The 41,767-nt window shown below is 63.7% G+C and carries 38 protein-coding genes and 2 pseudogenes (1 of these 40 only partly in view); 24 read left to right on the top strand and 16 right to left on the bottom strand.

Annotated features, from left to right (window positions below; translation table 11 throughout):
• From HDG32_RS24240 to HDG32_RS24250, 3 genes and pseudogenes are all read right to left on the bottom strand, one after another.
• Positions 1–1,168: pseudogene (locus tag HDG32_RS24240) on the bottom strand (acyl-CoA dehydrogenase domain-containing protein) (it extends 625 nt beyond the left edge of the window).
• Positions 1,169–1,370: 202 nt separating this feature from the next.
• Positions 1,371–2,234, bottom strand: coding sequence for a TetR/AcrR family transcriptional regulator (locus HDG32_RS24245; RefSeq protein ID WP_184071277.1), 864 nt, complete (start codon positions 2,232–2,234; stop codon positions 1,371–1,373).
• Between the two features lie 331 nt (positions 2,235–2,565).
• Positions 2,566–3,816: an MFS transporter gene (locus HDG32_RS24250; protein ID WP_184071280.1), complete on the bottom strand. Its 1,251-nt coding sequence runs from the start codon at positions 3,814–3,816 to the stop codon at positions 2,566–2,568.
• Between the two features lie 371 nt (positions 3,817–4,187).
• Here HDG32_RS24250 and HDG32_RS24255 point away from each other — a divergent pair, with 371 nt between their 5' ends.
• Positions 4,188–5,597 (top strand): 3-deoxy-D-arabino-heptulosonate 7-phosphate synthase, encoded by a 1,410-nt coding sequence (locus tag HDG32_RS24255; RefSeq protein ID WP_184071282.1) that lies wholly within the window; start codon positions 4,188–4,190, stop codon positions 5,595–5,597.
• A 127-nt stretch (positions 5,598–5,724) separates the two neighbouring features.
• Positions 5,725–5,970, top strand: a complete 246-nt coding sequence (locus HDG32_RS24260; RefSeq protein WP_090804167.1) for a hypothetical protein — start codon at positions 5,725–5,727, stop codon at positions 5,968–5,970.
• A 212-nt stretch (positions 5,971–6,182) separates the two neighbouring features.
• Here HDG32_RS24260 and HDG32_RS24265 read toward each other — a convergent pair whose 3' ends face one another.
• Positions 6,183–6,584 carry a DUF6566 family protein gene (locus HDG32_RS24265; protein ID WP_184071284.1) on the bottom strand — a complete coding sequence of 134 codons (402 nt, stop codon included), beginning with the start codon at positions 6,582–6,584 and terminating at the stop codon, positions 6,183–6,185.
• Positions 6,585–6,808: 224 nt separating this feature from the next.
• Here HDG32_RS24265 and HDG32_RS24270 point away from each other — a divergent pair, with 224 nt between their 5' ends.
• From HDG32_RS24270 to HDG32_RS24280, 3 genes are all read left to right on the top strand, one after another.
• Positions 6,809–7,183 carry a phage holin family protein gene (locus HDG32_RS24270; protein ID WP_184071286.1) on the top strand — a complete coding sequence of 125 codons (375 nt, stop codon included), beginning with the start codon at positions 6,809–6,811 and terminating at the stop codon, positions 7,181–7,183.
• Positions 7,180–7,482: a hypothetical protein gene (locus tag HDG32_RS24275; RefSeq protein ID WP_260336580.1), complete on the top strand. Its 303-nt coding sequence runs from the start codon at positions 7,180–7,182 to the stop codon at positions 7,480–7,482. The genes HDG32_RS24270 and HDG32_RS24275 overlap by 4 nt, the downstream gene beginning before the upstream one ends.
• A gap of 208 nt (positions 7,483–7,690) precedes the next feature.
• Positions 7,691–7,879: a hypothetical protein gene (locus HDG32_RS24280; RefSeq protein WP_090805701.1), complete on the top strand. Its 189-nt coding sequence runs from the start codon at positions 7,691–7,693 to the stop codon at positions 7,877–7,879.
• A gap of 230 nt (positions 7,880–8,109) precedes the next feature.
• On the opposite strand, the gene HDG32_RS24285 is transcribed toward HDG32_RS24280, so the two are convergent.
• The gene (locus tag HDG32_RS24285) at positions 8,110–8,412 is read right to left on the bottom strand and encodes a DUF4148 domain-containing protein (protein ID WP_090804172.1); all 303 of its coding nucleotides are present in this window, start codon (positions 8,410–8,412) and stop codon (positions 8,110–8,112) included.
• 293 nt (positions 8,413–8,705) lie between these two features.
• A complete protein-coding gene (locus HDG32_RS24290) occupies positions 8,706–9,470 on the bottom strand; it encodes an SDR family oxidoreductase (RefSeq protein ID WP_184029733.1) in 765 nt (254 codons plus the stop codon).
• Positions 9,471–9,608: 138 nt separating this feature from the next.
• Here HDG32_RS24290 and HDG32_RS24295 point away from each other — a divergent pair, with 138 nt between their 5' ends.
• The 7 genes from HDG32_RS24295 to HDG32_RS24325 all read left to right on the top strand — a co-directional run bounded on the left by HDG32_RS24295 (position 9,609) and on the right by HDG32_RS24325 (position 15,349).
• Positions 9,609–10,517 carry a LysR family transcriptional regulator gene (locus HDG32_RS24295; RefSeq protein ID WP_184071288.1) on the top strand — a complete coding sequence of 303 codons (909 nt, stop codon included), beginning with the start codon at positions 9,609–9,611 and terminating at the stop codon, positions 10,515–10,517.
• 272 nt (positions 10,518–10,789) lie between these two features.
• Positions 10,790–11,827 carry a phosphate ABC transporter substrate-binding protein PstS gene (gene pstS, locus HDG32_RS24300; RefSeq protein ID WP_311540339.1) on the top strand — a complete coding sequence of 346 codons (1,038 nt, stop codon included), beginning with the start codon at positions 10,790–10,792 and terminating at the stop codon, positions 11,825–11,827.
• A gap of 190 nt (positions 11,828–12,017) precedes the next feature.
• Positions 12,018–12,446, top strand: a complete 429-nt coding sequence (locus tag HDG32_RS24305; protein WP_184071339.1) for a YciI family protein — start codon at positions 12,018–12,020, stop codon at positions 12,444–12,446.
• Positions 12,447–12,784: 338 nt separating this feature from the next.
• Positions 12,785–13,180, top strand: coding sequence for a tautomerase (locus HDG32_RS24310; RefSeq protein ID WP_184071289.1), 396 nt, complete (start codon positions 12,785–12,787; stop codon positions 13,178–13,180).
• A 129-nt stretch (positions 13,181–13,309) separates the two neighbouring features.
• Positions 13,310–14,242 (top strand): hypothetical protein, encoded by a 933-nt coding sequence (locus HDG32_RS24315; protein WP_184071291.1) that lies wholly within the window; start codon positions 13,310–13,312, stop codon positions 14,240–14,242.
• Between the two features lie 183 nt (positions 14,243–14,425).
• Complete coding sequence (locus tag HDG32_RS24320; protein WP_184071293.1) at positions 14,426–14,854, top strand: nuclear transport factor 2 family protein; 429 nt, start codon at positions 14,426–14,428, stop codon at positions 14,852–14,854.
• 93 nt (positions 14,855–14,947) lie between these two features.
• On the top strand, positions 14,948–15,349 hold the full coding sequence (locus HDG32_RS24325) for a GFA family protein (protein WP_184071295.1): 402 nt from the start codon (positions 14,948–14,950) through the stop codon (positions 15,347–15,349).
• A gap of 9 nt (positions 15,350–15,358) precedes the next feature.
• Here the strand turns inward: HDG32_RS24325 and HDG32_RS24330 are convergent, their stop codons facing one another.
• Positions 15,359–16,336 (bottom strand): dienelactone hydrolase, encoded by a 978-nt coding sequence (locus HDG32_RS24330; protein WP_260336581.1) that lies wholly within the window; start codon positions 16,334–16,336, stop codon positions 15,359–15,361.
• Between HDG32_RS24330 and HDG32_RS24335 the strand changes: the two genes are divergently transcribed.
• The 8 genes from HDG32_RS24335 (at position 16,329) to HDG32_RS24370 (ending at position 25,517) form a co-directional block, all read left to right on the top strand.
• The gene (locus tag HDG32_RS24335; RefSeq protein ID WP_184071345.1) at positions 16,329–16,496 is read left to right on the top strand and encodes a hypothetical protein; all 168 of its coding nucleotides are present in this window, start codon (positions 16,329–16,331) and stop codon (positions 16,494–16,496) included. The genes HDG32_RS24330 and HDG32_RS24335 overlap by 8 nt on opposite strands.
• Before the next feature lie 129 nt (positions 16,497–16,625).
• Entirely contained in the window at positions 16,626–17,747 is a 1,122-nt protein-coding gene (locus HDG32_RS24340; protein ID WP_184071299.1) for an AI-2E family transporter, read from the top strand.
• 29 nt (positions 17,748–17,776) lie between these two features.
• A complete protein-coding gene (locus HDG32_RS24345) occupies positions 17,777–19,318 on the top strand; it encodes a TolC family protein (RefSeq protein WP_184071341.1) in 1,542 nt (513 codons plus the stop codon).
• Positions 19,315–20,451 (top strand): HlyD family secretion protein, encoded by a 1,137-nt coding sequence (locus HDG32_RS24350; RefSeq protein WP_184071301.1) that lies wholly within the window; start codon positions 19,315–19,317, stop codon positions 20,449–20,451. The genes HDG32_RS24345 and HDG32_RS24350 overlap by 4 nt, the downstream gene beginning before the upstream one ends.
• A 7-nt stretch (positions 20,452–20,458) precedes the next feature.
• Complete coding sequence (locus HDG32_RS24355) at positions 20,459–21,472, top strand: DUF2955 domain-containing protein (protein ID WP_184071303.1); 1,014 nt, start codon at positions 20,459–20,461, stop codon at positions 21,470–21,472.
• Positions 21,473–21,524: 52 nt separating this feature from the next.
• A complete protein-coding gene (locus HDG32_RS24360) occupies positions 21,525–21,905 on the top strand; it encodes a potassium channel family protein (protein ID WP_184071305.1) in 381 nt (126 codons plus the stop codon).
• Between the two features lie 357 nt (positions 21,906–22,262).
• Entirely contained in the window at positions 22,263–23,999 is a 1,737-nt protein-coding gene (locus HDG32_RS24365) for a SulP family inorganic anion transporter (protein WP_184071307.1), read from the top strand.
• 63 nt (positions 24,000–24,062) lie between these two features.
• The gene (locus HDG32_RS24370) at positions 24,063–25,517 is read left to right on the top strand and encodes a DUF2252 domain-containing protein (RefSeq protein WP_184071309.1); all 1,455 of its coding nucleotides are present in this window, start codon (positions 24,063–24,065) and stop codon (positions 25,515–25,517) included.
• A 39-nt stretch (positions 25,518–25,556) separates the two neighbouring features.
• On the opposite strand, the gene HDG32_RS24375 is transcribed toward HDG32_RS24370, so the two are convergent.
• The 8 genes from HDG32_RS24375 to imuA form a co-directional block, all read right to left on the bottom strand.
• On the bottom strand, positions 25,557–26,024 hold the full coding sequence (locus HDG32_RS24375; protein ID WP_184071311.1) for a nuclear transport factor 2 family protein: 468 nt from the start codon (positions 26,022–26,024) through the stop codon (positions 25,557–25,559).
• Between the two features lie 115 nt (positions 26,025–26,139).
• Positions 26,140–28,236: a glycogen debranching protein GlgX gene (glgX, locus tag HDG32_RS24380; RefSeq protein WP_221307849.1), complete on the bottom strand. Its 2,097-nt coding sequence runs from the start codon at positions 28,234–28,236 to the stop codon at positions 26,140–26,142.
• The gene (locus HDG32_RS24385; RefSeq protein ID WP_184071313.1) at positions 28,226–30,721 is read right to left on the bottom strand and encodes a glycogen/starch/alpha-glucan phosphorylase; all 2,496 of its coding nucleotides are present in this window, start codon (positions 30,719–30,721) and stop codon (positions 28,226–28,228) included. Before HDG32_RS24385 ends, glgX begins: the two co-directional genes overlap by 11 nt.
• Positions 30,722–30,754: 33 nt before the next feature.
• Positions 30,755–33,151 carry a phosphoketolase gene (locus HDG32_RS24390; protein WP_184071315.1) on the bottom strand — a complete coding sequence of 799 codons (2,397 nt, stop codon included), beginning with the start codon at positions 33,149–33,151 and terminating at the stop codon, positions 30,755–30,757.
• A 232-nt stretch (positions 33,152–33,383) separates the two neighbouring features.
• A complete protein-coding gene (locus HDG32_RS24395; protein ID WP_184071318.1) occupies positions 33,384–34,343 on the bottom strand; it encodes an SOS response-associated peptidase family protein in 960 nt (319 codons plus the stop codon).
• A gap of 47 nt (positions 34,344–34,390) precedes the next feature.
• A complete protein-coding gene (locus HDG32_RS24400; RefSeq protein WP_184071319.1) occupies positions 34,391–37,540 on the bottom strand; it encodes an error-prone DNA polymerase in 3,150 nt (1,049 codons plus the stop codon).
• A gap of 19 nt (positions 37,541–37,559) precedes the next feature.
• Entirely contained in the window at positions 37,560–39,029 is a 1,470-nt protein-coding gene (locus HDG32_RS24405) for a DNA polymerase Y family protein (protein WP_184071321.1), read from the bottom strand.
• Positions 38,959–39,666 carry a translesion DNA synthesis-associated protein ImuA gene (gene imuA / locus HDG32_RS24410; RefSeq protein ID WP_184029676.1) on the bottom strand — a complete coding sequence of 236 codons (708 nt, stop codon included), beginning with the start codon at positions 39,664–39,666 and terminating at the stop codon, positions 38,959–38,961. Before imuA ends, HDG32_RS24405 begins: the two co-directional genes overlap by 71 nt.
• An 82-nt stretch (positions 39,667–39,748) precedes the next feature.
• Between imuA and HDG32_RS24415 the strand changes: the two genes are divergently transcribed.
• The 4 genes from HDG32_RS24415 to HDG32_RS24430 all read left to right on the top strand — a co-directional run bounded on the left by HDG32_RS24415 (position 39,749) and on the right by HDG32_RS24430 (position 41,278).
• Positions 39,749–40,033, top strand: coding sequence for a hypothetical protein (locus tag HDG32_RS24415; protein WP_090804206.1), 285 nt, complete (start codon positions 39,749–39,751; stop codon positions 40,031–40,033).
• A 30-nt stretch (positions 40,034–40,063) separates the two neighbouring features.
• Entirely contained in the window at positions 40,064–40,471 is a 408-nt protein-coding gene (locus HDG32_RS24420) for a GFA family protein (protein ID WP_184071323.1), read from the top strand.
• Positions 40,472–40,715: 244 nt separating this feature from the next.
• Positions 40,716–40,964, top strand: coding sequence for an AbrB/MazE/SpoVT family DNA-binding domain-containing protein (locus tag HDG32_RS24425; protein WP_090804210.1), 249 nt, complete (start codon positions 40,716–40,718; stop codon positions 40,962–40,964).
• Entirely contained in the window at positions 40,958–41,278 is a 321-nt protein-coding gene (locus HDG32_RS24430; protein ID WP_090804212.1) for a type II toxin-antitoxin system PemK/MazF family toxin, read from the top strand. The genes HDG32_RS24425 and HDG32_RS24430 overlap by 7 nt, the downstream gene beginning before the upstream one ends.
• Before the next feature lie 204 nt (positions 41,279–41,482).
• On the opposite strand, the pseudogene HDG32_RS37075 reads toward HDG32_RS24430, so the two are convergent.
• A pseudogene (locus HDG32_RS37075) lies at positions 41,483–41,591 on the bottom strand (dihydrodipicolinate synthase family protein); the annotation flags it as partial.
• Between the last annotated feature and the right edge of the window lie 176 nt (positions 41,592–41,767).

Consider the following 41,767-nt stretch of genomic DNA (forward strand, 5'->3'; position numbering starts at 1 on the left):
GACAGCACGTCCCCGAGGCGTCCCGAGATGCGTTCGCGACGCTTCAGATCGCCGCCGAGCACGAACATCGACACGTCGGCGAGCAACGCAAACACGGCCGACAGACGTGTCGCCGCGCGATAGTACGCATGGAGCGGCGCATACGCGCGGCGCGGCTTCGCGATCAGCGCGCCGCCGCTCAGCCCATACACGGCGCTGCGCACCACGTTCGACACCGTGAAATTCACGTGACCGAAGAACGCCGCGTCGAACTCGCGCAAGGCTTTCGCGCGATCGGGCTCGCGCGTCGCCGTCATTTCCTTCAACACGTACGGATGGCAGCGAATCGCGCCCTGGCCGAAGATGATCAGACAGCGCGTCAGAATGTTCGCGCCTTCGACGGTGATCGAGATCGGCATTTGCTGATACGCGCGCGCCAGAAAGTTCGACGGCCCCATGCAAATACCCTTGCCGGCGACGACGTCCATGCCGTCGTTGATGACCATGCGCGCGCGCTCGGTGATGTGATATTTGGCGATCGCCGACATGACGGACGGCTTTTCGCCGAGGTCGACCGCCTGCGCGCACAGGCGGCGCGCGGCGTCCATCACGTACAGGTTGCCGCCCATGCGGCCGAGCGCTTCCTGCACGCCCTCGAACTTGCCGACTTCGGAATGATCATGCCGAGAAAGCCGTGCTGCTTGATGAACTGCCATGTTGGCGGCGACAGGTCCTGCCAGACCATCGTGGTTTCCCAGTCGTTCGCGAGGTCGCACAGCTGCTCGCATTCGACGTCGAGGAACGTCTGCTCTTCGGCGCTGAGCATGGCCGGGCCATAGCCGAGCAGCGTGTCCCAGTGCGGGCGGCCCGAGAACAGCTCGGCGTCCCACCAGACCGTGCCCGCCTCGATCGCGTCGCGCTCGGTCGGCGACATCTGCGGCAGGATCTTGCGGAACGTGTCGAGCACCGGTTTCGCGAGCCATGCGCGGCGCAGCGGTTTGATCGTCAGCACGAGGGCGGGGAGTACGAACACGATCGCGAGCAGTGTCGTCAGCAGCGGGCCGGCCGCGCCGCTCGCGAGCGCGGCCGCGACCCAGACGATCAGCGCCGCGAGCCACCATGAGGCGCGGGCCTGAACGTAGACGAGAGCGAATGCGGCGATGACGAGCGCCAGGATGAACCACGGCATGACGTTTCCTCCTCTGTGGTGACGCAATCGCCGGGCCAGCTGCGAGTCGCGCTCTTGCGTCGGGCGTTACCGCGTCTTACCGACTCGACTGACGGGCACGGCGCAGCTGCGCAACGTAGAGGTACTGCCCGGGTAAGCGAGCTCGATCGGGTTCCATGTACGACGTGTGGTGGTTACGTCGAGTGATGACGCGATGACGTCGTCAGGCGGTGCCGTGCAACCTATGCTGATAGCTTGCCGGCGCCGCTTCCATAGTGCCGCCGCGGCTGTTGCTGTCGAACGTGTCGCGTGCCACTGCGCACCCGGCCGCCTCGCCGCTGGTATGTTCTTGCGCACTGGCGAACGTGCCGTCCACGCCGCCGTCGGTCGCATCGCCGAGCACGGCGCCGAACGCGGCCAGTTGCGTGCCGTCCGGCAGCGGCGCCTTCAGCGCGGAGACCATCAGCGACGCCAGGCGCGCGATGAGTTGCAGATCGTTCATCGACTTGCCTTGCGAGAACTCGGCAATCAGGCTGTCGGTATCGGTGCCGGCGAGCACCCCCGACAGCGCGCCGATCGCGAAATGCAACCGCCAGCCGAGCTCCTCGCGCGGCAGATGCGGCAGCGCGCGCTGGAACGCGTCGAAGAAGCGCATCGCCACCGCTTCGTAATGCGCGTTCAGAAAGTCGCGGATGAACGACGAGGGATCGGTGTAGGCGCGCCCGAGCAGGCGCAGAAACGCTTTGCCGCCGACACGCGGATCGCGCGACAGACGCAGCGCCGGAATGAACATCGCGCCGAGCACGTGCTCGCAGGTCAGGCGCGCGCCGAGCATGACGTCGAAACGGTCGAGCAGCTTCAGGCGCTCCCGGTTCAGCTGATCGAGCCGGCGTGACAGCATCGAGTGAATCAGCGATTCCTTGCTGCCGAAGTGATAGTTGACCGCCGCGAGATTGACTTCGGCGCGCGAAGTGATCTGGCGCAGCGACATCGCCTCATAGCCGCATTCGATGAACAGCGTCTCCGCGGCGTCGAGAATGCGTGACTTCGTATCGCCGGCAGGCCGGCCGGGTGTGCGAACTGCCATGTTGCCGTCTCCGAGTTGCCGGGGCTGCCGGCTCGCAAACACGCGATTCAAATCGATATTTGAAACGACCGTTTTTTAGGATAAGAAAGGATGGTCGGTGCGATCAAGGGACGGGCTCGACGAACTCCTCTAGAAGACCTGTCGGGGAGCCATGCTGGCGAAGCGCGGCGCGTCATGCCGCGCGGAAAATAAAAAGGCCGTTCCGAACGAATCGGAACGGCCTCGTGTCGTGTTGCGATGTAATCTGGCCTTGCGCTCGACGATCGGGTTGATCCGGCTCCCACGCGTTGACGCGTATTGGCTAGCCGTCTGGTTCGAAAGCCTCGAGCTCTTAAACTTGTCCTCCGACCGCGCCGCCCGTCGATTCCGCGCCGACGACTTCACGCGCGGACTGCGTCATGTCGATGCCGCGGCGCTCGCGGCTGAACGGAATCAGCGCGCAGATCAGGATCGCGACGATGCCGATCACGACCGCCATCACGAGCGCGTAGTTGTTGCCGTGCAGTTCGGCGATTTTCGCTTGCAGCGGCCCGTTGACCGACGCGATCAGATTGCCCAACTGATACACGAGACCGGGGAAGGTCGCGCGGATTTCATCGGGCGAGATTTCGTTCAGGTGCACCGGAATCACGCCCCAGGCGCCTTGCACCGAGATCTGCATCAGGAACGCGCCGAGCGCGAGCAGCATCGGCGTGGTCGAGAAGACCCACAGCGGCAGCACCGGCAGCGCGATCAGCGCGGCGATGAAAATCGCGCGCTTGCGGCCGATCTTCTCCGACGCCCAGCCGAAGAACAGACCCCCGCAGATCGCGCCGATGTTCAGCGTGATCGTGATCCACGACACCGTGTGCGCATCGAACTGGTGCTGTACGCGCAGGAAGGTCGGATACAGATCCTGCGAGCCGTGCGAGAAGAAGTTGAAGGCGGTCATCAGGATGATCGCGTAGATCGACAGACCGACGTTCTGCTTGAGCGTCGCGACGAGGCCAGGACGGACCTTCTTCTCGAGCGTCTTGAACGCGGGCGACTCCGGCACGTGCGCGCGAATGTACAGCACGAGCAGCGCGGGCAGCACGCCGACGAAGAACATGCCGCGCCAGCCGATGTGTTGATAGAACAGGCCGAACACGATCGAGGCGAGCAGGTAGCCGCTCGGATAACCGGCTTGCAGAAGACCCGAGACGATACCGCGCGACTTCGGCGGCACGGTTTCCATGGTCAGCGCGCCGCCGACCCCCCATTCGCCGCCCATCGCGATACCGAACAGCGCGCGCAACACGAGCAGCGTCATCAGGTTGGGCGACAGACCGGACAGCAGTTCGAGCAACGAGAAGCACGCGATGTTGAGCATCAGCGTCGGACGGCGGCCGTATTTGTCGGCGAGCCAGCCGAAAATCAATGCGCCGAGCGGGCGCATCATCAAGGTCAGCATGATCGCGACCGCGACCGACGGAATGTCCGTATTGAATTCCTGCGCGATATCTTTCAATACGAACACCATCAGAAAGAAATCGAATGCGTCGAGCGTCCAGCCTAGATAGGCGGCGATCGTGACGTTTCTCTGTTCCCGAGTCCAGCTCATCGATTGTTCTCCTGAGTCTCCACAAAACCGCGTTTGATCGCGGACGGCACCGTAGCCCTTGCGCCTTATGGCAAGCGCTTCACGGCGAGTGTACGCCGAGCATTAAGCGTCTGCCTGGTTGAAGCCGGTTTTCTCCGTGTTAATCCGGAGAGCAATTTTCGTGCTGAATTCGTCATGCATGTTTAATGTCGGAAAAATGTAATTGCCGGTTCGATTCATGTTTGTATTTTGTAATGTTTATCGGGATTTCCCAGCGCCCATTTTTTATGAAGTTTATGGCAATGGCGTTTTGACGGGGCGGCCCGTGCCGGTCCGCGCGCCGCATCGAACCTTCATGTACAGTTATTTCGCCAACTGATCGACATATCGCTATGTCCTTGACGCCATCGCCTTCGTTGCTCGACGAGATGCTCGACGCTGTCGCGCGTCGCTATCGCCTGCCGGCGCTTGCGGCCGTCTGCGCGCCGACGCAGCAAGCGAGACCCGCCACCGTGCTCGCGCTCGCGATCGAGCAGGCTCGTGAGGCGAGCGCGCGTGGCGAAGCGCCGGATGCGGCGAACCAGCGCTTCTTCGTCGAGGCGCTCGCGCGCATGATTCGGGAGGCGATGCGCGAGGAAGCCGGCGACCCGGTGTTTCAGGCGATGCTGCTACGGCATCGCAGCACGGTGGTGCGCGAGTACGCGTCGCTGGCCGCGCACGCGAGCGTCGATCGCCGGCTGATCTACGCGGCCGTCAATGCGATCGCACATCCGGCCAAACAGCAGCGGCTGCTACCCGGCCTGCAACGCGACGCGCTGGCGCGTCTGCACGCGCTGGCGTTCGCCGAAGCGTGGCCCGAGCTGGCCGAAGCCGTGCAAGCTTGCATCGATACGCCGCAAATCGCGCACGACGCGGCGCTGCAACGCGGCCTCGCGCAATTGCTGGAGAGTGCCGCTTTGCAGCGCTTGCGCCGTCTTTACGCGCTCGCGTCCGACGAGCGCGTGCGTCAGTACCAGACGCTGTGGGATCGCCAGGGGCCGCGCCCGGGAAGCTCGACTGCCGTGGCACGAGGCTTGAGTTCGAAGCAGCGCGGCGCCGCGGTCGAGGCATCGGCCGCCGATGCGCTAGAGGCGCTCGCGCGGCGCCTCAATGATGCGCAGGGTGCGCTCGCCTCGTACCGTGTCGTGAACTCGATGCGCGTGCCGGCCGCGATACCCGCGAGCCACGAGCGCGCGAAAACCGAATGGGACGTGGTGCTGCTGCGCCAGGCACAGCCCCCGGCCGACGCGGCGGCGTGGGACGTATGCCTGCTCGTCGAAGCGAAGGCATCGGTCGATGCGGCCACCTCCGATCTGCCGCGGCTCGTGCGTGGACTGACGCTGCTTGCGCATGCGGACCCGCACACCGTCTACCCGTTTCGGACGCAGCAGGGGACGGTGGGTTTGAGCGGCGCGTCGCTCGCCGCGCTGACGAGCGACGGGGCCGCTCTTCGCAGGACCGTGCTCTATTGCTGCGACGCCCCCGTCGAAGCGGCGCCGCGCGTGCTGGGCCCTGCGAGCCGGATGCAGCTGCTGTCGGCGCACACCAGCCTCGATTTCGCGGCCGCACTGGCGGATGGCCGCGATGCCGATTGCGCGGTGCTGGAACCGGTGTGGCATCAGTTGCTCGAATCGCCGAGATGGCGGACGGCGCTCGACCAGTACGCGACGCTGCGCGAGGTCCGCGAATTGATGGTTCATCCGGACGACTTGCGGGCCGCCGTCGGCATCGCCGACGCAAGACGGTTGAGCGCGGCGCGCTAGGCCTGCCAGGTCTGCCAGGTCTGCCTATGGCCAACGCAAGCGCTGTGCCGCAGTCGCGGCGCGATTGCATTGGAGGTGGCGCGCGCGTTGCTCGTAGCGATAGATCGTCCAGCAAAAAGGAGTGGTGATGGAAACGCCGTCGAAGCGACTGTCGGACACACAGGTGCAGGTTGCCAGCAAGATCTACGGATTTCGTTCGCCACAGGAGGCGGACCGTTTCGTGCAATGTCTGCGCGACGGCGACGCGAGCCGCTGCGTTGCGGACGTTCCGCCCGAGACAGCAACCGATGCCTATCCCCCCGGAACCCGCACAGGGTCGGGCGCGGGCATGACGATCGGGCCGCTGCCGGGCGGGCTCGATAGCGACGAGTAACGCGTTTGCGCCGGGTCGCCGGGGCGGGCACGGTTCTGACGCCTCGGCGATCAGAAAGACAATCTCGACCCGGGCAATCCGTCGAACCTGCAATCACGACATTTGCGACATGCGCGTATTGCGACATGCGCGTATTGCGACATGCGCGTATTGCGACATGCGCGTATTGCGACATGCGCGTATTGCGACATGCGCGTGTTGCGACGCCCGCGTCAGCGCACCGGCCCCAGCGACGCCGACAGAGGTGCGGAGCCGCCGCCCAGCGTCCGGTCGATCAGATAGCGGCCCTGTTCGACGCCGGCGCGCAACGCTTCCGCCTCGGTGAGCCATTCCGGCGTCACGGGCTCCACGTTGGCCAGATTGGCGGGTATCTCCAGCGGCCGGCCCTCGCGGGAAATCGACACGTCGGCGATCCAGGCGCCTCGCGAGTTCCGATGCGCGGTCACCGTGATCAGCGCGCCGCGGTGCGCGTCATACATCGCGTGGTGGGAGCCGGGCTCGGCGCGCGCGGCCGGCATCGCGCGTCCGTCCGCGCTAGCCATATCGGAGCCGGTCTCGCCGATGCTTGCGCCGGCGCTGCGGTCAGTGTGATCGGTTGGGGGGAGCGGGGTCATGCTGTCCTCGGCGAGCGAATGATCTGCCTGATTCGAGCAAGCGCTGTGCCGACACGGCGAACGCGTGCAGGCATCCGGCCAGGAACGGGCACGCGGCGTGCGATCGCTCAGCGCGGGCCCGGCTCTTGCGCTGCGTTCAGCGCTGGCGTCGCTTCGCTCTGTCGGCCGAGAGGCGAAGTCTTTGCTGATTGCGGCCGCCGCAAATGAATCGTAAGGAGGACGGAATGTCGATCCATGCGAAGGTCACGAGGTGGCGCAACGTCGGGCGATTCTGCGTCGAACGTGTAACCGACTATAGCGAACTGTTCGCGCTTGAAGTCGAGGAGACGCGAAAGCGTCTGGTGCGCGAGTTGAGCGCACTCATGGCGTTGGCAGTCGCGGGCCTGTTCACGCTGTCCTTCATTTGTATCGCGATCATCGCCACCGCGTGGCAGACGCCTTACTTCCTTGCGGTGGTCTGGGGCGTGGCCGGCGCGTGGCTGCTCGTGTGCATCGTGTCCTTGCTCTTCCTGCGGGCGCAGAAACCGGCGCAATCGCTTCACGTGCTCAAGGCCGAGATTCATTCCGATCTCGACGCTCTCAGGGAGTCGCTCAAATGAGTCAGCCACATCACGCAAATGAGCTTGCCCGGGTCACCATTCTGGAACGCATGGAGGCATCGCGAGCCGCATTGGTCGCGGCGAACCAGACTGCCGCGTTGCCGGCGGGGCGGGCAGCCTCGCGCTCCTCCGCCGGCAATGTGCTCGCGTCGCTCGCCGAGGCGCCGCATGTTGCGCTGCTTCTCGCGCTGGTGATCGGCGGCATCGTGCTGGGGCCGCGCCGCACGCTGTCGATCGCGGGCCGTTCCGGTCTTGCGGCGTGGATCGCCCGCAATGTGCGGCGGTCGATCGCGCAGTGACGCCCTGAGCGAAAGCAGCGATCGGACCAGGCAAAGCAGAATCGCCTGGTTCTTGAACGCACGACGGTCGCTATCGTCACGTGTTGCCGCGGTGCGCGGCAACGGGACTTTTCCTCGCTTCCTTTTCCAGCCCATCGCCTCAGCGAACCGTGTGCAACCCTACCAGCCTGCTAGACTGGAAGTTCCCCTGCAAGCCATGGAGGGAGATATGACGACCGTCTACGTCGTAAAGACCGGCGAAAAGTTCCTCTGCACCGCAGAGGACGGCGATATCGGCATGGCACCGGAGATCAAGGAAGCCACGTCCTTTCGCTCGTATGAGGAAGCGAATAAAGTCGCGAACGAGCACGCCGACCCCGGATACGAAATCCTGACCATCGACGTTAAGAAACGCTGACGAGGTGTTAGCTGTTCGCGCCCAGGCGCTCAGCGAATGAACGCTGGCAATTCAACACGCGCCATGCAATATGGCGCTCGATCGGGTGCGTCCGAAATCGTCGTCATGACGGCTTCGGGCATTCAGGCGGCGGCCGAAATCACTCTGCAAGCGCGCATAGCACGACACTCCACGCCGTCCCCGGCGGGGAGGGCATGCTCTGCAGCGGCGAACTGGTCAGACGGGCAGGCTTACGATCCGCCAAAGAACACCGGCTTCATCCCACTCGTGCTGGCCGGATGACCCATCTGCTGCGTACCGCTGGTCGCGGGGCCGTAGCCGCTGCTCTGGCCTGCGGCAGTGGCGTTGGTCGTCGGCATGTTGGTAGGAAAGTCGACGGTATTCGCATTGGCCGGATTGAAGCCGGCTTGCTCGAGCTGAGCGATTTCTGCCTGCACTTGCGCGTGCGTCAGCGCCCCGTCCGACTGCGCCAGCGATGCAACTGACACAGCCATGACCGCGACCGCGCAAGCTGTGTGGACTAACGTCTTCATGATGGCCCACCTCCTTGTTGATTACTCCAACTGACTCGCGTTTCGCTTTTCGCGGTTCAGCTGATCAAAGGTTAGGTGAGGAACCGTACAGTGGTCGTTTATTTTTTATGGTAGGGGGTTCGTCCATCAGCCGACGCCGGTCGACGCTCGCGCCCGAACGCTCCGATGTCGGCCGCGCATCCGAGATGCGTACCTCCGGACACGAGCCGACATCATCGAAGCGTGGGTCAAGCAGCCGTTCGCGGGTCGTCGTCGAACATCCGCATTCCCGCGGGCGCCGTCGTCAAGAAAGCTCAGGTGCGCGTAATCGAAGCCCCACCGTCCACCAACGAAGCGGTACCCGTCACGAAGGACGAATCGTCGGAAGCAAGGTAGAGCGCCGAGCGGGCAATCTCTTCCGGCTTTGCGACCCGCTTGAGCGCGTGCAGCCCGGTCACGAACGTCTGCGATTCGGCCGTATCGTTCATACCGCGATACATCTGCGTGTCCACCGCGCCCGGGAGGATCGCGTTGACGCGCACGCCTTGGGGGCCGTATTCAGCCGCGAGCGCTTGCGTCAGTCCGATCAGCCCGGCTTTGCTCGCGGCATAGGCGGCGGTCCCCGGGAAGGCGAACGAGTAGCCGACGAACGTCGACGTGAAGATGATCGACCCACCGCCTTGCTTGATCATTTCAGGAATCTGATGCTTGGCGCCGACAAACGCGCTCGTCAGGTTGGTGGCCAGCGTCGCTGACCAGCCCGCTTCCGATACGCCTGTGGACGGTCCCATTTCACCGAGCGTCCCCGCGTTGTTGTAGGCGATGTCGAGGCGGCCGAAGCGGCTGACGGCGAGTTCGACCAGCGCTTTCGCGAATTCTTCGGATTGCACGTCCCCTGCCAGCGAGACAGCCGTGCCGCCGTCGCGAGCGATCTCGCTCACCAGCGCCTCGAGTTCAGCTTCGCGGCGTGCGGCCACGACAACTTTCGCGCCTTCGGCGGCGAACAGCCTGGCGGCGGCGCGACCAATGCCCGCGCTGGCGCCAGTGACGATAGCGACTTTTCCTGTCAAGCGTTGCATGTTGAATCTCCGGTTTGATCATCGGCCGATGCCCAATGCGTCGGCTCGTTGAGACGTACTATAAGATTCCGTTCTTGAGACAAAAAGACCAAAAATATGGCGATATCATTCAGCTTTTATGAATGACAGGAGTGCCATATGGACCGGCTGCGCGCGTTTGAGATCTTCGTCACCGTAGTCGACCGGGGCAGCTTTGCGCGCGCGGCCGACGCGCTCGAAACCTCGCCCGCGAACGTGACCCGCTACGTGAATGAACTGGAGGCGCATCTCGGTGCGCGGCTTCTGAATCGCACCTCACGCAGATTGTCTCTTACCGAGGCCGGTGAAACGCTTTATTCGCGATGCAAGGCAATCCTCGAAGACGTTGCGGAAACGGAAGGGCTCGTGTCGACAACGTCGATCGAACCGCGTGGACGGCTGCGTATCAATGCACCGGTCAGCTTCGGCATCCTGCATCTCGCACCGCTGTGGCCACGGTTCATGCAGCAATATCCCGACGTCGAACTCGACATCACGCTGATAGATCGCGTCGTCGATATCGTCGAGGAGGGCTTCGATCTCGCCATCCGCATCTCGCGCGCCGGCACGGTCGATCACGCGGCGCGCAAACTGGCGACGTCGACAAACATCCTGTGTGCATCTCCCGACTATCTGAAGCGTTGGGGACATCCTGAAACGCCGACGGACCTGCTCGGACATCGATGTATCGGCTACACGTATGCCGCCACGGCGGACGAGTGGCAACTGATGGACAAAGACGGCAAAACGCATGCTGTCGAGGTCGACTGCCACATGCACACCAATAACGGCGACACCGCGCGCGCGGCGGCGCTCGCGGGGCACGGCGTGATCTGGCAGCCGACGTTTCTGATCGGCGAGGACCTACGCGCAGGCCGGCTCGTCCAGGTATTGCCTGAATACCGTTTGCCGGATATCGATGTGCTCGCGCTGTATCCGAGCCGTCGCCACGTGAGCGCAAAAGTTCGTGCGGCAATCGATTTCCTCGTCAACGCGTTCTCGGGCGTGCCACCGTGGGACGAGACGTGAAGGGGATGTCTGATGTGCGTCGGCTATCCGGAAACCGGATGCCTGCAATTGGGGAAGAGGCCGCCGGGCGCGGCGCGTTCGATAGCACGATTCAACTGGAATTCGGTCTGTCACCGTTCTTTAATGTGTCGTATGGCGCGTCATGCAGGAGACCTGACACACCCGATGAAAACTGCACATTGAATCACCGGCACGGTCGCCCTCCAACGAGTTCACGCAGTGGCAGGTCTGGATCAGCGATGTCCCGGAACAAGAACCGACGGGAGACATTCGTGAGAACATTCGACGCCATCATGGCTGGTCTGATCTGCTGTTCATGCGCAGCCGCGGCCTACGCCGCCGACATCAAGGGAGCCGGCAGCACGTTCGCCGCTCCCCTCTACACCCGATGGGCCGCCGACTACCAGAAGTCGGGTGGCAGCAGGGTGATCTATCAGGGGACGGGTTCGTCCGATGGGCTCAAGCAGGTCATCGCCCGGGAAGTCGACTTTGCGGGCTCGGACGCGCCACTGACCGACGATCAACTGACCCGCAACGGCTTGCGGCAATTTCCAATCGTAATCGGCGGCGTGGTACCCGTCGTGAACCTTCCGGGGCTCAAAGCCGGCGAGGTGATGTTGACGGGGCCGGTCGTCGCCGACATCTTTCTCGGCAAGATTCAGTTCTGGGACGACCCGGCAATCGTGCGGTTGAACCCAAAGATCAAGATGCCTAACTACCCGATTGCCGTGGTGCGTCGCCAGGATGGCTCGGGCACGACGCTGATCTGGACTCACTACCTCGCGCAGGTCAGTCCCGAATGGAAGCGCAGGGTAGGCGAAGGCACTAGCGTGCGATGGCCGCTCGGCATCGGCGGTAAAGGCAACGAGGGAATTGCCACGTACGTCGGTTATCTGCCCGGCGCAATCGGCTATGTCGCATGGGATTTCACGAAACAGAACCGCTTGAAGTACGTTGCCATGACCAATGCGGCGGGTAATGTCGTTCAGCCCAGCGCCGCGACCTTCAGGGCAGCCGCGGCGAGTGCCGACTGGTCGGGTTCTCTCTCGCAAGCGCTGACCAACCAGCCGGGCAAGGATGCCTGGCCGATCATGGGCGCGACTTATGTGTTGCTTCCCGCGACGCCGATCAAGCCGGGCCACGACGAAGCCACCTTGAAGTTTTTCGAATGGGCGTTGAGTCATGGTGGGCCGACGGTCAACGCGCTGGATTACATACCGCTTCCGGACCTGGTCGTGACGAAGATCCGCGCACAATGGCCCGCCGATACAGGCGAAAAGTCGGTGCACAAAGCGGTCGCAGTGCCGTGACCACCTCGTGGCGGATCGGGGAGTTCTGTCAATGCTCACGGCAGCCAGACGCCGTTACGCTCATCGAGAAACGTTCTGAAAAATCGCGCAATCGTGTCTTGCGCGTGTCGATTTCTCCTATGATCATTCGTCGTAGTCACTGGAGGCGCCGTTGCCTCCAGACACTTTCGTCTTCAAAGGGAAAACCCAAATGCGCGTTATGGTCATGATCAAGGCAACCCCCGAATCGGAAGCCGGGCAAATGCCGAGTACGGAACTCCTCACGGCGATGGGGCAGTACAACGAGCAACTGGTCAAGGCCGGCATCATGCAGGGCGGCGACGGGTTGAAGCCGAGTTCGGCCGGCGCTCGCGTGAGGTTCTCAGGGAAGGACCGCACCGTCATTGACGGCCCGTTTGCGGAAACCAAGGAACTGATCGCCGGGTACTGGCTCTGGCAGGTTCAATCGATGGACGAAGCGATCGAATGGGTAAAGCGCTGCCCGAATCCGATGGTCAGTGATTCAGAGATCGAGATTCGCCCGTTCTTTGAGCCTGCGGACTTTGGCGAAGCTTTTACGCCCGAGCTTCAAGACGAGGAAAATCGTCTGCGCAAGCAAATTGACGGGCAGATGCGTTGACGATTTTCACCGCATCGGTCTGCGCGGTATGCGCAGGCAATCCCACTCCGACTGTCTGAGACTTGACGCGGGCTTCCGATGCATTGTCCGGAAGCCCGATGCCACGGGTCGATGATTGCCGTCGTCAGTGGCTGTCGCCCGGCCAGGCGTTCGAAGCCGGTCGGTGCGAAGGTATCTGCTCGATCCTTTCGGCGCTCAGGTCGCTCGGGAAGCAATCGCCCACATCCGGTTCGGCTTGAAGATCCCGCCGTTGGCATTGGGCGGGTTCACGACCGTACGCAACTGCTTTTCGGCATATAGTTGGCGCGTGCGAAACGCTTTCCCCGGAGATCGACGCAATGCCTTATCTACAGCTTGATGTAAACGATCACTACTCTGTCGAGAGTAAAAGACTGCTCGCGGCGAAAATGAGTGAGACCTATGCCCGGATGATGTCGGTGGACGTCAGGCGAATCAGCGTAGCCATACGCGAACTCGGTCCCGGTAGCGTCTGGCGCATTGCGCAGGAGAGCGGAGAACCGGTGCCCGTCGCGTTGATGATGCTCGATATCAGAAGGGGGCGGCCGCCCGAGTCGCGCATGGAGGTGGCCAAAGCGCTTTGCGCGCTGTGCATCGAAATTCTTGGCTTGCGCGAGGACCGACTCAACGTTGAGTTCACTCAGCACTCCGGCGATGAGATGTATCACCCGGCGCTTGGAGGTTACAGCCCGGAATGGGAGCCGGGCGAGCGATGAGGGTCCGGCTTCCGCGGCCTGTATTTGCGCATGGCCGTGTGACGTCGCCGATATGCGGGAACCACGAGGGCGCCAGGATCGGATCCGCCTGCGTTGCGCCACGACCTGAGCCAAAGTAGGAGGAGGGCCATGAGCGGGCTTGCCACATACCTGGCGGGTAATCGGCGGACGCGACCGTGGTGGATTGTCCTGATCACGACGGTGTTCTGTTTCTTATGCCAGAGCGTCGTCGCGCAAGCGGACGACGGCGCGGCTCGCCTGCACGCGAAATATCAAAGTCTGACGCAGCAACTCGCGCACAACCAGTTTCAGCGACCGCTGTACCTCGAATCGCAGGAGTTGCCGTCGGCGCTCAAGGGCGATATTTACGGGCTGCTCAACTATCCTTTCGCGGTGGTCAGCGGCGCGCTCAACGACCCGACTCAGGGCCCGGCCAACTGGTGCGACGTGCTGATCCTGCATCTGAACACCAAATACTGCCACGCGTCGACCAGCGACAGCGGTACGATCCTCACCGTGAACATCGGCAAGAAAACCAGGGAATCGCTTTCGTCGTCGTACCGCGTGCAATTCGACTTTCGTGCGGCAGCGAGCACCCCTGATTATTTTCGCGTCGAGCTCACTGCCGCCAGGGGTCCGCTGAGCACGAAAGATTACCGTATCGTGCTGGAAGCGATACCGGTGGGCGATAACCGCACCTTTATTCACCTGACCTACGCGTACGGATATGGCACGGCGGGACGGATTGCCATGAAAACCTACCTGGCGACGATCGGCAGCGACAAGGTCGGCTTTTCCGCTACGCCCGATTCGTCGACGAGCGAGCCGCAATACATCGGCGGCGTGCGCGGCCTGGTCGAACGCAATACGATGCGCTACTACCTCGCCATCGATGCCTATCTTGGCGCGCTTTCCAGCCCGCCCAACGCCCGCCTCGACAAACGCCTCGCTGACTGGTTCGATGCGACCGAGCAGTATCCGCGGCAATTGCACGAGGTCAGCCGCGCCGACTATATGCAAATGAAGCACGACGAGTATCAACGTCAGCAGATCGCCCAGTGATCCGCGCAGCGGGCGGGGATCTGATCAATGCAACGCAATATCGTGTTGAAGGTTTTTTCGGGGGGATGTCGATCCGATGGTGCGTCGATCGTCGTTACCTGGTAAGACAATTGGTCAGGAACCTTGGATCTGCCGTTTTGCGCCAAGTCTGGCCGCCATCGTCATCCGACCTGGGAGCACACTGTGAACCGACTCGACAATCCGATCCTGCAAGTCCTGGAAGGCTACAAAGCCGCGGTATTGGCAAAAGACGTGGACGCGTTCGTTGCGCTATACGACCGCGATGCGCTGGTCTTCGACATGTGGGGGACATGGTCGTACAACGGCATCGCAGCGTGGCGCGCCATGGTGGAGGGCTGGTTCGGTTCGCTGGGTACGGAACGTGTGATAGTCGATTTCAGCGCGGCGCAAACGATCGTCGCCGCGGACCTCGCCGTCGTTCACGCCTTCGCGACATATAAAGCCGTCGACGCCGACGGATCGGAACTGCGCTCGATGGACAATCGCCTGACCATGACGCTGAGGCAGCAGGCCGACGGATGGAAAATTGTCCACCAGCACACCTCCTCTCCGATCGAGGTCGGCACGGCGCAGGTAATTTTCAGGCGCTAGCGGTCTGGCGGTTCGACATCGCGCGTCGACTCGCGAATAATCACGGCTGCGTGACTTTCCAATTTGCGACCTACCTTCTGTTTAAAAGCAGCCATGAAACCATTGCTTGCCGGCCGATGCCTTTGCGGTGCCGTCCATTACTCGGTGAAGGACGAATTCGCCTATGCGTTGAACTGCCACTGTTCAAGCTGCCGGCGCGCGACCGGCTCGGCGTTCAAACCCTTCGCGGGAATCGAGCGCGACAAGCTGCGCATCACTCGGGGCGAAGACAGCCTGTTGATTTTCGGCGATCAACGAGCGTCGCATGATGTGCGCTGCAAAATATGCGGAAGCCTGATGTTCTCAGTGGTTCGTCAGGGGCAATACGTTCACGTCACGTTGGGAACACTCACGGACTCGCCCGCCATGTCTCCCACTGCCCACATTTTCGTGGGTTCAAAGGCACCGTGGTATTCGATCACTGACCAATTGCCGCAACACGACGAATTCGGGTGAGTCTTTTTCCTATCGCAACATCGACTCGAAAGATCGCACCACAGCGGCGTTGAATCGCTGATGGAGCGCCGCCCGATCGAAGCCCGGCCCGCTGTCGCAGATCTCCGGGCGCAGCCGCGCAAGACGCGCATCGCAAGGTGGCAGAAAGTCGTAATGGCCGGCGTTGGCCACCACGCGATAGTCGGGAGCGCGGGGCAGGTCGTCCCGCACCGGCTCGTCGTACCAGGGATGCGGCTGATGACGATCGTCGGCGGCGCTCCACAGCTGGAGCGGGACGCGCACGCCGCTCAAGCCCGCGCGGCCGAACGCGAAGCCGAACGAAGGCGCCGCGATGACGACGGCCTTGATGCGCGCATCGTGGACCCATACGCCGGTGGGAACATTCGCGCCGAAACGAACGTCGACGCCCGCATGCCGCAACGCTTCGCAGAGGTCATGATCCGGGTGAACTTCGCAAAACGGGGCGATTTTCGAAAGATCCGGGACGCCGCCCGCGGCCACGAGCACGGTGAAGCCACCGTTGGAAAAGCCGAATGCGCCGACGCGGTTCGCGTCGAGCCGCTCGCGCCCACGCCAGTCGTCGAGCATGTAGTCCACCAGCCGATGAAGCTGCGCGGGCCGGCGCCAGAGTTGCAGCACGCGGCTCTGGTCATCGAAAGTGTCGCCGGCGTGGCTGACCGCCGCCGCGACGAAGCCCGCGCGAGCCAGCGCGAGAGCCGTGTCGTAATGGGCGCCGTACCATCCGCCGCCGCCGTGCGACAGCACGATCAGCGGCAGGTGATGGCCTGCGATCGGCGCGTCGGCCGCGACGGTCTGGGTGACGTCGCCCAGGGCGTGCGGCGTGGCCGGCGCATCGGTGGGATACCAGATTCCGGCAGTGAGCGGCGGCTCGGCGCCATTCGGTATGTCGACCTTCTGAAAGCCGACCCCGGCGGCGAGGGCAGGCGCGCCAGGCGTCATGGCCAGAAGAAGGGCGACGATGGCCATCAATCTCACGGTTTTCTCCATGATCGTCGGCGGCGGGCTGAGCTCCGGACGGCTCGAGGTCTATGAGACCAAAGTCCAATTGAATATTTCAGGCGCGGGTTCAATAGTAGTGAAACGCCGCGTTCTGTCGACGACAAAGCCGGCGCGATTCTCTTCTTAAAATGCCGGAATTGCAGGCAGGCCTTGGTATTGGCGTCAAGAACGTTCCAGTGGGTTTGAGTTTTCGCGATTGCAGGCCTATCACGGTGTCGCCGCCGAACCGCGACGCGACCTGGCGGGAGAACAACTTATGCTGCTCACACCGATTCCCCAACGGACTCCGTCCCGAGAGATGCTCGACGTCCTGATCCGCGCCGGACTCGTCGCGGTCCTGGCCGTATTCTGTTTTCGGATCTTCGCGCCGTTTCTTAACCTGATGGCCTGGTCGGTGATTCTTGCGATCACGCTCTATCCGCTGCAGGTCCTGCTTCGCTCGATGCTCGGCGGCAAGGATGGCCTGATCGCCACGCTGATCGTCCTTGTCGCGCTTGTCGTGATTCTGGTGCCAACGTATGCGCTGGGTCTCGCGGTAGCCGATTCGGTCGAGAAATCGATCGCCATTGCCAGGAGCGGTACCTTCCGGATTCCGCCTCCCGCGGAGTCGGTGGCGAGTTGGCCGCTGGTCGGCCAGCGTGTGTACGACTTCTGGCAACAGGCATCGACGGACCTGACCGGTCTTGCGCATAAATTCGCCCCGCAGCTGAAGGAGGCCGGGCTCGCTGTGCTTGCAACGGTGACGGGTCTCGGTGCCGGCCTGGTGATATTTTTCGTCGCGCTGATCGTCGCAGGAATCCTGATGGCCCACGGTGAGAAGGGCTATCACAGCGCGGTGCAGATCGCCTCGCGCATCTCGGGCCCCGAGAACGGCGCTCAGATCGCCGACTTGTGCACGGCGACGATTCGTGCGGTGGCCCAGGGGGTAGTGGGCATCGCGTTTATCCAGATGCTGCTGATCGGCATCGGCTTCGTCGTGAAGGGGATACCCGGCGCGGGGTTGCTCGCGCTGGCCGTGCTGCTGCTCGGCATCATGCAATTGCCGGCCACGCTGATCACCATTCCGGTGATCGCCTTCGTGATCGTCACGGACGGCGTGAACACCGCAAACATCATCTTCTCGGTTTACGTGTTCGTCGCGGGCCTCGCCGACAACGTGCTCAAGCCACTGATGCTGGGCCGTGGCGTCGCGGTGCCGATGCCCGTCGTGCTGATCGGAGCGCTCGGCGGCATGGTGACGGGAGGCGTCATCGGGCTATTCGTTGGGCCCGTGATGCTGGCCGTCGGTTATCAGCTGTTCTGGCGCTGGGTCCGAGACCAGCCTCAACCGAAGCAACCCACGCAACCCACGCAGACCCACGAACAGAAGCAGACCTGAAGCTCGAGGATGGCTCCGTGTCACCGTTGATGCGTCCGTACGGGATCGCAGTGCTTTTCGGGGCGGCGGTTGGCCTGAGCGGATGCATGCGGGTGGGCCCGGACTTCAAGCCGCAGCATGAAGCGTGGAGCGAGCACTGGAGTAGCGAATCGATCACGCGGGTCACGCAACAGGGTGCACAGCCCGATGTGCGCCAGTGGTGGCTGATCTTCGACGATAGGAATCTCGAACGTCTGATCGCCGAAGCCGACGCGCACAACGGCGACCTGAAGATCGCCGGACTACGCGTGCTCGAGGCGCGCGCACAACTCGGCATCGCGCTCGCGGGACGCTATCCGCAGGTGCAGCAGGCGAGTGCCGATGTACTGGCTTCGGCGCGCAAGCGCTCGGATGGTTCCAATCCGCGCTCGGGCGCCTTCGTGCAGTACGGCGCGGGCTTCAGCATCGGCTGGGAACTCGATTTCTGGGGGCGTTTCAGCCGCGCGATCGAATCGGCCGACGCCGGGTTCTTCGCCGCGCAAGCCAACCGCGACGATGCGCTGGTTCTGTTGCACGCGCAGGTCGCGGATACGTATTTCACACTGCGGGTCGCGCAGGCGCGGCTACGTATCGCTCGCGAGAACGCCCAGTTGCAAAAACGCAGCTACGACATCGCTCAAAAGCTCTTCAAGGCTGGCGAATCCGACGAACTCGACTTCCAGCAGGCGAAGACGCAGTACCTTGGGACGCTGAGCAGCATCCCCGATCTCGAAAGCCAGATCGTGCTTGCGCGTCATGCGCTGTCGGTGCTGATCGGGCGAGCGCCGGGTCCGCTGCCGGAACTCGACGTGCAGTCGGGCAAGGAAGGCGTGGTGCCGCTGGTGGATCATGCGGTGCTGCAGGACGTGCCGGCCGATCTGCTGTTGCGCCGCCCTGACGTTCGCGCGGCCGAGTATCAGATGGCTTCGCAGTCGGCGCTCATCGGCGTGGCACAAGCGGATCTGTACCCGTCGGTATCGTTGCTCGGCACGCTGACGTGGACCGCCAGTTCGCTCGCGGGCGCACCGAGCACACTGCTCTTTGCCGCGGGCCCGAGCGTGACGTGGAACGTGTTCGATTACGGCAGGATCACGAACAACGTGCGCGTCCAGGACGCACGGCTGCAAGAGTTGACGGTCGCTTATCAGAACACGGTGCGCGAGGCGGCGCGCGAGGCCGACGATGCCGCGACGGCGCTGCTCGCCGCCTTGCAGCGCGACACCATTCTGAATGACGCGCAGGGCGCGGCGCGGCGCTCGCTGACGCTCGCCAATACGATCTATCGGGAAGGGTATTCGGACTTCCAGCGGGTCCTCGATGCGCAGCGCGCGCTGTTCGCGCAGCAGGACGCGTACGTGGTCAATCGCAGCAATGCGCTCGGCAGTGTGATCGCGCTTTACAAGGCGCTCGGAGGCGGCTGGGAAACCGAACAGCCGCTCGTCGACGCGGCGACGCGCGCGCAGATGCGGCAACGCACCGATTGGGGCGACCTGCTCGACCAAACGGCGCCGTCTTCCGGTACGCCGGGGCAAGCCGAAGGGGCGTCACGATGAGCGATACCCAGGATACCCGCGAGCCTCGAACCGCCGCCCCGCCGAAGTCGTCGACGCCTGCCGCCGACCCTTCGGGCAGGGCGGTCAAATGGGTCGTCTGTCTGATCGTGCTGAGCCTGATCTGGTATCTGCTCGCCGACCGTTTCACGCCGTATACGCAGCAGGCGCGGATTCAGGCCTATGTCGTGCCCGTCGCCGCCGAGGTGTCGGGACGCGTGACGCGGGTGTTCGTCCATAACAACCAGGATGTCAATGCGGGGGACGTGCTGTTCGAAGTCGATAGCGAGCCCTACCGCATTGCCGCTGACCGCGCGCGCGCCGATCTGGAGTCCACGCGCCGGCAGGTCGGTGCCAGCACGGCCGGTATCGAGTCGGCACTCGCGGCGTTGCGGGCCGCCATCGCGAACGAGGTCAAGGCGCGCCAGGACAGCGACCGTCTCGAGCGGCTCTATCGTGAAGACGAGGGCACCGTCTCCCTGCGACGCCTCGAGGTCGCGCGGGCCACGCATCAACAGGCGCTAAGCCAGGTCGACGGGGCCCGTGCCGAAGTCGAGCGGGCGCGGGAGCAGCAGGGCGGAAGCGAGGCGGAGAATGCGCAGTTGCGCAGCGCCGCTGGCGCGCTGGAGAAGGCCGAACTCGATCTCGCCAACACGCGGATCAGAGCCCGCTCGAGCGGCGTCGTGACGGATCTGCGCACGGAAGTCGGTCAGTTCGCCGCGGCGGGCAATCCGGTCATGACGCTGATCGCGATCCGCGACGTGTGGGTCAGCGCCGACATGACGGAGAACAATCTGGGCCATCTCAAACCCGGCACGCGCGTCGAGATCGCATTGGACGTGCTGCCCGGCGAAGTGTTCGGCGGGCGGGTTCGCAGCGTCGGCTATGGCGTGAGCGTGGGGCAGAGCACGCCGGCGGGCAGCCTGCCCACCGTGCAGAATAGCCGCGACTGGCTGCGTCCCGCGCAGCGTTTCCCGGTAATCGTCGAATTCGACGACAGCGAGCGCGCGCGTCTGCGCGATCTGCGGGTGGGCGGGCAGGCCGAAGTGATGGCCTTTCCGACCCAGGGCAATCCGCTCAATCCGCTGGGACACGCGTTCATCCGGCTGATGAGCTGGCTCTCCTACGTCTATTGAGAAGCCCATGCAGCCCGCGACCCAGCGCCTCGGTTATCGCGCGATACGTGTGGCCATCGGAACGGCGATCGCGCTTGCCGTCAGCTTTGGACTCGATTTCCCGATACCCGTCGTCGCGCCGGTATTCACGGTTTTTCTGCTGGCCACGCAGAATCGCCCGCTATCGTTGAAGGCCGGCGTGATTCTTTCGCTGGTCGTGGCGTCGACCACCGGCAGCGGCCTGCTCCTCGTTCCGTTGCTTCGTCACTATGCGTTGGCCGGCATCATGATCGTCGGCCTCATGCTGTTCTTCGCGTTTCGTTACGGGCTGCGTGGCGGCAACAATCTCGTCGCGACTTTTCTGGTCGCGGGACTGACGATGATTTCCGCCGCGGGCACGGCCGACTTCGAACTGGCCCTGACGGTCGTCGGCGCGCTGGCGAAGGGACTTCTGCTTGCCGTGCTGGCGTCGACGCTGGCGCACAGATTGTTTCCTGAAAGCATGGGCGCGCGAGAACAGCCCGCCGCGGCAGCGATGGCGGAAGACGAGGCGGCCTATATCGCGCTGCGTGCCGCGCTCGTCGTCATGCCGGCCTATCTGCTCGCGATGACCGACCCGGCGAACTACATGCCGATCATCATGAAGTCCGTCAGCCTCGGCAGACAAACCTGCACGACCTCGGCCCGCGGCGCCGCACGCGATCTGATCGGCTCGACGCTGCTCGGCGGTCTGCTCGCCATCGCGTTCTGGTTTGCGCTGAGGCTGTTCGTGCATTTGTGGATGTTCTTTCTGTGGATGCTGTTGTTCGGCCTGCTGGTGGGACGCAAGCTGTACGGCCTGCAACCCACGCGTTGTTCGCCGGGCTTCTGGCTGAACAGTCTCGTGACGATGATCATTCTGCTCGGGCAATCGGTGCAGGACAGCGTGGCGGGCAAGGATGTCTACACCGCGTTTGCCGTGCGAATGGGGCTCTTTCTGGCCGTAACGGCCTATGCGTATTTGATGCTTCTGCTTTTCGAGCAGCACCGCCGTGCGGAGTGAGGCGGTGCGGCATGCTGCAAAGCCGACCCGATGATCGCAACAGGAGCGTGCAATGGGAAATGCGACAGGCGATGGCGCGGTCCGTCCTCGGGCCGGCGAGATCCTGAAGGAAATGGCGATAACCCTGTGGTTTCTGAGAGCGATTCTGATCGGCCTGCTTCTACTGTTCGTCCTGCTGACGTTTGGCATGTACTACTGGGGCGCGCCCGTCGAGACAGCGAACCGGACACCGTCGCCGCTGGGTGAAACCGTGTACTTCTGCTCGATCACGGCGCTCACCATCGGGTACGGCGATGTCGTGCCCACTTCGGCGTTCGGCCGGATCGACGCCGCATGCCTCGGGCTGATCGGCGTGGTATTCACCGGCTTGATCGTGGCCGCGGCTGTACGAGGTGTGCAGGAGGCCGCGCATCGGGCGGAAAGGACGGGATAGCAGGATGAAGCCGTCGTGGCCGTCAGCGATGCCGTGCGGCGCGCGCGTGCCGGCTTCAACGGCCTTTTCGATGGGGCTCCCGACTATTGACTACCGGCGCGAAAAGGGGGAGCGTGTCTGTCTGGGTTTGGATTCGCTGTTGTCTCGATCAGTTCGACTATCCGAGGTAACCATGTGGATCTTCCGTTTGGAGGCGCCTCGCCGTGGGGGCGTCCGTATTCGGGAATGGCGCCGCCGCGTGCGCCATACGATCAGGCTTCTCGTCCTGCTGCCGGGCAGCGCCGCCACTGGGCTGGTCATCCTTGGCCGGTCCAATACCTCCATTGGCAAGCTCACGACCCGAGCGGAGGTGGACAGATGAAACCAGCGGCTTCCACGCGCTCCCGTCTGCAACATTCGCCCTTTCTGCAGGGGCTTTTGCCCTTCAATTCCGCTCAACTGCCGCACGACATCATCGCCGGGCTCACGCTGGCGGCACTCGGCATTCCCGAAGTGATGGGATACACGAAGATATCCGGCACGCCCACCGTCACGGGTCTTTATACGATCCTGTTGCCGCTGGTGGCGTTTGCGCTTCTGGGTGCTTCGCGTCAACTGGTAGTCGCGGCGGACTCCGCGACGGCCGCCATTCTTGCCGGTACGCTGACGACCGTGGCTGCGTTGGGCAGCAAGGAATACATCGGCCTTACGAGCACGGTGGCCCTGACGGTCGCTGTGATGCTGGTGATCGCGCGTATCTTTCGGCTCGGTTTTCTGGCCGACTTTCTTTCCCGTAGCGCACTGATCGGCTTCCTGACGGGGGTAGGCGTGCAGGTCGCGGCGGGGGAACTCGCCGGGCTGATCGGGCTCGCGAAGCAGGGGCACGGCCCCGTCATGCAATTGGTGAGCGTGGTTCAACGTGTCGCCGAGGCGAACTATCCGACCACGCTCCTTTCACTTGCCGTACTCGCGGTGATCATCGGGTGCAAGCGTCTCGCGCCGCGCGCGCCGGGTGCGCTGATCGCCGTGATCGGCTCCATCGTGGCGAGCGGGGCGTTCAATTTCGCCGGACATGGCATCGCGGTGACGGGCGAAGTGCCCGGCGGACTGCCGTCGCTGTTCATGCCGCCGTTGCACATGAGCGGGGTCAACCAGGTGCTGGCGACGGCGGCCTCGTGCTTCATCGTCATCATCGCGCAGAGCGCGGCGACGGCGCGTGCCTACGCCACCCGCAACAACGAGAAGGGCGACGACAATGCCGATATCATCGGACTCGCGGCGGCGAACGCAGCCGCAGCGTTTACCGGCACCTTCGTCGTGAACGGCAGTCCGACCAAGACCGAGATCATCGACGACGCGGGAGGGCGCACCCAGGTCGCCCACCTCACCACGGCCGTGATCGTGCTGCTGGTGCTGCTGTTCCTCACCAGGCCGCTCAGCCTGATGCCGGCCGCCGTGCTGTCGGCTATCGTCTTCATGATCGGTGTGAAGCTGATCGACGTGAAGGGGATGGTCGAACTGTTTCGCATGCAGAAGGACGAATTCGTCGTTGCGTTGCTCGCGGCGGGTGTGGTCGTGTTCGTCGATGTGATGCACGGTATTCTCGCCGCCGTCGTGCTGTCACTGATCGCGCATGCGCGGCATAGCTATCGCCTGCGCACGCGCGTGTTGACGCGTGGCCCCACCGGCCACTGGATCCCCCATCACGTCGAGCCGAATCTGCTCGCGGCACCCGGCATCGTCATCTACCGGTTCGAGGCGGATCTGTTCTATGCGAACACGGGGCGCTTCACGGAAGAAGTGCTGAAACTCGTCAACGAGGCGAGCGTTCCGTTGCGCTGGGTCGTGATCGACGCAACCGAGATCAACAATATCGACTACACGGCAGGCAAGACGTTGCTCCAGCTGGGTGCGGAACTCGACCAGCGCGGCCTGGGTATCGCCGTGGTCGCGGTTCCGTCTGGCGTGCGGCACGAACTCGAGCGGTATAAGGCCCTGCGGGTGAGTGGCGCGCATCGCGAGATCTTCGCGACGGTCGATGCGGCGATCGACGCACTACGCGATCTGTCGCCACCCGCATCCGCGGCTGCACCGGACGCCGACAAACCGAGATGAAGCAAAGTGAAGTGAAGTGAGATGACGAGGCCCCTTGATCCCGATTCGAAAAAGGAGTGACGCGTGTCCGATTCCGCTGCTGCAAAGTCCATGGAACCCGCCACGGATCAGGCTGATCCGAGGACGCTGGCGGCCCAGGAAGATCCGTCCACGCTGTTCGCGGGGCGTGGCTCGCTGGCCGCGCGCGTCGAGCAGGGCAAGGCGGCGCGCAAAAAGGCGCCGCGCGCGGAGCTGGGGACCTGCAAGATCGACGATCGCGATCCTGTTGCTCTGCTCGATGCGTCCAACGTGGGCCGGGTGCCGGAGCTGATACCGATCCGCTACGGGCGGATGGTCGCGAGTCCGTTCGCGTTCTATCGGGGTGCCGCGCCGCTGATGGCACACGACCTGTCGAAGCTGCCGCATTCCAACGTGACCGTGCAGCTGGGCGGCGACGCGCATCTGGCCAATTTTGGGCTGTTCGCGAGTCCGGAACGGCGCATTCTTTTCGGACCCAACGACTTCGACGAAACCCTGCCGGGCCCGTTTGACTGGGACGTGCGCAGGCTCGCTGCCTCGTTCGTGATAGCCGCGCGCGAACGCGGCTTTGCGATTCGCGACCAGCGCGCCGTGGTGCGCCGGCTCTGCGAGACCTTTCGGCAACGGCTCGCCGGATTGAGCGGCATGGACACGCTCGACGTCTGGTATTGCCAGTTCAAGGCGGCGAGCATGCTGGCGATTGCCGATTCGGTGGAGGAGAGAAGGAAAGAACTGGCGGTTATCGAAAAGGCGAGGCAGCAGTCGTCACGTTCCGTGATGACTCGCGCAACCGAGCTTGTTAACGGCAAGCTGCGCATCAAGGACGCACCGCCGCTCGTGTACCACGTCCCGCTCGAGAACCCGCACGACCAGAAACAGTACCAGGCGTTGGTACGGCGCTTCTTCGCCGACTACCGGTTAACGCTTCCCGATGACAGGCGCGCACTGTTCGATCGCTATGAACTGGTGGATGTCGCCATTCGCGTCGTGGGCATCGGGTCGGTGGGAACGCGTTGCTACGAGGCGCTCTTCATGGCCGACGGAGAGTGCCCGCTGTTCCTGCAACTCAAGGAGGCACGGGCTTCCGCGCTGGAGGGGTATCTGGCGCCGAGCCGCTATGCCAATCACGGCCAGCGTGTGGTGAACGGGCAGCGTCTGCTGCAGTCGGCCAGCGACATTTTTCTCGGCTGGTCGAAGATGCATCACACCGGCAACGACTTCTATGTGCGGCAATTGCGCGACATGAAGGGTGCGTTCGACTTCACCACGTTCGACGTCGAAGATCTCGGCGAATACGCGGTGTCCTGCGCTCACGCGCTGGCCCATTCGATGGCGAAAGCTGGCGACCCTGCGTTGCTCAGCGGATATGTCGGCAAGTCGGAGGTATTCGACGAAGCCGTCGTGCAATTCGCGCTCGCTTACGCGGAACAGAATGAGGCGGACTGGACGGTATTGAAAGCGGCAGTCAAGGCTGGACGTATTCAGGTCATTCGTGAATGAGGTTCAAGTCCCAGCCTGACTTTTTCTAAACCACATCGGCTAATTGCCTTCCGGCATTTTGGACGAGTGATGGCTGGTAATCAGCCACTTGTGTCCATTCCACGCGTAGGTGAACGTATAGCGCGCCTTGACGACCGAGCCGTCCGCGAACTTGAAGGTGTAGAGCCCCGAGTCGATCGCCGTGTTGCATTCGATCATGATGTCGCGGAAGTCGATCGTGCCGACCGGTTTGTTTTCGAGGAAGCGTTTGAAATAGTCGAGCTTTTCGTCGGCGGTCAAACGCGGCTTGTTCGAGACGGTCGGCAGCAGGATCGAGTTCGGCGCGTAGTTCGCCACGACCTTCTGCGGGTCGCCGGTTTTCAGCGAGTCGTTCCAGCGATCGAACAGTGCGGAAATCTGCTTTTCGGAGGTGGGATGGCAGGCTTCGGACCTCGCGAATGCGTTGCCATGGGCCACGACCGCAACCATCGCAAAGACGACGGACGGCCCGTCTACGCTAATTCTCATGATGCCCTCCGCGATCGTTGCCGGTGGTTGTCCCGCCAGTAAATCGAAACTGCGCACGGCATATCCGCCACAGCATCGACATTAGAGGACAAGAACCCGGGTTATTTGCGTCGGTTCAGCTCGCTTCTTCCAGAACCACGACACTGCGCGCCTCCACGCGCGACTGATCGCTTTCGACAGCGCCCTGTTGCGCCGCTTGCACGATGTCCTGCGGACTGTCGCGCGCGGTATCGACGATACGCCGCCAGTGCCGCCCGTCGGACGCGGGCAACTGGACCGTGCGGGCGCAATCGTCCATGTTGAACACCGCGTGCAGTGCCGGCTCGCCCGGCTCTTCTCCGCCCAGCGTGACAGCGAGAAGCCGCGCGCCTGGATCGTGCCAGCCCGGCTCGTTCGGGCGCTCGCCGTGCCACGCCGCATCCGGCCGAGTCTGCCCCGGCGAGGGCCGGCCGGTCAGGAAATACCGCCGCCGCAAACTTGCGTGGCGCTTGCGCAGCGCAATCAGCTCGCGCACGAAGCGCGACATGGCCGAGCCGGCTTCAGTGGGTGTCCAGTCGAACCAGCTGAGGGTGTTGTCCTGACAATAGGCGTTGTTATTGCCGCGCTGGCTGCGCAGCACCTCGTCGCCGGCAAGCATCATCGGCACACCCAGACTCAGGAACAGGATGGCCATCACGTTGCGCGCCTGGCGATCTCGCAGACCGAGAATCCCGGCGTCGCCGGTCCCGCCCTCGGCGCCACAGTTCCACGACAGGTTGTCGGAGCTGCCGTCGCGATTCTCGTCGCCGTTGGCTTCGTTGTGCTTCGATTCGTAGCTGACGAGATCGATCAGCGTGAAGCCGTCGTGGCACGTCACGAAGTTGACGCTGTTGTTGGGCAGCCTGCCGTCGTCCGCATAGAGGTCCGAGCTGCCCGCGATGCAGGTCGCGACCGCCCCGATGAGCCCCGGGTCGCCGCGCACGAAACGGCGAATCACGTCCCGATAGCGGCCGTTCCACTCGGCCCATGCCATGCCGGGAAAGGCGCCGACCTGATACATGCCGGCGGCGTCCCACGCCTCCGCGATCAATGGCACGCGCGACAGCACACGCGAAGACTCGATCGCCCAGGGCAGCGGTGGATCGACCATCAGCTCGCCGCGCTGGTCGCGCGCGAAGATACTCGCCAGATCGAACCGGAAGCCATCGACGCCGAGTTCTTCCACCCAGTATTCGAGGCAGCGCACGATGAACGTCGTCACCAGTGGATGGTTGCAATTGATCGTGTTGCCGCAGCCGGTGTAGTCCCGGTAGCGGCGCCGGTCGGCCGCGTCGAGGTGGTAGAAGATATCGTTGACGAGGCCCTTGAAGTTGATGACGGGGCCCGTCTCGCCCGCTTCGGCCGTATGGTTGAACACGACGTCGAGCAGCACGGCGAGGCCCGCGGCGTGCATGGCGTCGGTCAGCGCGCGAAACTCCTGGGGCGCGCGCGCGGGATCGCGGCAGTAGCGAGGATGCGGGCTGTAATAGCTATGCGTGCTGTAACCCCAGTAGTTGCTCAGGCCGAGGGCCGCCGTGGCGGGCGGAACGTCCTGTTCGTCGAAGGCCATCACCGGCAGCAGCTCGACGTGGGTCACGCCGAGCTGCGTCAGGTACGGAATCTTTTCGATCAGGCCGGCGAAGGTACCGGGATGCTGCACGCCGCTCGACGGATCACGCGTAAAGCCGCCGACATGCAGCTCGTAGATGATCGCGTCGTCGAGTCCGCGCGAGATACGCCCAGGGGACGAGGGCAGGGGTTCCGTCACGATCGCGCGGTGGGTTTTGTGCCCGTTGGGATTCGGCTGGCCGAGCGCAGGCCGCGTCCACAGCACGTCGCTAATCGCGCGGGCATACGGGTCGAGGAGTTCGCGGTCGGGGTCGAACGCGTAGCCGCTAGCGCGCGTATCGCGCGGACCGTCCACCCGCCACGTGTAGCAGGTGCCGAACGGCAGCGCTTCGACCATCACATGCCAGTAGTAGAAGGTGCGGTTGCAACCGGCGGCGAGCGTGATGATCTGGAACGGCTCGGGGCTGTCAGCCGCGTCGTACAGCAACAGCTCGACGCGCGTCGCGTGACGGCAGAAGATGCAGAAATTGATGCCGCCGGGCACCGCCGACGCGCCCACGGGAAACCGCGACCCGGAGCGAACCGCATGAGCACGCACCGATCCCGTTTCAGGGTCATTGATCAAGGGTGATCCTCATCGGGCGGATCTTCCAGATCTTGTCGCAGTATTCGCCGATGGCGCGGTCGGAAGAGAACTTGCCCGAGCGCGCGGTGTTCAGGATCGACATCCGGGTCCAGCGCCGCGTGTCCTGCCAGGCGGCGCTCACGTCGTCCTGACGCGCCACGTAGGCGGCATAGTCGGCGAGCACGAGAAACGGGTCCGCGTGCGTCAGATTGTCGATCAGCGGGCGGAACATCTCGCGGTCTCCTCGCGAGAAATGACCGTCGGCGATCAGTTGCAGCACTTCGCTCAGTTCCGCGTCGTCCTTCACATAGTCCGCGGGGCGATAACCCGCGCGCTTCACACGTTCCACTTCGTCGGCGCTCAGGCCGAACAGGAAGAAGTTTTCGTCGCCGACCTCTTCGCGGATTTCGACGTTGGCGCCGTCGAGCGTGCCGATCGTCAACGCGCCGTTCATCATGAACTTCATGTTGCCGGTGCCCGATGCTTCCTTGCCGGCCGTCGAAATCTGCTCGGACAGGTCGGCGGCAGGGTAGATGAAGTGCGCGTTCTTCACATTGAAGTCCGGATAGAACACGACTTTCAGCCGCCCGTTCACCACAGGGTCGTCATTCACGACTTCGGCGATGCCGTTGATCAAACGGATGATCAGCTTGGCCGTCGCGTAGCCGGGCGCCGCCTTGCCGCCGAATACGAAACAGCGCGGTGTCAGCGCGAGCTGCGGATCACGCAGCAGGCGCCGGTACAGCGTGATGATCAGCAACGCGTTCAGATGTTGCCGCTTGTATTCGTGGATGCGCTTGACCTGTACGTCGAACAGCGCGGCGGTGTCGACGCCGATGCCCGTGACGCCCCGGATATGCTCGGCGAGCACGGTCTTGTTCGACTGCTTCACGCTACGCCAATGCTGCTGAAACGCGGTGTCGTCGGCATAGGCTTCGAGCTTGCGCAGTCGCGCGAGATCAGTGACCCAGCCGGCGCCGATGGTCTCGTCGATTAGCCGCGCGAGCGCCGGATTGCAAAGCAGCATGAAACGGCGCGGCGTGACGCCGTTCGTGATGTTGTGAAAACGCTCGGGCCACAATTCGGCGAAGTCCCGCAGCACGGTCTGCCTGAGCAGCCCGGAATGCAGTTCGGCGACGCCGTTGACCGCGTGGCTGCCGACCGTCGCCAGATGCGCCATGCGCACGAGCTTGTCACCGCGCTCGTCGATCAGCGACATGCGTTCGATGCGCGCGTCGTCGCCCGGATAGCGCTGCCGGACCTCGTCGAGGAAGCGGCGGTTGATCTCGTAGATGATTTCGAGCAGGCGCGGCAGCAGGTTGCGCATCAGCGGCAGCCCCCAGGTTTCGAGCGCTTCGGGCAGCAGGGTGTGATTGGTGTACGCGAGCGCGCGCCGCGTGATGTCCCAGGCCTCGTCCCACGGCACCTGCCTGTCGTCCACGAGGAGACGCATCAGCTCGGCGACGGCGATCGACGGGTGCGTGTCGTTCAACTGCACGTTGAACAACTGCGCGAAGTGTCCGACCGGTTCGCCCTTGATTTCGAGCAGGCGCAGCATGTCCTGCAGCGAGCACGACACGAAGAAGTATTGCTGCGCGAGACGCAGGCGCTTGCCGATCTCGGGCTCGTCGTTCGGATACAGCACCTTCGACAGCGTCTCGGAGATGACCTTTTCGTTGACCGCCTCGTAATAGTCGCCGGCATTGAAGTCCTGCAGGTCGAACGACTCGACCGCCTCGCTCTTCCACAGCCGCAAGGTGTTGCACGTGTTGACGTGATAGCCGGGCATCGGCGTGTCGCAAGCCACGCCCTTGACCTGCCGTGTGGGTGTCCAGCGCACGCACAGGTGCCCGCGTGCATCGGTTTCGTCGTGGGTGCTGCCGCCGAACCCCACGTAGTACGCAACCTCCGGGCGCACGATCTCCCATGGATTGCCCTTTTGCAGCCACTTGTCGGTGGTTTCGACCTGCCAGCCGTCGCGAATCTGCTGGTCGAAGATGCCGAACTCGTAGCGGATGCCATAGCCGATGGCCGGTATTTCCAAACTTGCGAGCGAATCCAGATAGCAGGCCGCGAGGCGGCCAAGTCCGCCATTGCCGAGCCCCGGCTCTTCCTCGAGTTCGAGCAGCATATCGAGGTCGACGCCGAGCGCGCGCAGCGCTTCGCGTGCGTTGGCCTCGATGCCGAGATTGACGAGGTTGTTGCCGAGTTGCGGGCCGATCAGGAACTCGGCGGACAGGTAGCAGGCGACCCGCGCATCGCTTCCGGCGTAGGTCTGTACGGAGGTTGCCCAGCGGGCCAGCAGCCGGTCGCGCACGCTATACGCGAGCGCCATGTACCAGTCATGCGGGGAAGCGATCGCCGGATAGCGGCCCCGCAGGCACAGCAGATTGTCGAGCACGCCGCGTTGGAGCGCGGCGGCGCTCAGGCCGGTGCGCGCTGCATCCGCGCTTTGCTGCGAGGTCGTGGTGGGAGCGTCGGCCATGATGCTTTCCTCGGTGCATGCTGCGCGTGACGTTCAGAAGGGCCAGACCCAGTCGACGATCTCGGCGCGGTCCGTGCCATGCGTATGCGCATAGTTCAGGTTGCTGACGATCGCGTTCCTCATGTCTTCCCTGAGATGCGCGGATCTGCCCTGCAAGCGCGGCACGCGGTCGAGCACGTCGATCACCAGATTGAAGCGGTCCACCTGATTGAGAATCGCCAGTTCGAGCGGCGTGTTGATGTTGCCTTTCTCCTTGTAGCCCCGCACGTGCAGATTCTCGTGATTGCGAAAGCGATAAGCGAGCTTGTGGATCAGCCACGGGTAACCGTGGAAATTGAAGATCACCGGCTTATTGGTCGTAAACAGGCTGTCGAATTCGCGTTCGGTCGAGCCGTGCGGGTGCTCGCTCGCCGGCTGCATCCTGAACAGGTCGACCACGTTGACGAAACGCAGCTTCAGTTCGGGCAGACGTTCGCGCAGGATCGCCGTCGCCGCCAGCGCTTCCTGAGTGGCGACGTCGCCGCACGAGGCCATCACCACGTCCGGTTCGGCGTCCTCGTCGTTGCTCGCGCGCCGCCACACGCCGATGCCTTTGGCGCAGTGCACGACGGCTTCGTCGATGGTGGTGAATTGCAGGTGTTTCTGCTTGTCGGCGACGATCACGTTGATGCAGTCGGTGGTGCGCAGACAGTGGTCGGCGACCACCAGCAGCGTGTTCGCGTCGGGCGGAAGATAGACGCGCGTGACCGAGGGGCTCTTGTTGGTGACGAGATCGATGAAGCCGGGGTCCTGATGCGAAAAGCCGTTGTGATCCTGCCGCCACACGGTCGACGACAGCAGAATGTTTTCCGCCGATACCCACGCGCGCCATGGCACGTGATTGCGGCTGATGTCGAGCCACTTCGCATGCTGGTTGAACATCGAATCCACCACGTGCGCAAACGCTTCATAGGTATGGAAGAAGCCGTGGCGTCCCGTCAGCAGATAGCCTTCGAGCCATCCCATCAGCGTATGTTCGGACAGCATCTCCATCACGCGGCCGTCGCGCGCTAGTTCGCCGCCGTCCTCGTCCTCGGGGAGCATCTCGGCCATCCACACCTTCTTGCTGACCTCGTAGATCGACTGCAGACGGTTCGAGGCCGTTTCGTCCGGGCCGAACACGCGGAAGGTGTTCATGTTCGCGCGCATCGTGTCGCGCAGAAATTCGCCGAGTGGCCGCGTGTTCTCCTGCAGCACCTTGCCTGCGTGCTGCACATCCACCGCGTACGCGCGGATGTCGGGCAGCTTCAGTTCGCGGCGCAGCACGCCGCCGTTCGCGTGCGGATTGGCGCTCATGCGCCGCGGGCCTTGGGGCGACAGCGCCTTGAGTTCGGGGATCAGCCGGCCCTCGGCATCGAAAAGTTCGGCGGGCCGGTAGCTGCGCATCCATTCTTCGAGCACTTCGAGATTCGCGGAGTTGTTGCGCACATCGGAAAAAGGCACCTGATGCGAGCGCCACGAGCCTTCGACCTTGTGCCCGTTGATCTGCTTCGGTCCGGTCCAGCCCTTGGGCGTGCGCAGCACGATCATCGGCCAGAGCGGCCGCTCGAGATTGCCGTTCGCGCGTGCCTGCTGATGAATTGCGCGAATTTCGCCGAGCACGGTATCGAGCGTGTGCGCCATCTTCCGATGCATTTCCGCGTGATCCGATCCTTCGACGAAATGCGGGGTGTAGCCGTAGCCGACAAAGAGCGCTTCCAGTTCTCTGCTGCTGATGCGCGACAGGATGGTCGGATTGGCGATCTTGTAGCCGTTCAGATTCAGGATCGGCAGCACGGTGCCGTCGCGGGCCGGGTTGATGAATTTATTCGAATGCCACGCGGTGGCGAGCGGCCCGGTCTCCGCTTCTCCATCGCCGACCACGCAGGCCACGATGAGGTCCGGGTTGTCGAGCACGGCGCCATACGCATGCGACAGGCTGTAGCCAAGCTCGCCGCCCTCATGGATGGACCCGGGCGTCTCCGGCGTCACATGCGAACCGATATGGCCGGGAAAAGAGAACTGCTTGAAGAACTTCTGCATGCCCTCGGCATCCGCACTCTTGTCCGGATAGATCTCCGAGTAGGTGCCTTCCAGATAGGTGGGGCCGAGCACGCCCGGTGCGCCGTGTCCGGGACCGGCCATGAAGACGACGTCGAGATCGTCGCGTTTGATCACGCGGTTCAGATGCGCCCAGACGAACGATAACGCCGGGCTCGCGCCCCAGTGTCCGAGCAGGCGATACTTGACGTGTTCGACTTTCAGCGGCTCCCGCAGCAGCGGGTTGTCCAGCAGATAGATCATGCCGACCGAAAGGTAATTGCATGCGCGCCACCACGCATCGATCAGCTGAAGTTCGTCGCTGCCGAGCGCGGTCTGCTGCGAAGCGTCCGCCGCGGGATGTTTGCCCATACCGACGTCTCCTGTGCTTGCAGCCGCAACCCGAGGGTGTGGATCGTGTCGGGCCCGCTGCGCAGGCGCTTCGATGATTGATGGGGTCCGAATCGCGCCTGTTGGCGGACCTCTACAACCGGGTATTCTTCGCCAGCCGATGAACATCCATAACGCAGAATATGTTACTGCGTGAAGATTGCAAGGATGATCCGACACCGTCTCGCGCGGCCTGCGAAACCGCGTCTTGTGTTCAGGCCGCGATCCGATGCTCGTAGAACGGCCGGTCCCGATCATCGAGAATCGCGTACAACGCCGCCAGATCGCGCGGATCGGGATTCAACCACGCGTCGATATGCTCAGGCTTGATCGGAATGATGCAGCGATCATGGCCGGCAGCGGCCACCTCGGGTGGCGGATCATCGGTGATGGCCGCGAAGGACAATAGATCGGGCTCGCCTTTGCCGCTCCAGCGGGACCATAAGCATGCGACCAGCATGTCGTGCGGCGGATTGGGCCGGAACTCGAGCCGGACATTTTCATCTTTCTCGCCGGGCGCCGGTTCACGGCCTTCCATTCGCGCGCGCGAGACGTTCTCATAGAAAGAACTGGCCAGCATGAGTCCATGCGAATAGCCGAATAGCGCTTTCCAGAAACTTTCGAGACTGTCCCGACGAGCGTTGTACGTGCCGGGATAGCGGGTGTCGTACGAGGCGGGCTTGCCGGCCAGGCGGCACTGATAGCGCATCGGTTTGACGACGCGCTGGCCGTTCTCCGTCACCATCACCGGCGCGTAGTAGCCGGGAAAGATGCGCGAGTCGCCTGCTTGGGGAGCGGTTCGGCCGAGGTCGTCGAGTCGCTCGAGCGTGCGGTCGATCTTGTCTTTCGCGATCCGTTTGCTCTCGGTCGCCGCCTTGGTGGCTTTGGTCTGCAAAGAGCGCTCGGCATCGGCGAAGCGGGTGCGCTGTTTGAACAGTTCCTGTTCGAGCTTCACGGTCTGCTGCGATCTGAAGCGCTCGATCAGCGCCCAGACTTCCCGTTCCGCGTCGGACTGCGGTTCCGAGAAGGCGTCTTCCATCGCTTTGGGAATCCTGGCCTGACCGTCCTCTGCGCGTTCGAAGAAAAGACGCGCGAATTCCTCGATGCTCATGTGCGCGCCGAACATGCGGACGTAGCGCCGGTAGTCCGCCAGAATCTGAGCCGAATAGCACATGGATGCCTCCGTTTGCTGTTCCGATGATACGCATTTGCGCGCTCGCGTCAGCAGAAGTCTCTGCTCGTCGTCTGCAACTCGCCCAGCAGATGAGACATGTCGACCAGCCGCTGCGCGACGAGGTGTCGTACTTCTCCCTGACACTGCCATGTGCCGTATACGGCGAGCAGCGCGGCGCCCAACGCTTCTTTGCGCTGTTTTTCGAGCAGACTCGGCCAGATGATCACATTGACGTTGCCCGTCTCGTCTTCGAGCGTGACGAACACGACGCCCTTGGCCGTGCCGGGACGCTGACGCACCGTCACCAGTCCGCAGCCGCGCGCGAGGCGGCCGTCGCGATAGGTCCGCAGCGTCGAGGCCGGCATCAGCCGGTTCGCGAGCAACTGCGGCCGGAGCAGTTCCAGCGGATGGCGGTTGAGCGTCAGGCCGAGCGAACGGTAGTCGGCGACGATGTCGTTCGCTTCGCTCGGTGCGCCTAGTTCGGGCGTTTCGTCCTGAGTCGCCGCGGCCGCGAGCATATCCTTGTCCGGCACCGCGACGACCGACTGCCACAGCGCTTCGCGGCGGTTTCCCGCGAGCGCTGCCAACGCATTCGCATCCGCGAGCGCATGCAGGTCTTTGCGGTCGAGCTGCGCGCGGCGCGCGAGATCGTTGACGCTCGCGAACGGGCGAACCGCGCGCGCGTTCTCGATCCGTTCGGCGGCGCCGTCCTTCATGCCGCGCAGCAGCGAAAGACCGAGACGCACGGCGGGGCGCGTCGCCCCCGCACGGTGTTCGAGCGAGGAGTCCCAACCGCTGATCGTCACATCGACCGGCAACACCGTGACGCCGTGCCGCTGCGCATCCTGAACCAGTTGCGACGGCGAATAGAAGCCCATCGGCTGGCTGTTCAGCATCGCAGCGAGAAAGGCTTCGGGTTCGTGACGCTTGAGCCAGCTGCTCGCATAGACCAGCAGCGCGAAACTGGCCGCGTGACTTTCGGGGAAGCCATATTCGCCGAAGCCCTTGATCTGCTCGAAGATCGCCTCGGCGAAGGCCTGGTCGTAGCCGCGCTCCTGCATGCCGAGCACGATGCGGTCATAGTATTTTTCGAGTCCGCCCTTGCGTTTCCACGCGGCCATCGCGCGTCGCAGCTGGTCGGCTTCGCCGGCGGTGAAGCCGGCCGCGAGAATCGCCACCTGCATCACCTGCTCCTGGAAGATCGGCACGCCGAGTGTGCGGCCCAGCGCGGTCTTCAACGCGTCGCTCGGATAGGTCACGGGCTCGAAGCCCTGACGGCGCTGCAGATAGGGATGCACGGCGCCGCCCTGAATCGGACCGGGCCGCACGATCGCGACTTCGATGACGAGGTCGTAGAACTTCTCTGGCCGCATGCGCGGCAGCATGCTCATCTGCGCGCGCGATTCGATCTGGAACACGCCGACCGTATCGGCGGCCGAAATCATCGCGTAGGTCGCCTCATCCTCGGCGGGGATGTCCTGCATGTCGAAGCGTTCTCCGCGCTGTTCCGAAACGAGGTCGAGCGTGCGCCGGATCGCCGACAGCATGCCGAGCGCGAGCACGTCGACCTTCAGCAAGCCCAATGATTCGAGGTCGTCCTTGTCCCACTCGATCACCGAGCGGTCGGCCATCGCCGCGTTTTCCACCGGCACGAGCCGGGTGAGCTTGCCGCGGCTGATCACGAAGCCGCCCGAATGCTGCGACAGGTGGCGCGGAAAATTCAGCAGTTGCGAGGCGAGCTTCGCCCAGGCCTGAATCAGGGGCTGGTTCGGATCGAGGCCGGATTCCGCGAAACGCGCGAGCAGATCCCGACTGGTATCGAACCAGTGATGCGACTTCGCGACCGCGTCGACGATCTGCGGATCGACGCCGAGTGCCTTGCCCGTTTCCCGCAGCGCACCACGCGGACGATAGGTCGACACCGCCGCTGCGATCGCCGCCCGGTCGCGGCCGTACTTGCGATAGATGTACTGGATCACTTCTTCGCGTCGCTGGTGCTCGAAGTCGACGTCGATATCGGGCGGCTCGCCGCGCTCCTTGCTGATGAAGCGCTCGAACAGCATGTTGCCGCGCGCGGGGTCCACCTCGGTCACGCCGAGGCAGTAGCAGACCGCCGAGTTCGCGGCCGACCCGCGCCCCTGACACAGAATGTGCTGGCTGCGCGCGAAGCGGACGATGTCGTAGACGGTCAGGAAATACGGCTCGTACTGCAGGTCCGCGATCAGTTCGAGTTCGTGCTCGATCTGCTGCTGCACGTGATGCGCAATCCCCGCGGGAAAACGCCGCTGCGCGCCGACATAGGTTTCCTGACGAAGATACGAGGCCGGCGTATGGCCGGCCGGCACCAGCTCGTCGGGATACTCGTAGCGCAGCTCGTCGAGCGAAAACGTGCAGCGGCTCATGATGTCGACCGTCGCGGCCAGCGCGTCTTGCGGGTACAGGTTGGCGAGCCGCAACCTCGAGCGCAGATGCTGCTCGGCGTTCGGCGCCAGATCATAGCCGCACTGATGGACCGGTTTGCCGACCCGGATCGCGGTCATCGTGTCCTGCAGCGGCTTGCGCGAGCGCACGTGCATCACGACTTCGCCGAGCGCGACGACGGGCACGTCGCGGCTGCGCGCGACGAACTCGACCGCGCCGCGATGCAGGTCGTCCATCGCGCGTTGATGGAGCACGAGGCCGACCCATGCGCGGCCCGTGAACGTTTCGTCGAGCCATTCGACCTGCGCATCGAGCGCGTCTTCGCTGGCCGGGAAATCCGGCACGAGAATCGCGAGGCAGTCGGGCATGCCGAGCAGGTGGCGATACTCCTTCTCCGGCCGCGACAGATCCTGCGGCGTAAGCCGGTATTCGCCCTTGGGCGCGCGCATGCGCGCCAGCGTGATCAGCTCGGACAGATTGCCGTAGCCGTTGCGGTTGCGGGCGAGCAGGATCAGCCCGAACGCCGGCGAACCATCGGCGTTGACGAGCCGGAAATACGAACCGACGATGAACGGCAGCTTCGCTTCTTTCGCCGCGACATGCGCGCGCACGACTCCCGCGAGCGAGCATTCGTCGGTGATCGCGAGCGCGGAGTAGCCGAGTTGCGCGGCACGCTCGGCCAGTTCCTCAGCGTGCGACGCGCCCCGCAGAAACGTGAAGTTGGAAAAGCAGAACAGCTCGGCATACGCCGGCAGCATCGTGAAGGTGGTGTCCATGGCCGCTCATCCGCGCCTATCAGCCGAACAGGCCATGCAGGAACCAGCGTTGCTCTTCTTCCGCGTCGCGGCTGCTCACGCGCTCGCGGTAGATCCAGTAGCAGCTCTGGTCGTCCGCCTGCGCGACGAAGTAGTCGCGCGTGACGAGCTCGCCGTCGAACCAGCCGCTCTCGATGCGCTCGCCCGGCGACACCATGCGCAACGGCGAGCCATAGAACGGGCGGTGCTGGCGCATCAGCAGACGCACGGGCGTATCGAGCATCCACGTCGGGCGGGGCAGATTCTGCGGCAGCGGGCCGGGCTTGACCGGCTGCGACACCGGCAGCCAGCGGTTCGCGATCTCCGGACGATGATCGGCGCTCGGCGCGGGTTTCAGCACGTTCTCTTCGCCGAGCCGCGCGACCAGCAGTTCGAGCAGCCGCGCGTGATCCTCCTGCGAGCCGCCCGGTTCGGGAAACAGCGTGTCGGACGCGGGCGCGGCCGACTCGACGTTCGACGCGTCGAGCCGCAACGCGATCACGGGCGCGGCGAGCTCGATACGATGCAGCCGCTCCTTGAGCAGGCGCATCAGATGTTCTTCGCGCCAGGTCGGCTCGCCGAGTGCGACGTCGATCGTGGTCGGCTCGATCGCAGCGCGTCCGCGCTCGTGTTCGAGCGACAGGCGAATGCCGGTGAGCGCGAGCTGTTTTGCGCACAGCCATCCGCACAGTTGCACGATCAGGCGCTGCGCGCCGAACACCGCGCCATCCGCGTGTTCGAGCCGGTCCGGCATCTCGATGCGCGCCGAGAACGTGGGCGGTAGTTCGAGCCAGTCGAACAGTTCGGGCGCGGTCCCGAACGCGCGGTCGAGCGAGTCGAGCAGATGTTCGCCGCAGCGGCGCTGCAAGCCGGCGCGGGGCAGGCGGCGCAGATCGGCGATGCGCTCGCAACCGAGGCCCGTGAACCAGTCGGCGAACGGGCGGACTTCGGGCACGGCGAGCATCGGCAGGGCGGACAGGCGCTGGTCGAGCGACGCGAGCTTCAGCACGCGCCGGTTGCCGAACTTCGCGAGCAGCCACGCGCCCTGGCCGGTCGGCGCGGCACTGATGCGCGCGGTGAAGCCGAGCGCGTCGAGGATGGCTTTCGTATCGCGGCACAGCGCGAGCAGGCCGCCGAAGAGCCGCAAACTCGCGCCGATCTCGACGACGACCGTCGCCTCATCGAGCAGCGCGACTTCGGGCGAGAAGCGCATCAGCGCGATACCCACCTCGCGATGGGCCGCCGTTTCGCGGCCGCTATCGCGCTCATACATCTCGGTCTGCGGCGACAGCGTCAGCACGCCGCCGCGCTTCATGCCCGGACGCACGCCTGCCGAGCGCGCGGCGGGGTCGGCCATGACCACCTTGTCTTTCTCCAGCACCGCGCAGCCATGCGCGGGCTCAGGCGACCACTTCGGTCTGAAGACCTCGAGCGGCAACTTTGGCAGATGAACGGCGAGAAAGACGCGCATGTCGGGAAAGCAGAACGGGAGTGGGTTGAAGGGGAATCGACAGGGGCTCTGCGCGAGCGGGCCCTCGTCGTTTCACGATGTCGATGGTCAGGCCTTCGGCCGATGGCCTGAGCGCGAGCCGCAGCAGCGCGGGGGATGCCTCCTGCGCGGTGGCGAGCGGCCGCACCATGATGAAAAGCGTCTCCGACGACTGCGCGGCCAGATGCAAACGGCGCAGCGACGACGCCTGCGCGTACTGCGCCCAGAAGATCAGCGCGCCGCAACTGCCGGCGCGCAGGATCTGCTCGGCGGACCACAGCGCGTCGGCGGTTTTCGGCGCATTGATCCGCAGCACCTGCTGCAGCGACAGGCCGATGTAGTTGAGCCCGAGGCCGTCCGGCGTATGCGGCGGTTGCACGAAGACGAGCGGACGCTCGCCGACGGCGCTGAGCGCCGGCTGCAACAGCCGCAGTTCGCCGACGCCGGCCTGCTGCACGAGCAGATCGACCAGCGCGCCGAGCGGCCAGCCACCGCCGGGCAACTCCGCCGACAGGGCCGGATAGCCGGTATCGACGCTGCGGCCGCGGCCAGCGCCAAGCTGGGACGCCCGCCACAAGGACGGGTGAATGGCTTCCGGTGCTGGCAGGGCGGCTGTCATTTGCGAAAATACCTGTATGGATATACAGTATCCTACATGGTTTTATGAGATAGCGAACAGGCACTTTTTGGGGGGCGGGTTCATGGACATGCGAGTGCGCAAGCCAGCCGGGCATCCGATGCCGGAGATCGCGGCGTTCGTGGCCGAACTGAAAGCGGTGTTCGGCGAGCCGGACATCGATGAAGCGATTCGCCGCGGCAAGGCGGGCGAGCCGACGTTTCATGCGCGGGAAAACGGACGCTCGGCGGGGACGGCGGCGCCGGTTGCGGCGAACGTCTGGCGCGTGGATCGCGCGGTGCGCGACCGCCATTACTGCGAGGGTTGCGACGGCTCGTGCATTGGCAGCGCGAAGTCGTGCCGTCCATAATGGCAGCGGCCCTCAACCCCGGAGAACCCCATGTTGCGCACGTACCTCGGAAGTTGCCATTGCCAATTCGTGAAGTTCGAGGCTCGCATCGATTTCGACGAGGGCACGTCGAAGTGCAATTGCAGCTACTGCAGCAGGCTGCGATTCTGGCACGTGCAGGTTCGCCGGGAAGATTTTCGTCTTCTTTCGGATGAAGCCGCGCTCAGCGAATATCAGGGGCACAATGCGGTCGCGCATCACCCGTTCTGCAAACGCTGCGGGGTCCACGTATTCGATCGCATCGATATGCCAAACGGCACAGGGTATCCGTATATCAACGTGAACATCATGTGCATTGACGAACTCGATCTCGACGCAGCGCTGAATGCGCCGGTGACCTATCGGAATGGCCTGCACAACGACTGGGGCAATCCGCCTTCGGAAACGCGGCAGCTTTGATTGCGCCGGTCAGGGCGCTCTGCGCGGATGGTGAGGCATGTCTGGCTGGTGGGCGTCCAGTTGATGGCGTTCGGACGTGAACTGGGCGAACTCGGGCTTGAAAGATCGCCGCGAGGCGATAGCGGGCTTTGACGCGTTGTACGACTGAGCGCGCGCTAGATGCATTTCAAAACCTCGAAAAATGTAATAACATTGTGGTTACCTCGCATTGGGCTGGGTATAACATTGTATATACGGTATAGCCATGAAAACGACGATTCGCAAAATGGGCAACTCGCAAGGGGTGTTGATCCCCAAGCCGATACTTGCCCAGCTTGGTTTAGAGGATGAGGTAGACATGGAAGTCGAGAACGACGCGCTAGTAATTCGTCGTCCGCAGAAAGCTGTGCGCGAAGGCTGGGCCGTTGCAAGCAAACGGGTTGCGGAAACCGGCGACGACGCACTGGTGATGGGTGAGTTCGGCAACGCAGGTGATGCGGAGATAACGTGGTAGTGCGCGGCGAGGTTTGGCTAGTTGCTCTCGATCCGACGTTAGGTAGCGAAATCCAAAAGACACGTCCTTGCGTCGTAGTCTCTCCGCCTGAACTGCACGATCACCTTCGCACGGTCATTGTCGCCCCGATGACCTCGAAGGGCCGCCCCGCGCCCTTCCGCGTGCCGGTGACTTTCAAGCGAAAGCAAGGATTGATTTTGCTAGACCAAATTCGCACCGTTGATAAGGTGCGGCTGGTCAAGAAAGAGGGTTTTGTTGCCGGGAATACTTTGATGGACACCCTGAGAACGTTGCAGGAAGTGTTCGCTGAATGAAGGGGAAAGTACTTGGCGCGCAAGCGCTCCGCACGCCGGCCGGTAGCCGATCTGGACAGATTGAAGATGGCAAACCTACTTTACGTCGACAACTCGAACGTCTGGATCGAAGGAATGCATGTGGCGGCTGGCAGAGCATCGTCCTGGTCTTCGATGCATGGCAGACCGTCTCGAGGTACTCGCGGCCCATCGACACGCTCATCCGGCCGGCCGCGATCAGCGATTCGAGCACGTCGGCAAAGGGCGTCTTGTCGATTTGCCCTTGCGCGGTCAACGGCGTGATAGCAGGGGTGTAGATGCCTTCGAATTTCATGATGTTGTTCCGGATAGAGGGAAACGGGAGTCGAGACGATGGGCGTGGCGGTGGCGGGTCGGCCACCGCCCCCCCGGGGGCGGGGTTGTTATTCAGCGATGCCGCCCCGTGCCGGCGCCGCCCGCCCCGCCCTGGCGCGCGGGCCCCCGTAGCGGCGCGACCCCTGTACCACACCC

Origin of the sequence: Paraburkholderia sp. CI2, assembly GCF_014201055.1 — a bacterium.
In the GTDB taxonomy this organism is placed as follows: domain Bacteria; phylum Pseudomonadota; class Gammaproteobacteria; order Burkholderiales; family Burkholderiaceae; genus Paraburkholderia; species Paraburkholderia tuberum.

Bases quoted from the DNA above. Each gene is read 5' to 3' on its own strand.
- HDG32_RS24360 (WP_184071305.1), top strand. From the start codon at position 21,525: ATGGGAAATGCGACAGGCGATGGCGCGGTCCGTCCTCGGGCCGGCGAG.
- HDG32_RS24295 (WP_184071288.1), top strand. From the start codon at position 9,609: ATGGACCGGCTGCGCGCGTTTGAGATCTTCGTCACCGTAGTCGACCGG.
- HDG32_RS24330 (WP_260336581.1), bottom strand. From the start codon at position 16,336: ATGGCCATCGTCGCCCTTCTTCTGGCCATGACGCCTGGCGCGCCTGCC.
- HDG32_RS24260 (WP_090804167.1), top strand. From the start codon at position 5,725: ATGGAAACGCCGTCGAAGCGACTGTCGGACACACAGGTGCAGGTTGCC.
- HDG32_RS24270 (WP_184071286.1), top strand. From the start codon at position 6,809: ATGTCGATCCATGCGAAGGTCACGAGGTGGCGCAACGTCGGGCGATTC.
- HDG32_RS24255 (WP_184071282.1), top strand. From the start codon at position 4,188: ATGTCCTTGACGCCATCGCCTTCGTTGCTCGACGAGATGCTCGACGCT.
- HDG32_RS24420 (WP_184071323.1), top strand. From the start codon at position 40,064: ATGTTGCGCACGTACCTCGGAAGTTGCCATTGCCAATTCGTGAAGTTC.
- HDG32_RS24245 (WP_184071277.1), bottom strand. From the start codon at position 2,234: ATGGCAGTTCGCACACCCGGCCGGCCTGCCGGCGATACGAAGTCACGC.
- HDG32_RS24275 (WP_260336580.1), top strand. From the start codon at position 7,180: ATGAGTCAGCCACATCACGCAAATGAGCTTGCCCGGGTCACCATTCTG.
- HDG32_RS24395 (WP_184071318.1), bottom strand. From the start codon at position 34,343: ATGTGCTATTCGGCTCAGATTCTGGCGGACTACCGGCGCTACGTCCGC.
- HDG32_RS24285 (WP_090804172.1), bottom strand. From the start codon at position 8,412: ATGAAGACGTTAGTCCACACAGCTTGCGCGGTCGCGGTCATGGCTGTG.
- HDG32_RS24405 (WP_184071321.1), bottom strand. From the start codon at position 39,029: ATGCGCGTCTTTCTCGCCGTTCATCTGCCAAAGTTGCCGCTCGAGGTC.
- HDG32_RS24415 (WP_090804206.1), top strand. From the start codon at position 39,749: ATGGACATGCGAGTGCGCAAGCCAGCCGGGCATCCGATGCCGGAGATC.
- HDG32_RS24250 (WP_184071280.1), bottom strand. From the start codon at position 3,816: ATGAGCTGGACTCGGGAACAGAGAAACGTCACGATCGCCGCCTATCTA.
- HDG32_RS24265 (WP_184071284.1), bottom strand. From the start codon at position 6,584: ATGACCCCGCTCCCCCCAACCGATCACACTGACCGCAGCGCCGGCGCA.
- HDG32_RS24400 (WP_184071319.1), bottom strand. From the start codon at position 37,540: ATGGACACCACCTTCACGATGCTGCCGGCGTATGCCGAGCTGTTCTGC.
- HDG32_RS24385 (WP_184071313.1), bottom strand. From the start codon at position 30,721: ATGGCCGACGCTCCCACCACGACCTCGCAGCAAAGCGCGGATGCAGCG.
- HDG32_RS24310 (WP_184071289.1), top strand. From the start codon at position 12,785: ATGCCTTATCTACAGCTTGATGTAAACGATCACTACTCTGTCGAGAGT.
- HDG32_RS24325 (WP_184071295.1), top strand. From the start codon at position 14,948: ATGAAACCATTGCTTGCCGGCCGATGCCTTTGCGGTGCCGTCCATTAC.
- HDG32_RS24425 (WP_090804210.1), top strand. From the start codon at position 40,716: ATGAAAACGACGATTCGCAAAATGGGCAACTCGCAAGGGGTGTTGATC.
- HDG32_RS24280 (WP_090805701.1), top strand. From the start codon at position 7,691: ATGACGACCGTCTACGTCGTAAAGACCGGCGAAAAGTTCCTCTGCACC.
- HDG32_RS24335 (WP_184071345.1), top strand. From the start codon at position 16,329: ATGGCCATCAATCTCACGGTTTTCTCCATGATCGTCGGCGGCGGGCTG.
- HDG32_RS24305 (WP_184071339.1), top strand. From the start codon at position 12,018: ATGCGCGTTATGGTCATGATCAAGGCAACCCCCGAATCGGAAGCCGGG.
- HDG32_RS24290 (WP_184029733.1), bottom strand. From the start codon at position 9,470: ATGCAACGCTTGACAGGAAAAGTCGCTATCGTCACTGGCGCCAGCGCG.
- HDG32_RS24355 (WP_184071303.1), top strand. From the start codon at position 20,459: ATGCAGCCCGCGACCCAGCGCCTCGGTTATCGCGCGATACGTGTGGCC.
- HDG32_RS24350 (WP_184071301.1), top strand. From the start codon at position 19,315: ATGAGCGATACCCAGGATACCCGCGAGCCTCGAACCGCCGCCCCGCCG.
- HDG32_RS24315 (WP_184071291.1), top strand. From the start codon at position 13,310: ATGAGCGGGCTTGCCACATACCTGGCGGGTAATCGGCGGACGCGACCG.
- HDG32_RS24345 (WP_184071341.1), top strand. From the start codon at position 17,777: ATGCGTCCGTACGGGATCGCAGTGCTTTTCGGGGCGGCGGTTGGCCTG.
- HDG32_RS24365 (WP_184071307.1), top strand. From the start codon at position 22,263: ATGAAACCAGCGGCTTCCACGCGCTCCCGTCTGCAACATTCGCCCTTT.
- HDG32_RS24375 (WP_184071311.1), bottom strand. From the start codon at position 26,024: ATGAGAATTAGCGTAGACGGGCCGTCCGTCGTCTTTGCGATGGTTGCG.
- HDG32_RS24390 (WP_184071315.1), bottom strand. From the start codon at position 33,151: ATGGGCAAACATCCCGCGGCGGACGCTTCGCAGCAGACCGCGCTCGGC.
- HDG32_RS24340 (WP_184071299.1), top strand. From the start codon at position 16,626: ATGCTGCTCACACCGATTCCCCAACGGACTCCGTCCCGAGAGATGCTC.
- imuA (WP_184029676.1), bottom strand. From the start codon at position 39,666: ATGACAGCCGCCCTGCCAGCACCGGAAGCCATTCACCCGTCCTTGTGG.